The sequence below is a fragment of the Microbispora corallina genome (genome assembly GCF_016863035.1).
GTDB lineage: Bacteria > Actinomycetota > Actinomycetes > Streptosporangiales > Streptosporangiaceae > Microbispora > Microbispora corallina.
Window position 1 is genome coordinate 1 of sequence record NZ_BOOC01000006.1, and the last position, 57,105, is coordinate 57,105.

48 protein-coding genes (1 of these 48 only partly in view) are annotated in these 57,105 nt (G+C 73.3%); 30 read left to right on the forward strand and 18 right to left on the reverse strand.

The window, feature by feature from the left end; translation table 11 throughout:
• From Mco01_RS10125 to fxsT, 3 genes are all read left to right on the forward strand, one after another.
• On the forward strand, positions 1-1,252 hold a 1,252-nt coding region (locus tag Mco01_RS10125), incomplete at its 5' end, for an HEXXH motif domain-containing protein (RefSeq protein WP_204056630.1).
• Positions 1,253-1,337: 85 nt separating this feature from the next.
• Positions 1,338-2,552 (forward strand): TIR-like protein FxsC, encoded by a 1,215-nt coding sequence (locus Mco01_RS10130; RefSeq protein ID WP_204056631.1) that lies wholly within the window; start codon positions 1,338-1,340, stop codon positions 2,550-2,552.
• Between the two features lie 3 nt (positions 2,553-2,555).
• Positions 2,556-6,443: an FxSxx-COOH system tetratricopeptide repeat protein gene (fxsT, locus tag Mco01_RS10135; RefSeq protein ID WP_204056632.1), complete on the forward strand. Its 3,888-nt coding sequence runs from the start codon at positions 2,556-2,558 to the stop codon at positions 6,441-6,443.
• Here the strand turns inward: fxsT and Mco01_RS10140 are convergent.
• The 3 genes from Mco01_RS10140 to Mco01_RS10150 all read right to left on the reverse strand — a co-directional run bounded on the left by Mco01_RS10140 (position 6,412) and on the right by Mco01_RS10150 (position 9,670).
• The gene (locus Mco01_RS10140; RefSeq protein WP_204056633.1) at positions 6,412-7,320 is read right to left on the reverse strand and encodes an alpha/beta fold hydrolase; all 909 of its coding nucleotides are present in this window, start codon (positions 7,318-7,320) and stop codon (positions 6,412-6,414) included. The genes fxsT and Mco01_RS10140 overlap by 32 nt on opposite strands.
• Before the next feature lie 88 nt (positions 7,321-7,408).
• Positions 7,409-9,037, reverse strand: a complete 1,629-nt coding sequence (locus tag Mco01_RS10145) for an ABC-F family ATP-binding cassette domain-containing protein (protein WP_204056634.1) — start codon at positions 9,035-9,037, stop codon at positions 7,409-7,411.
• A gap of 78 nt (positions 9,038-9,115) precedes the next feature.
• Positions 9,116-9,670: a TetR/AcrR family transcriptional regulator gene (locus Mco01_RS10150; protein ID WP_204056635.1), complete on the reverse strand. Its 555-nt coding sequence runs from the start codon at positions 9,668-9,670 to the stop codon at positions 9,116-9,118.
• Between the two features lie 105 nt (positions 9,671-9,775).
• On the opposite strand from Mco01_RS10150, the gene Mco01_RS10155 reads away from it, so the two are divergent.
• Positions 9,776-10,660 (forward strand): aldo/keto reductase, encoded by an 885-nt coding sequence (locus tag Mco01_RS10155; RefSeq protein WP_204056636.1) that lies wholly within the window; start codon positions 9,776-9,778, stop codon positions 10,658-10,660.
• A gap of 61 nt (positions 10,661-10,721) precedes the next feature.
• On the opposite strand, the gene Mco01_RS10160 is transcribed toward Mco01_RS10155, so the two are convergent.
• The gene (locus Mco01_RS10160; RefSeq protein WP_204056637.1) at positions 10,722-11,414 is read right to left on the reverse strand and encodes a winged helix-turn-helix transcriptional regulator; all 693 of its coding nucleotides are present in this window, start codon (positions 11,412-11,414) and stop codon (positions 10,722-10,724) included.
• A 91-nt stretch (positions 11,415-11,505) separates the two neighbouring features.
• Between Mco01_RS10160 and Mco01_RS10165 the strand changes: the two genes are divergently transcribed.
• Positions 11,506-12,654, forward strand: coding sequence for an acyl-CoA dehydrogenase family protein (locus Mco01_RS10165; RefSeq protein WP_204056638.1), 1,149 nt, complete (start codon positions 11,506-11,508; stop codon positions 12,652-12,654).
• Between the two features lie 12 nt (positions 12,655-12,666).
• Here the strand turns inward: Mco01_RS10165 and Mco01_RS10170 are convergent, their stop codons facing one another.
• Positions 12,667-13,917: a cytochrome P450 gene (locus tag Mco01_RS10170; RefSeq protein ID WP_204056639.1), complete on the reverse strand. Its 1,251-nt coding sequence runs from the start codon at positions 13,915-13,917 to the stop codon at positions 12,667-12,669.
• A 52-nt stretch (positions 13,918-13,969) separates the two neighbouring features.
• Between Mco01_RS10170 and Mco01_RS10175 the strand changes: the two genes are divergently transcribed.
• Entirely contained in the window at positions 13,970-14,926 is a 957-nt protein-coding gene (locus Mco01_RS10175) for a DUF2332 domain-containing protein (RefSeq protein WP_239103484.1), read from the forward strand.
• Between the two features lie 25 nt (positions 14,927-14,951).
• On the opposite strand, the gene Mco01_RS10180 is transcribed toward Mco01_RS10175, so the two are convergent.
• Positions 14,952-15,476 carry a DUF1697 domain-containing protein gene (locus Mco01_RS10180; protein WP_204056640.1) on the reverse strand — a complete coding sequence of 175 codons (525 nt, stop codon included), beginning with the start codon at positions 15,474-15,476 and terminating at the stop codon, positions 14,952-14,954.
• Positions 15,477-15,586: 110 nt separating this feature from the next.
• Positions 15,587-16,306, reverse strand: a complete 720-nt coding sequence (locus Mco01_RS10185) for an SDR family oxidoreductase (protein WP_204056641.1) — start codon at positions 16,304-16,306, stop codon at positions 15,587-15,589.
• Between the two features lie 124 nt (positions 16,307-16,430).
• Between Mco01_RS10185 and Mco01_RS10190 the strand changes: the two genes are divergently transcribed.
• The 6 genes from Mco01_RS10190 to Mco01_RS10210 all read left to right on the forward strand — a co-directional run bounded on the left by Mco01_RS10190 (position 16,431) and on the right by Mco01_RS10210 (position 19,874).
• The gene (locus Mco01_RS10190; protein ID WP_204056642.1) at positions 16,431-17,294 is read left to right on the forward strand and encodes a LysR family transcriptional regulator; all 864 of its coding nucleotides are present in this window, start codon (positions 16,431-16,433) and stop codon (positions 17,292-17,294) included.
• A gap of 49 nt (positions 17,295-17,343) precedes the next feature.
• Entirely contained in the window at positions 17,344-17,727 is a 384-nt protein-coding gene (locus tag Mco01_RS10195) for a hypothetical protein (RefSeq protein ID WP_204056643.1), read from the forward strand.
• Positions 17,728-17,942: 215 nt separating this feature from the next.
• Complete coding sequence (locus tag Mco01_RS10200; RefSeq protein WP_204056644.1) at positions 17,943-18,545, forward strand: Rv1733c family protein; 603 nt, start codon at positions 17,943-17,945, stop codon at positions 18,543-18,545.
• A gap of 98 nt (positions 18,546-18,643) precedes the next feature.
• Positions 18,644-18,928, forward strand: a complete 285-nt coding sequence (locus Mco01_RS10205) for a HesB/IscA family protein (protein WP_204056645.1) — start codon at positions 18,644-18,646, stop codon at positions 18,926-18,928.
• A gap of 107 nt (positions 18,929-19,035) precedes the next feature.
• Entirely contained in the window at positions 19,036-19,158 is a 123-nt protein-coding gene (locus tag Mco01_RS39755; protein WP_275410480.1) for a hypothetical protein, read from the forward strand.
• Between the two features lie 158 nt (positions 19,159-19,316).
• Positions 19,317-19,874 (forward strand): RNA 2'-phosphotransferase, encoded by a 558-nt coding sequence (locus Mco01_RS10210; protein WP_425560012.1) that lies wholly within the window; start codon positions 19,317-19,319, stop codon positions 19,872-19,874.
• Between the two features lie 68 nt (positions 19,875-19,942).
• Here Mco01_RS10210 and Mco01_RS10215 read toward each other — a convergent pair whose 3' ends face one another.
• Entirely contained in the window at positions 19,943-25,444 is a 5,502-nt protein-coding gene (locus Mco01_RS10215; protein WP_204056646.1) for a non-ribosomal peptide synthetase/MFS transporter, read from the reverse strand.
• Between the two features lie 490 nt (positions 25,445-25,934).
• On the opposite strand from Mco01_RS10215, the gene Mco01_RS10220 reads away from it, so the two are divergent.
• From Mco01_RS10220 to Mco01_RS10230, 3 genes are read left to right on the forward strand one after another with little or no spacing between them, the layout of a single operon-like run.
• Entirely contained in the window at positions 25,935-26,861 is a 927-nt protein-coding gene (locus tag Mco01_RS10220; protein ID WP_204056647.1) for a TauD/TfdA family dioxygenase, read from the forward strand.
• 25 nt (positions 26,862-26,886) lie between these two features.
• Positions 26,887-28,965: an HAD-IIIC family phosphatase gene (locus Mco01_RS10225; protein WP_204056648.1), complete on the forward strand. Its 2,079-nt coding sequence runs from the start codon at positions 26,887-26,889 to the stop codon at positions 28,963-28,965.
• A gap of 5 nt (positions 28,966-28,970) precedes the next feature.
• On the forward strand, positions 28,971-30,254 hold the full coding sequence (locus Mco01_RS10230) for a glycosyltransferase (RefSeq protein WP_204056649.1): 1,284 nt from the start codon (positions 28,971-28,973) through the stop codon (positions 30,252-30,254).
• A gap of 9 nt (positions 30,255-30,263) precedes the next feature.
• Here Mco01_RS10230 and Mco01_RS10235 read toward each other — a convergent pair whose 3' ends face one another.
• Positions 30,264-30,614: a nuclear transport factor 2 family protein gene (locus tag Mco01_RS10235; protein ID WP_204056650.1), complete on the reverse strand. Its 351-nt coding sequence runs from the start codon at positions 30,612-30,614 to the stop codon at positions 30,264-30,266.
• A 91-nt stretch (positions 30,615-30,705) separates the two neighbouring features.
• Here Mco01_RS10235 and Mco01_RS10240 point away from each other — a divergent pair, with 91 nt between their 5' ends.
• Positions 30,706-31,275, forward strand: coding sequence for a TetR family transcriptional regulator (locus Mco01_RS10240; RefSeq protein ID WP_204056651.1), 570 nt, complete (start codon positions 30,706-30,708; stop codon positions 31,273-31,275).
• Positions 31,276-31,326: 51 nt separating this feature from the next.
• On the opposite strand, the gene Mco01_RS10245 is transcribed toward Mco01_RS10240, so the two are convergent.
• Positions 31,327-32,025 (reverse strand): TetR/AcrR family transcriptional regulator, encoded by a 699-nt coding sequence (locus Mco01_RS10245; RefSeq protein ID WP_204056652.1) that lies wholly within the window; start codon positions 32,023-32,025, stop codon positions 31,327-31,329.
• A gap of 68 nt (positions 32,026-32,093) precedes the next feature.
• On the opposite strand from Mco01_RS10245, the gene Mco01_RS10250 reads away from it, so the two are divergent.
• Together Mco01_RS10250 and Mco01_RS10255 are read left to right on the forward strand one after the other, a co-directional pair.
• Positions 32,094-33,566: an FAD-dependent monooxygenase gene (locus tag Mco01_RS10250; RefSeq protein WP_204056653.1), complete on the forward strand. Its 1,473-nt coding sequence runs from the start codon at positions 32,094-32,096 to the stop codon at positions 33,564-33,566.
• A gap of 133 nt (positions 33,567-33,699) precedes the next feature.
• Positions 33,700-34,965 (forward strand): helix-turn-helix domain-containing protein, encoded by a 1,266-nt coding sequence (locus Mco01_RS10255; protein WP_204056654.1) that lies wholly within the window; start codon positions 33,700-33,702, stop codon positions 34,963-34,965.
• Positions 34,966-34,969: 4 nt separating this feature from the next.
• On the opposite strand, the gene Mco01_RS10260 is transcribed toward Mco01_RS10255, so the two are convergent.
• Together Mco01_RS10260 and Mco01_RS10265 are read right to left on the reverse strand one after the other, a co-directional pair.
• Positions 34,970-36,115: an NAD(P)/FAD-dependent oxidoreductase gene (locus Mco01_RS10260; RefSeq protein ID WP_204056655.1), complete on the reverse strand. Its 1,146-nt coding sequence runs from the start codon at positions 36,113-36,115 to the stop codon at positions 34,970-34,972.
• Between the two features lie 45 nt (positions 36,116-36,160).
• Positions 36,161-37,420: a serine hydrolase domain-containing protein gene (locus Mco01_RS10265; protein ID WP_239103485.1), complete on the reverse strand. Its 1,260-nt coding sequence runs from the start codon at positions 37,418-37,420 to the stop codon at positions 36,161-36,163.
• Between the two features lie 227 nt (positions 37,421-37,647).
• Between Mco01_RS10265 and exaC the strand changes: the two genes are divergently transcribed.
• From exaC to Mco01_RS10280, 3 genes are all read left to right on the forward strand, one after another.
• Entirely contained in the window at positions 37,648-39,171 is a 1,524-nt protein-coding gene (gene exaC / locus Mco01_RS10270; RefSeq protein ID WP_204056657.1) for an acetaldehyde dehydrogenase ExaC, read from the forward strand.
• Between the two features lie 4 nt (positions 39,172-39,175).
• On the forward strand, positions 39,176-39,556 hold the full coding sequence (locus Mco01_RS10275) for a DUF779 domain-containing protein (protein WP_204056658.1): 381 nt from the start codon (positions 39,176-39,178) through the stop codon (positions 39,554-39,556).
• A gap of 203 nt (positions 39,557-39,759) precedes the next feature.
• On the forward strand, positions 39,760-40,434 hold the full coding sequence (locus Mco01_RS10280) for a TenA family protein (protein WP_239103486.1): 675 nt from the start codon (positions 39,760-39,762) through the stop codon (positions 40,432-40,434).
• A 53-nt stretch (positions 40,435-40,487) separates the two neighbouring features.
• Here Mco01_RS10280 and Mco01_RS10285 read toward each other — a convergent pair whose 3' ends face one another.
• Both Mco01_RS10285 and Mco01_RS10290 read right to left on the reverse strand, forming a co-directional pair.
• Positions 40,488-40,925 (reverse strand): SRPBCC family protein, encoded by a 438-nt coding sequence (locus Mco01_RS10285; protein WP_204056659.1) that lies wholly within the window; start codon positions 40,923-40,925, stop codon positions 40,488-40,490.
• A gap of 87 nt (positions 40,926-41,012) precedes the next feature.
• Positions 41,013-42,089 (reverse strand): winged helix DNA-binding domain-containing protein, encoded by a 1,077-nt coding sequence (locus Mco01_RS10290; protein WP_204056660.1) that lies wholly within the window; start codon positions 42,087-42,089, stop codon positions 41,013-41,015.
• Between the two features lie 97 nt (positions 42,090-42,186).
• Between Mco01_RS10290 and Mco01_RS10295 the strand changes: the two genes are divergently transcribed.
• From Mco01_RS10295 to Mco01_RS10305, 3 genes are all read left to right on the forward strand, one after another.
• The gene (locus Mco01_RS10295; RefSeq protein ID WP_204056661.1) at positions 42,187-43,581 is read left to right on the forward strand and encodes a helix-turn-helix domain-containing protein; all 1,395 of its coding nucleotides are present in this window, start codon (positions 42,187-42,189) and stop codon (positions 43,579-43,581) included.
• A gap of 307 nt (positions 43,582-43,888) precedes the next feature.
• Complete coding sequence (locus tag Mco01_RS10300; protein ID WP_239103487.1) at positions 43,889-45,877, forward strand: phosphocholine-specific phospholipase C; 1,989 nt, start codon at positions 43,889-43,891, stop codon at positions 45,875-45,877.
• 63 nt (positions 45,878-45,940) lie between these two features.
• Entirely contained in the window at positions 45,941-46,909 is a 969-nt protein-coding gene (locus Mco01_RS10305) for a CapA family protein (RefSeq protein ID WP_204056663.1), read from the forward strand.
• 81 nt (positions 46,910-46,990) lie between these two features.
• Here the strand turns inward: Mco01_RS10305 and Mco01_RS10310 are convergent, their stop codons facing one another.
• On the reverse strand, positions 46,991-47,512 hold the full coding sequence (locus tag Mco01_RS10310) for a Dps family protein (protein ID WP_239103508.1): 522 nt from the start codon (positions 47,510-47,512) through the stop codon (positions 46,991-46,993).
• A gap of 218 nt (positions 47,513-47,730) precedes the next feature.
• Here Mco01_RS10310 and Mco01_RS10315 point away from each other — a divergent pair, with 218 nt between their 5' ends.
• From Mco01_RS10315 to Mco01_RS10325, 3 genes are all read left to right on the forward strand, one after another.
• Positions 47,731-48,150 (forward strand): hypothetical protein, encoded by a 420-nt coding sequence (locus Mco01_RS10315; protein ID WP_036332096.1) that lies wholly within the window; start codon positions 47,731-47,733, stop codon positions 48,148-48,150.
• 114 nt (positions 48,151-48,264) lie between these two features.
• Positions 48,265-49,035, forward strand: a complete 771-nt coding sequence (locus Mco01_RS10320) for an extracellular solute-binding protein (RefSeq protein ID WP_204056665.1) — start codon at positions 48,265-48,267, stop codon at positions 49,033-49,035.
• Positions 49,036-49,150: 115 nt separating this feature from the next.
• Complete coding sequence (locus Mco01_RS10325) at positions 49,151-50,584, forward strand: MFS transporter (protein WP_239103488.1); 1,434 nt, start codon at positions 49,151-49,153, stop codon at positions 50,582-50,584.
• 25 nt (positions 50,585-50,609) lie between these two features.
• Here the strand turns inward: Mco01_RS10325 and Mco01_RS39020 are convergent, their stop codons facing one another.
• Together Mco01_RS39020 and Mco01_RS10335 are read right to left on the reverse strand one after the other, a co-directional pair.
• Positions 50,610-51,218, reverse strand: coding sequence for a MarR family winged helix-turn-helix transcriptional regulator (locus Mco01_RS39020; RefSeq protein ID WP_239103489.1), 609 nt, complete (start codon positions 51,216-51,218; stop codon positions 50,610-50,612).
• Positions 51,215-52,624 carry an MFS transporter gene (locus tag Mco01_RS10335; protein WP_204056666.1) on the reverse strand — a complete coding sequence of 470 codons (1,410 nt, stop codon included), beginning with the start codon at positions 52,622-52,624 and terminating at the stop codon, positions 51,215-51,217. The genes Mco01_RS39020 and Mco01_RS10335 overlap by 4 nt, the downstream gene beginning before the upstream one ends.
• Before the next feature lie 90 nt (positions 52,625-52,714).
• On the opposite strand from Mco01_RS10335, the gene Mco01_RS10340 reads away from it, so the two are divergent.
• Together Mco01_RS10340 and Mco01_RS10345 are read left to right on the forward strand one after the other, a co-directional pair.
• Positions 52,715-53,581, forward strand: a complete 867-nt coding sequence (locus tag Mco01_RS10340) for an alpha/beta hydrolase (RefSeq protein WP_204056667.1) — start codon at positions 52,715-52,717, stop codon at positions 53,579-53,581.
• Between the two features lie 194 nt (positions 53,582-53,775).
• A complete protein-coding gene (locus Mco01_RS10345) occupies positions 53,776-54,291 on the forward strand; it encodes a 2-thiouracil desulfurase family protein (protein ID WP_204056668.1) in 516 nt (171 codons plus the stop codon).
• A 12-nt stretch (positions 54,292-54,303) separates the two neighbouring features.
• Here Mco01_RS10345 and Mco01_RS10350 read toward each other — a convergent pair whose 3' ends face one another.
• Positions 54,304-55,551, reverse strand: coding sequence for a DUF4032 domain-containing protein (locus Mco01_RS10350; RefSeq protein WP_204056669.1), 1,248 nt, complete (start codon positions 55,549-55,551; stop codon positions 54,304-54,306).
• Positions 55,552-55,609: 58 nt separating this feature from the next.
• Here Mco01_RS10350 and Mco01_RS10355 point away from each other — a divergent pair, with 58 nt between their 5' ends.
• Positions 55,610-57,105: the 5' portion of a DUF885 domain-containing protein gene (locus tag Mco01_RS10355; protein WP_239103490.1), read on the forward strand. 79 nt of this gene lie beyond the right edge of the window; only the first 1,496 of its 1,575 coding nucleotides appear in the window; the start codon lies at positions 55,610-55,612; its stop codon lies beyond the right edge, outside the window.

Genomic DNA, 57,105 nt, shown 5'->3' on the forward strand with positions numbered 1-57,105 from the left:
GGGCACGGGGTTCGCGAACCCGAGCGTCTACTCGGCCGACCTCTACCGGCTCATCACCCACGTACGCGACAGGATCGACATGCGCACGCACACGCTCCCGATCGAGGAACTGGCCCGCGGCTTCGGGGGCGCCCGCGACGTGGCCGGCCTCGCCGGCTCCCAGGAGAGCATCCGCCGTGCGCTGCTGGCGTCGGTGACCGGTCAGGGGACGCCGCCGGAGGCGTGGCGGCTGCTCGAGACCCTCGACAGGGACCATCCGGAGGCGGTGCGCCACGTCCTCGGCCACCCCTACGTGCGCGTCTGGGCCGCCGAATCCGCGCGCGCCCACCCCGGGCACCTGGGCAACATCGCCGCGGCCGCGGCCGTCCACGCCGGAGCCTCGGCCGTCGTGCCGGTCGAGGTGATCGGCGGGCGCGTCCACCTGCCCACCCTGGGCGTGCTGGAGGTCGCGGGGGACGGCGACCACCTGGACGTGCGCGACGGGCGGTTCTCCATCGAGGGCGGGGGGCCGTGGCATCCGGTGCGGCGGCTGACCGCGGGCGGCTTCTCGATCGCGCTGGAGGACACCGACCCCTTCCGCGACTGCCACGGCTGGCCGGCCGCGCCGCGCCTGACCGACGACGAGGCCGGGCGCTGGCAGGCCGCCTTCACCGCCGCCTGGGAGCTGATCGAGACCGCCTTTCCCCGGTACGCGCCGGGGCTGCGCGCGGGCCTGACGACCGTGACCCCGCTGACCCCGGGCGAGGCCGGACGGGACATCAGCTCGACCGCGCGGCACGCGTTCGGCGCGGTGGCGGCCGCCCTGCCCGACGGCCCCGACGTCCTCGCGCTCCTGCTCATCCACGAGTTCCAGCACGTCAAGATGGGCGCGATCCTCGACCTCCTCGACCTGTACGACGAGTCGGACGGGCGCCTGTTCTACGCCCCCTGGCGGGACGATCCGCGGCCGCTGGAGGGGCTGCTCCAGGGAACCTACGCGCACATCGCGGTCACCGACTTCTGGCGGGTGCGCCGCCACGAGGTGCCGGACCCCGGGCACGTCCAGTTCGCCCGATGGCGCGCGGACACGGCGGCCGCCGTGGAGCGGCTCGCGGAGTCGGGCGCCATGACTCCGCTCGGCGAGCGGTTCGTCGCCGGGATGCGCGAGACGGTCGCCTCGTGGCTTTCGGAGCCGGTCCCCGCCGCGGCCGAGGCGGCCGCGGCCCGGCGGTCGCGCCGCCACCAGGCGGCGTGGACCCTCCCCGGCCGTTAATCCGGGAAATCACCGGGATCGCGGGTCTGGCACTTTCCTGACAATGTCCGCGTTCCTATAGTGATACTTCCCGGGAAGGAGGCGGATGGCATCGACAACCCCCTCTGACAGGGGTGCCGCGCGGCCGTACTTCTTCTTCAGCTACGCGCACATGCCGCGTATCGATGCCTCCGTGGGAGACCCCAATCTTTGGGTCGGCAAGCTGTTCCAGCGTCTGTGCGAGCACATCATCAACCTCACGCAGGTGCCCCCGGAAGCCGCCGGTTACATGGACCGCGAATTACGGATCGGTGATAACTGGCCGGAAGCATTGTCCAGTAATTTGTCCGCCTGCCGGGTCTTCGTCCCCCTCTACTCCCCGAGATATTTCGAGAGCGAGCACTGCGGCAAGGAGTGGGCCGCCTTTCTCGGGCGCGCGCAGGGGCAGAGCGCCCCGAAAACCGTCATCCCCGCCCTCTGGACGCCGATGCGTCAGCTCACGTTGCCGGCCGCGGCCGAGGACATCCAGTTCAACCACGCCGACATCCATCCCCGGTACGCCGAAGAGGGCTTCTACGGGATCATCAAGCTGAGCAAGTACCGCCGGCAGTACGAGGAGGCGACGCTCGCGCTGGCAAACCGGATCATCGAGGTCGCGGAGAGCACCCCGATGCCGGAGCGGGCCATCGCCGACTATCGGACCGTTCCCAGCGCCTTCGACCACAGCATCCCCGAGCGGCCCGTCACCCTCACGGTGGTCGCCCCCGACCTGCAGCACCTCCCCGAGGGCCGGACGCCCTACCACTACGGCTGGACCGCCCGGGAGTGGGACCCGTACCGGGACCACAACGGCTCGCGGCCGCTCGCGGACTGCGCGGCCGAGCTGGCCCGGGCGCGGGGGTTCCGGCCCGAGGTGGGCTCCCTGGACGAGCACCTGGACTCGCTGGCCGCCGAGGAACCCCAGTCGCCGGGGGTGATGCTGGTCGACCCCTGGGCCACGACGAAGGACACGTGCAAGGAGGCGCTGCGCTCCATCGACCGGCCCGACCGGCAGTGGATCACCGTCGTGGTCCCGTGGAACCGGGGCGACCGGCAACTGCTCGCCCACGAGCCACGGCTCCGCGGATGCCTCACCGAGGCGCTCGGGGGAAAGCTCGCCGAGCCCGCATCGGCTCCGGACGTCCCGACGCTGGACGCGTTCCGGATCGCCCTGCCGGAGGCGCTCAACAAGGCGTCCCAGCAGTTCTTCAAGTACGCCCCCGCTTACCCGCCGGAGGGCGAAAAGGTGGACAAGCCCCGACTCATGGGGCCGGAGGAGTAGAAAATGACCGAGGGCAAAGTCGTCACGTTCTACTCCTACAAGGGCGGCACCGGCAGGACGATGGCACTGGCCAACACCGCCTGGATCCTGGCGGGCAACGGCAAGCGCGTCCTGGTGATCGACTGGGACCTGGAGTCGCCCGGCCTGCACAAGTTCTTCCGGCCCTTCCTGAGCCCTGGGGTCGTGGCCACCACCTCCGGTGTCATCGACCTGATCACCACCTACCAGTGGGCGGCGATGAAGAAGGAGCAGCGGCCCAAGGACTGGCACGTCGAGTACGCCAGGGTCGAGCGGCACGCCGTCTCCCTCGACTTCCCCTTCCCCGGCGACGGCACGCTCGACTTCATCTCCGCCGGACGGCAGAACCGCGACTACTCCTCGCTGGTCTCCAGCTTCGACTGGGACACCTTCTACGAGCGGCAGGGCGGCGGCCAGTTCTTCAAGGCGCTGCGGGCCGACATGAAGGCCTGCTACGACTACGTGCTCATCGACAGCCGTACCGGGCTGAGCGACATCGCCGACATCTGCACCATCGAGCTGCCCGACGTGCTCGTCGACTGTTTCACCCTCTCCGACCAGGGCATCGACGGCGCCTCGTCGGTGGCCCGGCACATCGACGAGCGGTACCCGGACCGCGCGATCCGCATCCTGCCGGTGCCCATGCGCATCGAGATGGGCGAGAAGGAGAAGTGCGACGCCGGCCGCAGCCACGCGCGCCGCATGTTCGACCGGTTTCCCCGCGGCATGACGCCGGACCAGCTCAACCACTACTGGGGGGCCGTCGAGGTCCCGTACATGCCCTTCTACGCGTTCGAGGAGATCCTCGCGACGTTCGGCGACGAGCCCAACCGCCCGGGCTCGCTGCTCGCCGCGTTCGAACGGCTCGCCGGCGTGATCACCGAGGGGGAGGTGACGGCGTTCCCGCCGATGGACGAGGCGGTGCGGCTGCGCCACCTGGACGGGTACGTGCGCCGGCACGCCTCCTACCAGAGCGACGTGTTCCTCAGCTACGCCGCCGAGGACCGGATGTGGGCGGACTGGATCGCCGCCGTCCTCGCCCGGTACGGCTACCGCGTCACGCTCCGCGGCATCGAGGGCGACGAGGCGGCCGACTTCCCCGGGGAGGCGCCCCGCACGGTGGCGGTGCTGTCGAACGCCTTCCTGCGCGCGCCCCGGGCGGGGGAGGTCTGGCAGCGCATGGACGCCGCCGAGAAGGCCAACCGCGGCGAGCTGATCCCCCTGCGCATCTCCGAGTCGCACTTCCCCAAGCCGTTCGGCGACCGGGCCCTGACCGACCTGACGAGGATCGGCGAGCGCGCGGCGGCGCAGACGCTGCTCAAGGCCTTCGGCCGCGCCGACGAGGGGCCCCTCGACCTGGCGGCCCTCGGCGCCCGGTTCCCCGGGAGCGTCCCCAAGGTGTGGAACGTGTCCGCCCGCAACGCCGCGTTCACCGGGCGCGGCGAGCTGCTCGACATGCTGCGCGCCCAGCTCGTCGGCGGCAACCCCGCCGTCGTCCTCCCGCAGGCGCTGTACGGCCTGGGCGGCGTGGGCAAGACGCAGGTGGCGCTGGAGTACGCCCACCGGTTCATGGCCGACTACGACCTCGTGTGGTGGATCTCCTCGGAGGACCGCGACCGCATCAACGCGGCGTTCGAGGAGCTCGGCCGGCAGCTGCACATGCCGCTCGGGGAGGACATCGCCGAGGCGGTGAACGCGGTCAAGGAGGCGCTGCGCCGCGGGGAGGAGCCGTACTCCCGCTGGCTGCTGATCTTCGACAACGCGGGCGACCCGGACGACCTGCGCGACTACTTCCCCGGCGGCTCGGGCCACATCCTGGTCACGTCGCGCAACCAGGCGTGGTCGGCGGTGGCCTCGCCTCTCGAGGTCAACGTCTTCAGCCAGGCCGAGAGCCTGGAGCACCTGAGCCGCCGCGTGCCGGGCCTGGACGAGGAGGACGCGATCAGGATCGCGGGGGCGCTGGGCAACCTGCCGCTGGCCGTGGAGCAGGCGGCCGCCTGGCTCGCGGAGTCGGGGATGTCGGCCGCGGCCTTCCTGGAGGAGCTGGAGGCGGAGACCGCCCGGGTCCTGCAGCTGGGCGCCCCCTCCGAGTATCCCCATCCGGTGGCCGTCACCTGGAACGTCTCGCTCGCCAAGCTCCGCGACAGCTCCCCGGCCTCGGTCCGCCTGCTGCAGCTGTGCGCGTTCTTCGCCCCCGAGCCCATCTCCATGCAGCTGCTGTACAGCGACGAGATGCAGCAGGCGCTGGTGCCGTACGACGACGCCCTGCGCGAGAAGCTGGTGCTGGGCCGCGTGATCAGGGAGGTCGGGCGGTACGCGCTGGCGAAGGTCGACCAGGGCAACAACACCATCCAGGTCCACCGCCTGGTGCAGGCGGTCATCCGCAGCCAGATGACGGAGGACCAGCAGGACGAGACGTGCCACGAGGTGCACCACATCCTCGTCGGCGCCCGTCCCCGGCAGGGCGACGTGGACGACCCGGACAACTGGGTCCGCTACGACATCATCTGGCAGCACCTCGGCCCGTCCCGCGCCCGTGAGTGCAAGGAGGAGGAGACCCGGCAGCTGCTGACCGACCGGGTGCGGTACCTCTGGAAGCGCGGCGACTTCGAGGCGGCCCGGGAGCTCGGCGACTTCCTCGCCGACTACTGGGAGCGGAACTTCGGCACCGAGGACCGGCAGCGGCTCCACCTGCTGTTCAACATCGCCAACGTGAAGCGGTCGCAGGGCGACTACGACGAGGCCGCCTCCCTCGACGAGTGGGTGCTCGGCATGCAGCGCCGGGTGGTCGGGGAGAACCACCCCCACACCCTGCTGACCTCCGGCGGGCTGGCCGCCGACTACCGCGCCCTCGGCAGGTACGAGGAGTCGCTGGAGATGGACCGGGTCACCTATGACAGGTGGAAGAACCTGTTCGGGGAGGACCATCCCCGCACCCTCGCGGCGGCCAACAACCTCGCCCTCTGCTACCGCCTCGTGGGCGACGGGTTCAGCGCCCGCGACCTCGACCAGGACACGCTCGCCAAGCGCACCCGGGTGCTCGGGCCCAACCACCCGTACACGCTGTTCTCGGCCGCCCACCTGGCGCGCGACCTGCGCGAGATCGGCCGCTACCGGGAGTCGGTGGACCTGCTGCGGACGACGTTGCAGCACTACCGGGAGGCGCTCGGGGAGAACTTCGTCGACACCCTCCGCACGGCCAAGAGCCTCGCCGTGTCGCTGCGCCGCGCCGGCGAGCAGCACGAGGCCTGGCAGCTCGCGAAGGAGACCGACGACCGCTACCAGCAGCGCTACGCGGGGACGCCGGACGCCCTGGCGGCACGGCTGGAGGTGGCCTGCTGCATGTCGGCGCTGGACGACAAGACCGGGGCGCGTGAGCTGGCCGGCGAGATCGTCGACATGTACCGCGGCAGCCTCGGGCCCGATCACCCGGGCACGCTGATCGCGGTCAACAACCTCGCCACCTACAAGCGCGGCACGGGAGACGTGGACGAGGCCCGCCAGGACGCCCAGGTGGTGGTCGACGGGCTGAGCTCGCGGCTCGGCGAGAACCACCCGGTGACCCTGGCGGCCGCGATCAACCTGGTCAACTGCCTCGCCGACGTGGGGGAGTTCGCCCCCGCTGAGCTGCTCGCGCGGGCCACCCTGGAACGGCTGCACCGCAAGCTCGGCGTGGAGCACCCGGACGCGCTCGCCTGCGAGGCGAACCTCGCGGTCATCCTGCACCAGGCGGGGGACGCGGCCCGGGCCGAGCAGGCCAGGGACCGCGTCCGCACGGTGATGGGCCGCGTCCTCGGCGAGGCGCACCCCACGGTCCGCCACCTGCGCGAGTGGGTCCTGGTCAATCGGGACCTCGAACCGCAGCCCTTCTGACGACGCGGCTGGTCCCGGCCGTCAGCCAGGCGAGGATGTCCGGGAGCACCGCGAGGGACGCGAAGTGCGCGGCGCCCGCCTCGATCACGAGCGTGGCGCCGGGGATGCGCTCGCCCAGCCAGCGCGAGTGCTCCGCGGGCGAGAACACGTCCTCGTCGCCGTGCCACAGCAGGGTCGGCCGGGTGATGAGCCCGGGGTCGAACCCCCAGGGACGGCAGAACGCCAGGGCGTCGTCCACCCAGCCCGCGGGCGAGTAGCGCAGCGCCTCCGCGAAGTTCATCGCCAGCATCCGCCGGATGCCGTAGTCGGCCATCACCCGCCGGTCGGGCTCGGGCAGCTCCTCGTCGAGGGCGGGCACCATGCGGGTGGGGTCGGCCCGCACCCGGTCGGCCGTGGGGGCGAGCAGCTCCAGAACGGCGCCCTGGCCGTTGGCTGCGGCGGTGTACTCGGTCACGTTGGAGACCGACATGCCCTCGAACCAGTCGAGCCCCTCGGCGTCCAGGGGCGCCAGCGGGACCAGTGCCGCGACCCGCGTCGTACGGGTGGGCAGCAGGGCCGCGCAGGCGAGCGCGTGCGGCGCGCCGCCGGACCGGCCGATGACGGCGAACGACTCGACGCCCAGGGCGTCCGCCACGTCGGCCACGTCGCGGGCCACGTCCGCGACCGTCCTCCCGGGCAGCCGGTCCGACAGGCCGTACCCCGGCCGGTCGTAGGTGATCAGCCGCACGCCGAGCCGGTACAGGACCGCCGCGCGCGGCGACGGGCCGACCCGGCTGCCCGGCGTGCCGTGGAGCAGGAAGATCGGATGGCCCTCTGGTTCACCCCTTTCCTCGACCGCCAGCGTCCTCCCGTCACGAGACCGCACGAATGTGGTCAAGGCACCTCCCCGTTCCTCTTAATGCAAATTTCCCCCTTTCTGCTTTGTTTGTCCCATGCCAAGGCGAGTTGACGACGGCGCCGTCGCGTCAGCCCTCGCGGACCTTGCCCGACTCGACGACGAGGCGGCGGGTGGTGTGGACGGCCTCCAGCATGCGGCGGTCGTGGGTGACCAGCAGCAGCGTCCCCGTGTACGACGCGAGGGCCGACTCCAGCTGCTCGATCGCCGGCAGGTCGAGGTGGTTGGTGGGCTCGTCGAGGACGAGCAGGTTGACCCCGCGGGCCTGGAGGAGGGCGAGGGCCGCCCGCGTGCGCTCGCCGGGGGACAGGGTGGCCGCCGGGCGCAGCACGTGATCGGCGCGCAGGCCGAACTTGGCCAGCAGCGTCCGGACGTCGGCCGGCGGCAGGTCGACGAGCGCGCCGAACGCGTCGAGCAGCGGCTCGTCGCCCTCGAACAGGCCGCGGGCCTGGTCGACCTCGCCCACGACCACGCCGGGGCCGAGGGCGGCCGTGCCCTCGTCGAGGGGCAGCCGGCCGAGCAGCGCGCCGAGCAGCGTCGTCTTGCCCGAGCCGTTCGCGCCCGTGATCGCGACCCGCTCGGCCCACTCGACACCAAGGTCGACCGGCCCGAGCGTGAACGCGCCGCGCCGCACGACCGCCCCGCGCAGGGTGGCCACCACGGCTCCGGAGCGGGGGGCGGCCGCGATCTCCATCCGCAGCTCCCACTCCTTGCGCGGCTCATCGACGACCTCCAGCCGCTCGATCATCCGCTCGGTCTGCCGGGCCTTGGCCGCCTGCTTCTCGGTCGCCTCGGTGCGGAACTTCCGCCCGATCTTGTCGCTGTCCGGGGCCTTGCGGCGGGCGTTCTTGACGCCCTTCTCCATCCACGCGCGCTGGGCCCGGGCTCGGGCCTCCAATGTGGACCTCGTGTCGGCGTACTCCTCGTACTGCTCCCGCGCGTGCCGCCGGGCGACCTCGCGCTCCTCCAGGTAGGCGTCGTAGCCGCCGCCGTACGCGCGGACCTGCCGCTGGGCCAGGTCGAGCTCGACGACCCGGTTGACCGTACGGGCGAGGAACTCCCGGTCGTGGCTCACGACCACGGTCCCGGCGCGCAGGCCGGTCACGAACCGTTCGAGCCGGTCGAGGCCGTCGAGGTCGAGGTCGTTGGTCGGCTCGTCGAGCAGGAACACGTCGTACCGGCTGAGCAGCAGCGACGCGAGCCCGGCGCGGGCCGCCTGGCCGCCGGACAGGGACGTCATCGGCTGGCCGAGGTCGACGGTGAGCCCGAGGTCGGCCGCGACCTCGGCGGCCCGGTCCTCCAGGTCGGCGCCGCCGAGGGCGAGCCAGCGGTCGAGGGCCTCCGCGTACGCGTCGCCGGGGTCGCCGCCCACCAGGGCCTCGGTGGCCGCGTCGAGGGCCGCCTGCGCGGCGGCCACGCCGGTCCGCCGGGCGAGGAACGCGGCGATCGTCTCCCCGGGACGCCGTTCGGGCTCCTGCGGCAGGTGGCCCACGTTGGCGGTGGGCGGGCTGAGCCGTACGGACCCCTGCTCGGGGGTGTCGAGGCCGGCCAGCAGCCGCAGCAGCGTGGACTTGCCCGCGCCGTTGACCCCCACGAGGCCGACGACGTCGCCGGGCGCGACGACCAGATCGAGGCCGGTGAACAGGACGCGGTCGCCGTGCCCGGTGGCGAGGTCCTTCGCGACAAGAGTGGCGCTCATCAGGACACCGACACTATCGGCTCGTCCAACTCGTGCCGTACGAGCGCGCGTCCCCCCTCGCCGGCGCCCCGCGCCACGTCAGGCGCCGATGCCCTTCATGGCGGCCTGGAAGACGCGTTCGCGCTGGTCGTCGTCGCGGTAGACGCCGACGCTCACGCCGATGGCGAACCGCATCACGTCGTCGATGTCGAGGCCCGGGTCGACCCGCCCCGCCTCGCGCGCGCGGGCGACGAGCGCGCCGCCGGCCTCGTAGAGGGCCTCCCGGGCCACGGGATAGGCGCCCGGGTTGAACGCCAGGCCCTCGATGAGCACGCGTTTGGTGCCGGCGACCTCGACGAGCCGCCGTAGCCATTCGACGAGGGCCTCGAACGGGTCGCCGGCCCCCGCCAGCCGCTCGGCGTGGTCGCACACGGCCTGCACCTCCGACAGGTACACGACCTCGACGAGCGCCTCACGGGTCGGGAAGTTCCGGTACAGCGTGGCGTTGCCGACGCCGGCCCGCCGCGCGATCTCGTCCATGCTGGCGTCCCCGCCGTGCTCGGCGAAGACCTCGCGCGCGGCCGCGACGAGCGCGTCGAAGTTGCGTGCCGCGTCCGCCCGGTGGGGGCGGCGCTGGGCGAGCAGGTCGGGCATGCGCGGAACCTATCGTTTGCGAAACGGACGAAGTCCCCACTAATGTGGGGAGCGTCCCCAGATAACCGGGGGCCTTATCCACTTCATCATAGAAGGCGGTACGTCATGCCCGGCAAGCTTCCGACGATCACCATCGGCGGGGACCTCGCGGTCACCGCCATCGGATACGGGGCGATGCAGCTCACCGGCCCCCAGGTGTGGGGCCCCTACCCCGACCACGAGGGCGGCCTGCGCCTCCTGCGCTCCCTCATGGACGAGGGCGTCACCTTCATCGACACCGCCGACGTGTACGGACCGCACACCAACGAGCTCCTCATCCGGGAGGCCCTCCACCCCTACCCGGAGGACCTCGTCATCGCGACCAAGGGCGGGTTCGTGCGCGGGGGCCACGACTACTCGACCCGCGGATCGGTCGGCAACCCGAAGTACCTCCGCCAGGCGCTCATGACGAGCCTGCGCAGGCTCGGCCTCGACCGCGTGCAGCTCTACTACCTCCACAGCGGGTACGCCGTCGACGCCCCGTTCGAGGACCAGGTCGGCGAGCTCAAGGCCATGCAGGACGAGGGATACATCCAGCACATCGGGCTCTCCAACGTGACCGTGGAGCAGTACGAGATCGCCCGCGGCATCGCGGACATCGCCGCGGTCACGGCGCTCTACAACGTCGGCAACCGCAGTGGCCGCGCGCTGCTGGCCGCGGCCGAGCGGGACGGCGCCGTCTTCTCCCCGTGGCATCCGGTCAGCCTGCGCGACGGCGGCGAGAACGCCGGCCGGGTGGCGGCCACCCTCGCGCCGATCGCGGCCGCCCACGGCGCCACCCCGCAGCAGGTCGCGCTCGCGTGGCTGCTGCACCGCTCGCCCGTCATGCTCCCGATCCCCGGCTCCACAAGCCTCGCGCACGTGCGCGAGAACATGGCCGCCGCCTCCATCGCGCTCAGCCCCGAGGAGGTCGCCGCCATCACCGCCCTCGCCGACGACGCCGCCGAGTGACCCCCCGCTTCACGGCGTCACCGAAAAGGGCTCGGATCGCGGCCGCCGCGCCGGACACGATTCAGGAACGGCCGAGAGCGGGGGGACGGGGGACCGGGGCGAACTGCGAGAGCGTGAACCATCGGGGCAGGCCGCGGCGCAGCGCCTCGGGCCCGTGCACCTCGAGCTCACCCGCGCGGAGGGCCTCGCCCCAGCTCAGGTCGCCCCGCCAGATCTCGGTCATCCGTCGCAGAGTGGTCGTCACCAGCACTCCGGGCGGGAAGCCGGGGTCGTCCTCGCAGACGTCCACCTCGCCGGGGGTGATGACGAGCCACCAGTCGCGGCTCGGCGCGGGGACGTCCGGGAAGCGGAACTGCACGACCGTGCGCTCCGCGGGGACGCTCTCGTGGTCGACGTTGCGGTGCATGTCCCACAGCAGCAGGTGCGGGTCGAGGTCCTCGTCGCCGAGCTGCGGGATCCACCGGATCCCCCAGGTGCCCAGCGCCTCGACCACCTGTTGCAGCTCGCGGCCGGCGTCGGTGAGGACGTACTCCACGCGGCCTCCGCTGGGACGCCGTTCCAGGATTCCCGCCCGCACCAGCCGGCTCAGCCGGGAGGACAGCAGGGAGGGGGACATGCGAGGGACGCCGCGGCGCAGCTCGTTGAAGTGCCGGCTTCCGGTGACCAGCTCGCGGACGATGAGGAGCGTCCAGCGCTCGTCGAGCAGCTCCAGCGCCTTCGCGACAGGGCAGAACTGCCGGTACGAGGAACCCATGCCCCGAGGCTAACCAGCGCGTGACGCCGAGCCAACGGCCGGTACAGATCTCGTACTGGTTGCGGGATCGCCGTGTTCCTACCGTCGGCTCATGACCATCACACTGGACTCCGTCCGCACCGACGAGCAGATCGTCGCGCTGGCCGCCGAGGTCGGCCGCCTGTGCGCGCCCACCGAGGCGGCGCACGACCGGGACGCCACCTTCGTCACCGAGGCCTACGCCGCCATGAGGGAGCACGGGTACCTGAGCCTGGCGGTGCCCGCCGAGTTCGGCGGGCTCGGGGCCGGCCTGCGGCAGGTGGTGCTCGCCGAGCACGAGCTGGCCCGCCACGCGGGATCGGCCGCGCTGGCCGCGGCCATGCACCTCTACCTGACCCTCGTCCAGCTCTGGCGGCACCGCCGGGGCGCGCCCGACGCCGAGGGGGCGCTGCGCCGGGTCGCCGCCGACGGACTCGTCATGGCCACCAGCGGCGGCTCGGACTGGGTGTGCCCCACGACGACGGCCGTCGAGGTGGAGGGCGGCTTCCGGTTCACCGGGCGCAAGGCGTTCTGCTCGCAGGCGCCGGTCGCCGCCGTCATCTCCACCTCCGCCGTGCTGGGCGAGCCCGGCCCCGGCGCCGAGGTGCTGCACGCCGGCGTGCCGCTGTCCAGCCCGGGCGTGTCCCTGGTGGAGACCTGGGACACCCTCGGCATGCGCGGCACCGCCAGCCACGACCTCGTCTTCGACGACGTCTTCGTGCCGGCGGACAAGGTCGTGGGCCGCCGGCCGTACGGGAGGCTGGCTGGACCGCTGCTGGTCGCGGCGATCCACTTCGCCCCCGTCGTGGGCGCGGTCTACCTGGGCATCGCGCAGGGGGCGTACGACGAGGCCCTGCGCGTCCTGGCCCGCCGCCCCGGGGAGCCCGCACCGGCGTCGGTGCGCGGGCTGGGGGAGATGGGCGCGCGGCTGCGCGTCGCGAGGTGGGCGCTGCTCGCCGCCGTAGAGGAGGCCGGCGAGGACCCGGCGGCGGACGAGCGGACCCTGACGACCCTGATGGTCGCCAAGCGGCACGCCGTGTGCGAGGCGAAGGAGGTCGTCGACATCGCGCTCGACGTGGTGGGCGGCTCCGCCTTCTTCCGGACCTCGCCGCTGGAGCGGGCCTATCGCGACGTCCGCGCCGGCCGGTTCCACCCGATCAACCCCGAGGCCACCCTGGCCATAGTGGGAGCCGGCGCCCTGGCCGAGGCCGCGGTCTCCTGAACGCCGGAACGTTCACCAGATCAGGTGCAGCTCCTCCGGCGACCGGTGGATCAGCGTGGGGGCCATGACGACGGGCCGGTCCGGGTCGAGCCGCAGACCGGGGAGCAGCCGGGCCAGCGTCTCCAGCGTGATCCGCACCTGCTCGCGGGCGAGCTGCGCCCCCGGGCAGGCGTGCGCGCCGTGCCCGAACGCGACGTGCCGCCGGGCCGCCCGCGTCACGTCGAACTCGTCCGGCCGCTCGTGCCGTTCCCCGTCCCGGTTCGCCGAGCCGTACGCGACCAGGACCGCGGCGCCGGCGGGCAGATCGGTGCCGCCGAGCGTCACCGGACGGGTCGTGAGGCGGTGGAAGGCCTGGACCGGGGCGTCGTAACGGGCGCACTCCTCCACCACGGCCGGGATCAGGTCGGGACGCTTGCGAACCAGGTCCCACCGGGCCGGGTGTTCCAGCAGGTGGAGCACCGCGGTGCCGATGAGGGCGGTCGTGGTGAGGTGCCCGGCGATCAGCAGGTTCTGCAGGTTGGAGACCAGCTCGGACCGCTGCTCGGCGGTGAGGGGGCCGTGTCCGGGGGCGAGGGCCTGGACGACCTCCGTGCACAGGTCGTCACGCGGGTCGTCCCTGCGGCGCCGGGCGTAGCCGTCCAGCAGATGCTGCAGGGCGACGACCTCGCGGGCGGCCGCGACCTTCTCCCGTTCGCCGCCCGGCTGGAAGAAGAGCTCCTCGGCGCGGTAGCTCGCCTCCACCGCGACCGGCACGTCCTCGGGGTCGAGGCCCAGCAGGCGGCCGATGACCTCGCCCGGCAGCCGTCTCGCGTACGCGCCGATGAGCTCGACCCGTCCGGTCTGAGCGAAACCCGCGATCAGCGCCTCCGCGCGCTCGGCGACGTACGGCGCGATCGCGGCGACCCGGGCGGGGGAGAGGCCGCGGACGAGCGGCGCCCGGTACCGCTGGTGGGCCGCTCCGTCGGAGGTCACGACGACGGGCGACCCGCCGAGGCCCCTGGCCAGCTCGGCCAGGACGGCAGGGGGCGGCACGTGGCCGCCGCGCAGCGCGTTGGCAGAGGAGAAGTCCCCGGGCCGGCGCAGCACCTCCCGCACGTCGGCGTCCCTGCTGACGAGCCAGGCGTCCATCTCGGGGAGGAAGGTCAGCCCGGGTGCTTCGCGGGCCTCGGCGTAGCGGGGATAGGGGTCGCGGAGCAGGGCGTCGCGCTCGGCGTCGGCCACAGGGTGCCTCCCGTTGTCGGGCGTGCGTGTCCTCACCGCCATACTGATCGACGATCGGCGGCGGTGGCGCCCACGGAACGCGGAGGTGGCGGGCGTGGACACGGCGGAGATGTACCGGCGGTTCGCCCGGCAGGAGGTCCGGGGGCTCTCCCCGGCGTACGAGGAGGTGGCGCGGGCCGTCGCGGCCGGCCCGGAGCTGGTCGGCCTCATCGACACCCTGCCGCCGGCGAAGCGGCAGCCCAACCTGCTGCTGGCCGCGGCGGGCTTCCTCGGCGGCCCGCGGGACGACGCGGCGCGGCTCCCCCGGTGGTGCGTGCGGCACTGGGACGCGCTGCGGGAGACGATCCTCACCCACCGCACCCAGACCAACGAGGCCGGGCGGTGCGCGAGCCTGCTCCCGGTGCTCGCGTCGCTGCCGCAGCCGCTCGCCCTCATCGAGGCCGGCGCCTCCGCGGGTCTGTGCCTCTACCCCGACCGCTACCGCTACCGGTACGACGACCTGCCGCCCGTCGGTCCGGCGGACGGCCCGGTCGTCCTGACGTGCCGGACGAACGGGAGGGTGCCGGTGCCGGAGCGGGTGCCGGAGGTGGTGTGGCGGGCCGGGGTCGACCTCGACCCGGTGGACGTCCGGGACGACGAGGCGCTGCGCTGGCTGGAGTGCCTGGTGTGGCCCGGCCAGGACGACCGGCTCGAACGGCTGCGCGGCGCCGCCCGGATGGCCCGGGAGGACCCGCCGCTGCTCGTGCGGGGCGACGCCACCGAGGCGCTTCCCGAACTGGTGGCCCGGGCGCCCAGGGGTGCGACGGTCGTCGTCTTCCACAGCGCGGTCCTGCCGTACCTGGACGCGGAGGCCCGGGACCGCTTCGTGGCGACCGTGAAGAGCCTGCCCGTCCGGTGGGTGTCGAACGAGGGCTCGCCCCGGCTGCCCGCGGTCCTCGCCCGGCTCGCCCGGCCGCTGCCCGAGGATCGCCTGGCGTTCCTCCCTGCGCTGGACGGGGAGCCCCTCGCGATGGCCGGCCCGCACGGCGAGTGGCTGGAGTGGCTCGCCTGAAACGGTCGAGGAGTCCGGAGACGTCTCAGGGCTCCTCGGCGAGTGCGAGCAGACGCGTCACGGTGTTCCAGTTGCGCATCGTCGCGGGGGCGGACGACAGCTTCTCCAGCAGGGGCGGCAGCTTCGGGCGCCGCAGCCCGTCGGGGAAGTGGACGTACAGCTCGCGCTCGCCGATCGCCATCTCCTCCGGCGCGTACGCCGCCGGGTCGATCGCCTCCAGCCGTTCCCGGTCCGGGGGGCCCGACAGGAACACCACCGCGAACCGGGCGGGATCACGGACCTCCATCGGGTTGCGCTCCACCACCCCGCGGAGCTCCTCCGCCGTTCGCACGATCACCGCGATCCGCAGGCCCAGGTCCTCCGCTAGGCCCCGTTCGATCGCGGCGGCCGGGCTCGGATCGCCGTCGGCCCTGAACAGGACGTTTCCGCTGCGCAGGTGGGTGCGCACCCCGTCGTACCCGAGCCGTTCGAGGACCGCCTTCAGGTCGGCCATCGCGACCGCGGTGGCGGGGTTGACGTTGATCCCGCGCAGCAGCGCCACGTACCGCATCGCCTCGCCTCCTTCCGGCGGCGACGCTACCCCGGGTTCCTGCCGGAACGCGTCAGGTATGCGGCAGGTGTGCGGCCCGGCGTGTACGGCAGGTGTGCGGCGGGCGGTGGTCACACCAGGATCGCGCCGCCGTCCACGGTGAGGACGGTGCCGGTGACCCAGGGCTGGGTCATGCAGTAGAGGTAGGCGGGAGCGACGTCGCCCACCTCGCCGACCCGTCCGGCGGGGACGGCCGCGCCGACCCCCTCGAACAGGGCCTGCCGGTCGGCCTCGCCCATCGACGCCCACAGGGGCGACCGTACGACCCCGGGCGAGACCGCGTTGACGCGGACCGGGGCGAGTTCGACGGCGAGGGCGCGGGTCAGCGACTCGATCGCCCCGCAGATGCTCGCCGCGACGGCCCATCCGGGGCCCGGACGGTCCTTGGCGATCCCGGTGGTGAGGGTGATCGAGCCGCCGGGACGGATCAGCGGGGCGGCGGCCTGGACGGCGGCCAGGGCGCCGAAGTAGCGCACCGTGAAGAAGTCCCGGGCGGCGCCCGGGTCGAGTGTGGCGACAGGCATGAGGTCCAGCGCCTCGCCGGCCGTGAACACCAGGTGGTCGAGCTCGCCGATCTCCTGGATCACCGCCCGTACCTGGGCGGGGTCCCCGAGGTCGGCGGCCCTTCCCAGGGTCCCGGCGGGAAGGGCGGCCAGCGCCCGGTCGACGCCGGCGCGCCTGCTGGACACCACCGCGACCTCCGCGCCCTGGGCCGCGGCGGCGTCCGCCGTTGCCAGGCCGATGCCGGAGGTGCCGCCGAGGACGACGACGCGCTGTCCCTTGAGGTTCATGAGACGGGCCTTTCCGTAGTGCCGTTCCGTCTCCTTCACGATGTGGCCGCACGGACCCCGGCGTCCAAGACCCTTCCCGGCGGCTGCAATACCCTGAAGGCATCACGGGCCGAAGGGGATGCCGGTGGACGTCGACCTGCGCAAGCTGCGCTACTTCGTCGAGGTGGCCGAGCGGCTGCACTTCGGCCGGGCCGCGCAGGCGCTGCACATCGCGCAGCCCGTGCTGTCCCGGCAGATACGCGCGCTGGAGAACGAGCTGAAGGCCCAGCTGTTCGTCCGGGACAAGCGGGCGACCGAGCTGACCCCGGCGGGCCGGCAACTGCTGGAGGACGCCCGTCCCCTGCTGGCCTCCGCCGACGCGCTGCGCCGCCGGGTCGGCCGGGCCGCCCGCGGCCCCCGTACGTTCACCGTGGGGTTCATGCCGGGCCTGATCGTGACGCCCGCCGTCCGCGCGCTGTCGGCCCGCCACCCCGACCTGACCGTCGAGGTGCTGCGCGTCAGCTGGGACGACCAGGCCGAGCTCATCCGCGACGGCCAGGTGGACGTGGGCTACGTCCGCCTGCCGATCGAGCGGCGCGGCCTCCGGACGCGCCACCTGCTGTCCGAGCCGCGCGTCGTCACGCTGCCCGCCGACCACCGCCTGGCGGGCAAGGACGCGATCAGCGTGGCTGACCTCGCCGACGAGCACCTGTTGCAGGACCCGGACGCCGTCCCCGAGTGGCGGGACGTCGCCACCGCAACGGCCACCGGTTCTCGCAGCGCCGGGCCCCGGATCCGCACGGTCGAGGAGAAGCTCGAACACGTCGCCGCCGGACACGGCATCGTGATCCTTCCGACGTCCACGGCGGCCTTCTACACCCGGCCCGACGTCGTCCACGTCTCCGTGCGCGATCTGCCGCCCAACCAGGTCCACCTCGCCTGGGACGCCACCCGCCGCAGCCCGCTGATCCAGGAATTCGTCGCCATCGCCGTCGATCTGCAGGGCTGAAACCCGCCCTCCGGGTACGGCTGGAGGGGAGACGGAGGAGGGATCGGACATGCCGGACCGTACGGAGCTGGAACGGCTTGGGGAGATCATCGACGAGCTCTTCCTGACCCGGGCGCAGGTCGCGCGGCGGGATCTCTATGCCGCGGCGGGCGCGGACGACGCCCTGGGGCCGGGCGTCCTGGAGTTGCTCAACGAGGTGCCGGAGGGCGGCTACACCCGCCATGACCTGGTGCGAGCAGTGAACGCGGCCATCGAGAGCCGCGGCGAGGAGGGTGAGGCGGGCCTGCTGGAGGTGCCGCCCCGCCTCACCGCCGTGGAGGACACCGTCGCGGCCGAACGGGCGATCGAGGACGACACGCCCCTGGAGGCCCTGAACCCCGACCCATCGGCGCCGCCCCAGGACGTCCCCGAGTTCCGCGAACCGGAGGTCTGAGGCTCCCCGTTGTCCACAGGCGGGCCGGGGACGCGGGTCGGGGTGGCGAAGAGAGGCGAGACTGTGCCACCGGGGCCGGGGGGAGGACCGCCCGGTGCGCCGCGTAGAAAAGACGGAAGAGCGGCGAACGTCCCGGCAAGCGTACGGCCAAAAGCCCTGCCGGAGCCGTGCGGGATGCGTCACCGTGGGGAGAACTGCAGGAGGAGGTGGGTCTGGTGCGAGGAACGGCTGAATGGGCCCTCAGGCGTGTGCGCCTGTACCGGCCGGACGGCAACCCCCTCCGGCGTGCCTCCGACCGCCTGGAAGCGCTCGCCGCGCTCCTGTTCCTCGCGCTCTGCGTGGCCTGCCTGGCGCCGGCCGCCGTCGCGGGCAACGCCGTCTACCGATCGGGTGTGGCCCAGGAGCGGGCGGGCCAATGGGTGACGGCCACCGTCCTGGCCGAGGCCCCCAAGCTCACCTGGGTGTCCCTGGAGGGCGCGGCCGCCGAGTTGCGGACCCGGGTCGCCTGGACGGTCCCCGGGCGCGGCCGGGTCGTCGGCGAGGCCCCCGTGCCCGAGGGCACGAAGCCGGGTGCCCTCGTCCGCGTCTGGCTCGACCCGTCCGGCCGCCCGGGAGACGGCCCGCCCGTCCACATGGAGACGACCGTCGGCGCGGTGGTCACCGGGGTGTCGACCGAGGCCGTGGCCGTGGGTCTGCTGCTGGCGTCGCTGGCCCTGTTCCGCGCGCTGCTCGATCGACGTCGCTTCGCCGCCTGGGAGGCCGAGTGGATCTCCGTGAACCCCCGTCGTCGCCGGCCCGGTGAGGACGCCCTGCCCTGAGTCGCGTCCCACGCGATCCCTGCTCCATGTGAGTCGCGTTCCACCCGATCCCGTCCCAGGGCGTTACCGATCGGAGCCGCGCACCCGAGGAGGCCGCAGTGCTGACCCTCACCGACCGTGCCGTTCAGGCGATCCGCGACCTCATGGTGGGGGAGTACCTCCCGAAGAAGGCGGGGCTGCGGATCTCCGCCCTGCCCGGGGAGGCGGCGGGCCTGGAGTTCTCGCTGGTCAGCGCGCCCTCTCCGGGCGACGAGGTGCTGGAGAGGTCGGACGTACGCGTGTTCCTCGAACCCGAGGCCGCCGGGCTGCTGCGCGACCGCACCCTCGACGTCCACACCGGACCGGGAGGCCGGCCCACGTTCCAGTTCACCCCCGAGTCCTAGCCCGGCGTCCCGGGCGCCGGCGTGCAGGGGTTGCGCGGGCACTCGTTCGCCGGCGTTGATCCGCCGGCTGCCCTCCCGGTAGATCAACAGGACGCGTTTGAGGACCCGTGCTCGCGCATGAGGTCTTCCGGTGGCGTGACCGGCACTTCGGCGTCGTCGCGTCCGGGTCCCCGAACCAGTTCGACGCGGGCCGGCCGCGTCACGCCCGATGCCTGCCCGGCCGCCGGTGAGCTGATGTGATGACGCGGGTAATAGTGCCTCAGATCAGCCGGCGCCCTGCTCAGCCGTCTCCAGGCGCTCGGTCACCACGAGCGGCGCTGACCGCCTCATGGCCCGTTGGACCGAAATGGGGAGGCGGCCAACCGATCCGCTCTGCTACTCATTACTCATGGCGAGCGAGGCGCCGATGGACGAGCGGCGCATGGTGCGGATATCCAAATACCTGGCCAAGCACCTCCGGCACCAGCCCGAACGCATCGGCATCGAGCTGGACGCCCACGGCTGGGTGGACGTCGGCGTCCTCCTGGACGCCGCCGCTCGTAACGGCTTCCCCTTCTCCCACGGCGAGCTGGAGGAGGTCGTCGAGCGCAACGACAAGAAGCGGTACGTGATCGACGACGGCCGTATCCGGGCCAGCCAGGGCCACTCGGTCGAGGTGGACCTCGCCCTGCCCGCCGTGGAGCCGCCGCCGTTGCTCTACCACGGCACCGTGGCCGCCGTGCTCCCCGCGATCAGGGAGCAGGGGCTCAGGCCGATGGCGCGGCACCACGTGCATCTGTCGCCCGACAGGGAGACGGCCACCCGGGTCGGCGGCCGCCGCGGCCGGCCGGTGATCCTGGAGGTGGACGCCGCCGCCATGCACGCCGGCGGCCACGCGTTCCACGTCAGCGCGAACGGCGTCTGGCTCGTCGCCCACGTCCCGCCGGCCTTCCTCCGCTTCCCCTGAACGATCTCCGTGCGCGGTGAACCGGGAGGCCCGCCGTGTACGCGGGCCGGCGGGCCTCCCGGACCGTGTCAGCCTCCTACGGCTGACATGCTCCGCTCGCCGGCGGGGGCCGGTTGCCGGGAGCGGAGGGCCTCCAGGCCGATCAGGTCGTCGGCCTCGGCGTCGGGGGTGTCCTGGTCGAACCTGGCCAGCGCGGGATGCCGCAGAGCCAGGGTGATCGTGGTGGCGATGGCGAGGCCGCAGACGATGTAGAGCAGGCCGATGCCGCGGCCCTCGCCGGTGCCGATGACCCGGCCGACCGTGCCCGCCAGCGGCCCGCCCTTGCGCATGAGCGGCTCGAACACGAGGCCCACGAGCCACGCCTGGACGGCGAGGCCGACCGGCTGGGTCGACAGGGCGAGCATGCGGTTGATCGCGATGACGCGGGCGTGGTAACGCTGCGGCACCTTCGAGTGGATGATCGTCAGCCAGATGCCGTCGCTGATCGTCATCATCAGCGACATCCCGAACGCGCCGGCCGTGATGAGCACGAGGGACGGCCGCAGCCCGGCGACGGCGCAGAAGACGCCCAGCACGCCGGCCGCGGAGAGCATGCCGAACATCCGGCGGTTGCGGGGGCCGCCCCACAGGGTGATGATCAGGCCGCCGCAGACCGCGCCGACGCCGGCGATGAGCGCGACCCGCCCGGTGTCGGCGAGCTCTCCGACCGACAGCACCAGCGGCGGGATCATGATGAACCCGGTGAACAGGAAGAAGTTCACGATGAACATCGTGAACGCCATGGCGCGCAGGCCCCGGCGGCGCAGCAGGTAACGGAAGCCGTTGCGGATCTCGGCCGACACCGTCTCCCTGCGCCGCCACGCCATCGTCGCCGGGAAGCGGACCAGCAGCGTCACCGAGAAGGCGACCGCGTAGCAGACGACGTTGGCCGTCAGGATGCCGGTGATGCCGATCAGCGAGAGCAGCGCGACCGAGAACAGCGGGACCATGAGCTGGGCGACCGCGTTGCCGAGCTGGACGACGCCGCCGACGTGGTGCAGGTAGTGCTTGGGCGCGAGCTGCGGACCGGCCGACTGCCAGGCCACCCGTTGCAGGGTCACCGATATCGACAGCAAGACCAGCAGACCGTACAGGACGGGCAGGGCGAGCGTGTCCGTGACCATCAGGGCCAGCAGGGCGGCCTGGACGGCGAGGGACAGCCCGTCGGCCGCCAGCATGCTCCGTTTGCGGTCGTACCGGTCGGCCAGCGCGCCGATCAGCGGCGCGAGGACGAGGCCCGGCACGAGCGCGATGATCGCGAACAGGCCGAACTGCACGAGCGAGCCGCTCTTGAGGTACGCCCAGATCGGCACGGCGAACTCGGTCATGACGGCGCCGATCATGGAGACGATCTGGCCCGTCGCGACCGTGAAGAACCGGCCGAGGCTGGGCTGCGGCCCGGCCGTCCGCTGCTTCCTGTCGGCCGAGAGCGCCTGGCGCCACCACGTGGCCGACTGGTCGTGGAGCGGCCGCCACTCCGATGGCCGATCCACCAGGGTGTGGGTGGACGTGACGATCTCGGCCAGTTCCTCCGTGCGGTACCGCAGGAAGTAGTGCCCGGCCTCGGCCATCACGACGAGGGCGGTCGTCTCCGAGACGGCGTGCCAGTCCCGGTACCGCTCCTGGTAGAACTCGGTGAGCGCGTCGCGGTCGCCGACGATCGAGATGACCGGCGCCCGCAGCTGGGGGCTCTGCCGCTCGACCAGCTCGCTGAAGTAGTCCTCGCCGGCCCGGGCGTCCACCCGCATCGTGCGGATGATGTGGTCGACCTGCTCGGGGTCGAGGTCCTGCAGGTCGGCGCCCATCGCCCGCAGCCAGTTGGCGTGCGCGTTGGCGTTGTCCAGCCGCTCGCTGCGGAAGAGGCGGCCGAGCAGGCCGTTGAGCCCCTTGCGGGGCGTGGCGAAGGGGAAGCTGCCGCCCGTGTAGACGGCCTCGACGCGCCGGCCGGCCGCCTCCAGCCGCCGCGCGATCTCCGCGGTCAGCGCGCTGCCGACGCAGTGGCCGTACAGCGCGACCGGTCCGCGCACGCGGGCGATCACCTCGTCGGCGACCCGCTGCGCGGCCTCCTCGAACGGCAGCACGGCCTCCTCCACGCCCAGCTCGTGGCCGGGCAGCGCGACCGCGAACAGCGTGTGGCCGTCGGGCAGCGCGTCGGCCAGCGGCTGGTAGACCATCGCGCTGGCCCCGCCGTACGGGATGCAGACGAGCGTGAGCGCGGGGGCGGCCACCGGGCGGGTGAGCTCGACCAGCAGGCCGCGGGGGCCGTCGTCCTCCCCGGCCTCGGCCGCGCCGTTCGCGCGGTCGATGAGGGCCGCGAGCTCCCTGACGGTCCGGTTGGCGATGGCGTCGAGGACGCTGACCTGGTAGCCGTCGGCGGGCAGCACCTGCCGCAGCTTCGCCACCATGCGGATGAGCAGCAGCGAGTGGCCGCCGAGCGCGTTGAAGTCGGCGTCGATCGAGACGGCCTCGATGCCGAGGACCTCCCGCCAGACCTCCGTCACCAGGACCTCGGTGTCCGTGGTCGGCTCGGCGAGGTCCTCGCCGGCCGTCACGACGGGGTCGGGGAGGGCCTTGCGGTCCACCTTGCCGTTCTGGTTGAGCGGGATGGTCTCCAGCGGCACGAACATCGACGGGACCATGTACTCCGGCAGCCGTTCCGCGCAGTGCCCGGCCAGGTCGGGGACCTGCGGCCCTGCGGGCACGTAGTACGCCACGAGCCGCTTGTCCTCGGGGGTGAAGGCGTGCACGGTGACGACGGCGTCCCGCACCCCGGGGTGGTCGAGCACGGACGCCCTGACCTCGTCGAGCTCGATGCGGTAGCCGCGGATCTTGACCTGGTCGTCGAAGCGGCCGAGGAAGGCCACGTTCCCGTCGCGCAGCCACTCCACGCGGTCGCCCGTGCGGTACATGCGGCCGCCCTCGGCGAACGGGTCGGGCAGGAACCGCTCCTCGGTGAGGTCGGGCCGGTTCATGTAGCCGCGGGTCACGCCGACGCCGCCCACGTACAGCTCGCCCGGCACGCCGACGGGCCGCAGCCGCCGGCCCTCGTCCATGACGTACATCCGCATGTTCGGCAGCGGCCTGCCGATGGGCACGACCTCCACGAGCTGCCGGTCGCGGACGGGGTAGACGCAGGTGCCGACGGACGCCTCGGTCGGGCCGTACTCGTTGACCAGCCGGCCCGGCCCCAGCATCTCCAGCCACCGGTTGGCCATCGAACCGGGCAGCGCCTCGCCCGCGACGACGATCGTCCCGGCGAGCTCGCCGGCCTGACGGGCGTCGATCTGGTGGCCGAGGACCTCCAGGTGGCCGGGGGTGCACTTGACGAAGTCGTACGGGCCGCCCGCCACCAGCAGCGCGCCCAGCTCGCCCATGTCGAAGTCCTGGGGCAGCACGGTCACCCGGCGGCCGAGGACGAGCGGCGTCCACAGGTTCGGCACGACGAGGTCGAACGCCACTGAGCCGAACAGCGGGGCGCCGCCGTCCCCGTCGCCGGCCAGCTCCTCGACCGCCCACCACACGTGGTTGACCAGCCCGCGGTGGGTGACCTGCACGCCCTTCGGCCGTCCGGTCGACCCGGACGTGAAGATCACGTACGCCAGCCGGTCGATGTCGAACGGCACGCCGGCGGGGTCGGTGGGCCGGTCGTCGAGCACGCCGCTCCCGACGTCCACGATCTCGGCGTCCCGCAGGCCCTCGAAGAGGTGCGCGTGACCCGCCGAGGTCAGGACCAGCGGGGTCGCGGCGATCGAGAGCATGTCGCGGACGCGCTGCGCGGGGAACTTCGGGTCCATCGGCAGGTACGCCGCGCCGGCCTTCCACACTCCCATGAGGCAGGCGATCAGCTCGGGGCTCCGGTCGAGCAGCACGCCCACCGTGTCCTCCGGGCCGATGCCGCGCTCGCGCAGCAGGCTCGCCACCTGGTTGGCGCGGGCGTGCAGCTCGGCGTACGTGGTCGTGCGGCCCTCGAAGGAGACCGCGACCGCGCCGGAGTCCGCGTGGCGCTCCAGCAGTTCGGGGAGGGCGACGTCGGGGTACGGCCGGGCCGAATCGTTCCACGCGCCGAGGGCGAGGTCGCGCTCGGCCTCGGTGAGCAGCTCCAGATCGGCGAGCGGCGTGTCGGGGGCCGCGGCGATCCGCTCGGCGAGCGCCCGGTAGTGCCCGGCGAGCCGGACCACGGCGTCCTCGTCGAAGCGGTCCTTCTGGTAGGTCAGGTAGAGCTCGGGGTCGTCCGCCCCGTTCAGGTGGACCAGCAGCGCGAGGTCGTAGGTGAAGTCGTCGACCTCGTGCTCCCACACCGACGCCTCAAGGCCCGGCCAGCGCCCGCGCTGGTCGCGGAAGACGCGCAGCGAGAAGCCCACGGTCGACAGCGAGAAGTTGCGGGCGTCCCGGTCGCTCAGCGCCCCCGCCAGCTCGGAGAACGGCAGGTGGTTGGCGAGCGCCTCGCCGAGGCGCCGCCGCACCCCGGCCGCGGCCTGGCGGAACGAGGGATCGCCCGACAGGTCGGCACGCAGCGGGAGGGCGTTGACGAAGCAGCCCAGCACCGGCTCCAGCTCCACCCGGCGGCGCCCGCCGTTCACGGTGGCGAGCGTCAGGTCGCTCTGGCCGGTGTAGCGCGCCAGCAGCATCGAGAACACCGTGAGCAGGGCCACGAACGGGGTGGTCCCGGGGCCGCCGGCCTCCCGCAGCGCCTGCAGGACCTCGTCCGGCAGCGTGAACAGGTGGCAACCGCTGCGCGTGCCGCCGGACGGGGCCGCGTTCTGCTCCTTGGCCATCGGCAGCTCGACCGCGGACGCGCCGTCCAGCCGGTCGCGCCAGTACGCGAGCCGCCGCTCGCGCCGCTCACCGGTCAGCTCGCGCCGGGACCACGCCGCGTAGTCGGCGTACTGGAGCGGGGGCGGGGCGATCCCGGCCGGGCGGCCCTCGTGCACGGCCGCGTAGACGCTGGTCAGCTCGTCCACGATGATGCCGACCGACCACCCGTCGCACGCGATGTGGTGGCAGACGAACAGCAGCACATGCTCCTCGTCCCCCAGCCGGACCAGCGTCGTACGGTGGACCGGTCCGGTCTCCAGATCGAACCGCTCGACCGCGGCCCTGAACGTGATCTCCCGGGCCCGGTCCTCCCGCTCGGCCTCCGGCAGGTCACGCAGGTCGACGACGTCGAGCGGCGCCGGGCCGGGGTCGAGGACGATCTGGCGGGGCTCGTGCCCGTCGCCCTCGTAGACGGTGCGCAGGATCTCGTGCCGCTCGACCAGGGTGTCCAGCGCCACGGTCAGGGCGCGCGTGTCGAGCGGGCCGGTGAGCCGCAGGCCGATGGTGGAGTTCGGCGCGGGCGCGCCCTCGCCGAGTCGCGCGCCGAGCCACATCTGCGCCTGTTCGTAGGAACAGGGGGCGGGCCCCCCGCCTCGCGGAGTGATCGCGTCCGCGGCGGCGGCCCGGGTGGCGAGAAGCCTGCGCAGCGCCTCCTGCCGGCGCGGGGAAAGCGAGGCTATTAGATGCTCGTTGTCAGTCGTCGGCGTTATCGTCACCGAGCGTTCTCCTCTCTGCGCACTAATGCGCAGAACAACTGACCACATGAAAATGGTTGAACGAGAAAACGCTTGATCGTCGATTCGCAGGATCTCGCCGCGTTTCGAGTCGAGACGCGTGGGAGCGCTCCCACGAAAGCATTATTTTCACGATACGGGACTACCCCCTGTTAACGCAAGCCTCGCGTTGACCTGCCGTCAGACACCGCGTGTAAGAGGAAATCGACCTTCCGTCATCGTTTGCGGACGCCGGATCCCGCGTGCAGACCGGGCTTGCCGAAAGCCACAGAGAGGTGTCGGATAATTTGACAGCGGGCGTGAGGCTTACCGGATGAAACATGTTTCTTGCGCGTAAGCCGACTCGGGTTCTATGTTGGCCGCCGGAATCTTTTTCTCGCAGGGGCGCCGCCTATTCGAGGGCCCGCCTGCCTCCTTAATTCGACTCGTCATCGTAGTCGGCCACGGCTGGATCTCGCGTAGAAGGAGGACCATGGACGACTTCTGGAAGCCCTTGGAGATAACTCCGGACGGCGCCGCCGCCACCCCCGAAGGGCTGCTGGAGCGGTTGCGCGGAATGGACGTGGGCGACCTGCTCGTCCGCGAGAAGGCGCTCGTCTTCCGGGGGTTCGGCGTCACGCCCGGGACCCTGGACCCCGTCATGGACATGCTCCTGCCCAACCGGCTGGCCTACGTCCACGGCAACTCGCCCCGCACCAAGGTGGGCGGCAACGTCTACACCTCGACCGAGTACCCGCCCGAGTACACGATCTCCATGCACAACGAGCTGTCGTACTCCGCCGCCTGGCCCTCCCGCCTGCTGTTCTACTGCGAGAAGGCGGCCGAGAGCGGCGGGGCGACCCCCGTGGTGGACGGCGTGCGCTGGCTGGAGTCGCTCGACGACGAGGTCAGGGAGGCGTTCGCCAAGGGGGTGCGCTACACCCAGAACCTGCACGCCGGCCGGGGACTCGGCAAGAGCTGGCAGGAGACGTTCGAGACCGAGGACCGCGACCAGGCGGCCGAGTTCCTCGACCGCATCGGCGCCGACTGGCAGTGGCGGCCCGACGGCGGCGTGCGGGTCTCGCAGATCAGGCCCGCCACCACCCGGCACCCCGTGACCGGGGTCGAGGTGTGGTTCAACCAGGCCGACCAGTGGCACCCCGCCTCGCTCGGCGACGAGACCGCCGCCATGCTCGCCGAACTCATGCCGCCGGAGGAGCTGCCGCAGTCCGTGACGTTCCCCGACGGCGCGCCGATCCCCGGCGACTACGTCGTCCAGGCGCGCGACCGCGGCCTGGACAACGCGGTGGACGTCGACTGGCGGGCGGGCGACCTGCTGCTGATCGACAACGTGCTCGTCGGTCACGGCCGCCGGCCCTTCACCGGCTCCCGCCGCATCCTCGTCGCGATGTCCGACTGACCACGCCCGCGAAAGGGGAACCGCAGTGAACACGATCGCTCTGGGGGTCGCTGCGACCTTCACCGCCGAGCCGCTCGGGGACGCCCTGCGCTTCTGGCTCGCCGAGCTGGGTGTCGAGGGGGACGTCGCCTTCGCTCCGTACGACCAGGTCTTCCCCTCGCTCCTCGACCCGGGCAGCGTGCTCGGCCGGGCCGGCGCCGCGGTCGTCCTCGTCCGTGCCGAGGACCTCGTGAACGGCGACGGAGCCCGCGACCCGGGCGCGCTCGACGCCGCCGCGGACGACCTGGCCGCCGCGCTGCGGACCTCGTCGGGCGCAGCCGGCACCCCCCACCTCGTCGCGGTCTGCCCGGCCTCGCCCGGGCACGGCTCGCCCGCCGGCCACGCGCGCCTCGCGGCCAGGCTGGCCCAGGCGTTCGAGGGCGACCCCGCCGTCTCCGTGCTCACCTCCGCGGAGCCGTACGAGCCGGACCCGGAGGCCGTCCACGACGCCTTCGCCGACCGGACCGGCAACGTGCCCTACACCGACCGCTACTTCGCCGCGCTCGCCGGCGCCCTCGCCCGCCGCCTGCACGCGACGACCACCCCGCGTCCCAAGGTCGTCGTGGCCGACTGCGACGGCACGCTGTGGGACGGCGTCGTCGGCGAGGACGGCCCGGACGGCGTCGTCATCGGCTCCGAGCGCAGACAGATCTGGCAGGAGCTGGCCCGGCAGGTCGCGGCCGGCCGGCTGCTGTGCCTGTGCAGCAAGAACGAGGAGAAGGACGTCCGCGAGGTCTTCGCCCGGCATCCCGAGCTGCCGTTCGGCCTGGACGACGTCGCCGCGATGCGCGTCGGGTGGGAGGCCAAGTCGCAGGCCCTGCGCTCGCTGGCCGCCGAGCTGAACCTCGGGCTCGACTCCTTCGTCTTCCTCGACGACAGCCCGGTCGAGTGCGCCGAGGTCCGGGCCGGCTGCCCCGAGGTGCTGACCCTCAGGCTCCCGGCCGACGCCGCCGGGGCGGCCGCCTTCCTGCGGCACTGCTGGCCACTCGACGTGACCGCGGTGACCGAGACCGACCGCGAGCGCACCCGGCACTACCAGGAGGAACGGCGGCGCGAGCAGGCCAGGGGCGAGATGTCCCTCGCCGACTTCTTCGCCACGCTCGACCTGAGGGTGACCATCGCCCCGGCCGGCCCCGAGCACGAGGCGCGGGCCGCCCAGCTCGCCGAGCGGACCAACCAGTTCAACCTCTCCGGGACGCGGCGCCTGGACGGCGACGAGCAGTTCGTCGTGGACGTGCGCGACCGGTTCGGGGACTACGGCGTCGTCGGCCTCACCGACGTACGGGTGGACGGGGACACGCTGCGCGCCGGCGCGTTCCTGCTGAGCTGCCGCGCACTCGGACGCGGGGTGGAGCACCGCATGCTCGCCCACCTGGGCGCGCTCGCGCGTGAGCGCGGGCTGGCCCGGGTGGCCCTGTCCTTCCGGGCGACCGACCGCAACCAGCCGGCCAGGGACTTCCTCGCCACGCTGCCCGCCGCCGTCGAGCCGTACGACGAGGAGGCGGTCTGGTACGTCCTCGACGCGGGCGACGCGGCAGCCGTCGTCCACTCCGCGGTCCATTCGGCGGTCTATTCGGCGGGCCCTGCTGGGGAGAGGGCAGCGAGGCCCGCCAGGACCACGGAGCTCGCCGCCCCCGCCGCCTGGGAGGCCGTCGAACGGATCGCGACCCGGCTCACCGGCGCAGAGGCGATCATGGACGCGATGCGCGCCGCCCGCCCCGTGACGGAGGTGGCCGGAGCGAGCCCGGTCGAGGCGACCGTCATGCGGTGGTGGGCGGAGCTCCTCGACCTGGCGCCCACCTCCGTGAACGACGGCTTCTTCGAACTGGGCGGCCACTCGCTGCGGCTGGTGCAGTTCATGGCGCGGGTGCGCGCGGAGTTCGGCGTCGAGCTGCCCTTCGACACGCTCTACACCACCTCGTTCACCGTCGCCGAGGTCGCCAAGGTGATCGAGGAGCGGCAGCTCGCCGACACCGACGACGAGGAGCTGGCCGGGCTGCTCGACGAGCTCGCGGGCCTGTCGGACGAGGAGATCGACGCCCTGCTCGACTCCGGGAACGGCTGATCCGCATGGCCACGATGCTGCTGAGCGCCCACGGCACCAACGGCGACGTGCTCCCGTTCGTACGGATCGGGCGCGAGCTGGCGGAGCGCGGCCACGACGTCGTCGTGATGACCCACTCCTGGTTCGCCGGCCCGATAGCCGCCGCCGGCCTGCGCCATCTGCCGATCGACACCTCGGAGGGCTACGACCGGCATCTGGACGACGCCCGGCGGTTCATGCTCGATCCCCTGAGAGACCCCGACGGCGTGCTCGCGCTCTACCGGCGCAACGGCCTGTTCGAGCTGCTGGCCGACGAGGTTCGCATGATCGAGGCGCACTACCGGCCGGGGGAGACCGTGGTGGTCGCCCGGCACACCTCGGGCATCGCCGCGCAGATGGTCGCCGAGCTCCGCGGGGTCCCGGTGGCGCTGGTGTCCGTCACGCCCCACCAGTACGTGTCGTTGCCGGTGCTCGGCAACCTCTTCCGGCACGTGCTCGGGCAGGGGTACGACGAGGTGTTCCAGGCGTTCGGCCTGCGCCCGGTCCGCGACTGGGCGGCCTATCTGACCAGTGTGAAGACGCAGCTCGCCCTGTGGCCGGAATGGTTCGACGCCGCGGGCCAGCCGGCGCCGGAGAACGTCGTGCGCTGCGGGTTCGTGCTCGGCGACACGGCGGAGGGGCCGGTCCCTGACTGGACCGAGCCGCCCGTCCTGATCACCGGTGGCACCGGGCAGGTGCTGCACCAGCGGTTCTACGACGTGGCGGCCCGGGCGTGCCGTCGAATCGGCAGGAAGGCCCTGCTGGTGACCCGGCACCCGTCGTTCCTTCCCGAATCGCTGCCCGACGAGGTGGAGTGGGTGCCCTCGGCGTCGTTCGCGACGGTGATGCCCCGTGTCGCCGCGGTCGTCCATCACGGGGGGATCGGCACGCTCGCGCGGGCGCTGGCGTCGTCGACACCGCAGGTGCTGCTCGCGCACGGCGTCGACCGTCCGGACAACGCGGAGCGGCTCGCCCGCGCGGGGGTCGCGGAGTGGCTGCCCGTGTCCCACTGGGACGAGGAACGGGCGGCCGGACTGCTGGCCCGGGCCCTCGGTGACGACGGGTACCGCGAGAGGATCGCGCCGCTCGCGGCGGCCGCCGGGTCGGAGGACTCCGTGCGCGTCGTCGCCGAGCACGCCGAGGCGTTGCTCGGCACCGACGCCGTCATGACCAGGCCGGATCCGCGCGAGCGGCTCGCCCGGCTCAGCCCCGAGCAGCGGGCGCGCCTGGCCGCGATGGCCCGGGCCCGGCGAGACGCGGCCTCCGCCTGACGGCCGGGTTCAGCGCAGGCTCACGTTGGAGGCCGCCCACAGCTCGGCGATCCGGCCGTCCTCGACGCGCATCATCTCCATCAGGGCGGCCGGCTCGCCGTCCGCGCCGGGCCGCGGGTAGACGCTGGCCCGGACGGCGACCGTGTCGCCCTCGGCGACGATCTGGTCGGCCTCCACCCGCAGCTCCGGGTAGCGGGCGAGGATCTCCCGCCAGGCGTTCTTCACCGCCTCCACGCCCGTCGTGCGCATCGGGTGGCTGTAGAAGCCGGGGGCGAAGATCTCGTCAACCGCGTCGACGTCTCCTGCCATGGCCGCCGCGTACATGCGCTCCACCAGCGCCTTCATGTCCTTCTCGGTCATCGGGACTCGCTCCTTAACGATCGGTCGGTAAGTATGAGCATGGCTGCTTACCGAACGGTCGTCAAGTAGACTGCGGCAGGAGGGAGGGCCGATGGCGGAGCCGAGGAGGCGGGCCGGCCGGGACGCGGCGGAGACCCGCGGCAGGATCCTGGCGGTCGCGCAGAGCCTGTTCGCCGAGCGGGGGTACGCGGGCACGTCGGTGGCCGACATCGCGGGCCGGCTCGGCACCAGCAAGGCGGCGCTGTACTACCACTTCTCGTCGAAGTCGGAGATCGCCCAGGCGCTGCTGGCGGGGCCGCTCGAGGCGTACGAGCGGCTGACCGCCGGGGCCGCCGGCCGGCCTGCCGAGGACCTGCTGGCGGCGGTGATCGAGACGACGGAGGAGCTGCACGAGCTGGTCGGCGTCATCGGCGGCGACCCGTCCCTGCAGTCGGCCCGCGGCGCCCTCGTGTCCCGTTCGCGCGAGATCAACGAGTCCGTCGTCGCGGCGCTGGCCGGGGAGGGGCCGGGGCGCGCCGGCGAGGTCCGGGCCCAGGCGGCCTACGCCGTGGCGAAGAACGGGACGCTGGCTCTGCTCGCCTCAGGCGGCGGCCGCCTCTCGCCGTCCGACCGGGCCGAACTGCTCGCCGCCGCCGTCCGCGCCCTCACCGCGGACAGCTGACCGCGTGTCCGCGCTTTCACCGCGACCGGCCGACCCGCGCCGATTGCGCCCTCACGGCGAGGGAAGGAAGGCGGCCAGGCCGTCCAGCACGCGTTCGAGGCCGAGGGCGAAGGCGGTGTCGTGGCGGTCGGCTCGGTGGGGGGCCCGCGCCTCCACCATGATCCGCACGAGCCTGGGATACGCGCCCTCGGCGATGATCCGATCGCCGTACGAGCCCTGCGCGGCCAGCCAGGCGTCGTTGTCGTAGCCGCCCGCCCGCTCGGCGTGCTCGCCCAGCACCGCGCCCTGCACGAAGATCCGCAGTGTGCCGACCGCGGCCAGCATGCCGTCCGGGTCAAGCCCGAGCCCGTCGACCGCGCGCAGCCAGGCCTCCAGCCAGCGCAGGCTCCCCGGGCCGAGGCCGGGGCGGGCCGCCGCCACCGCGGAGAACCAGGGATGGCGCAGCAGCAGCGCCCGGGTGCGCCCGGCCAGGACGCGCAGGTCGGCCCGCCAGTCGCCGCCGGGCTCCGGCGGGTCCTCCTCGCGCATCACGGCGTCCACCATCAGGTCGAGCAGGTCGTCCTTGCGGGACACGTACCGGTAGAGCGAGGTCGTGCCGGTCCCCAGCTCGGCGGCCACCCGCCGCATCGACACCGCGTCGATCCCCTCCGCGTCGGCCACCCGGACGGCGGCCGCCGCGATCTCGTCACGGCTGTGCGCGGGCCGGGGGCCGCGGGCGGCCCGTTCGGGGCGGTTCCAGATCGGCTCCATTGCGAACAGTGTACGCAGTAGCGTACGGTCAAAAACTGCGAACGGTGTACCCGGGTTTTGGAGGACGCATGGACGTCGACGTGGTCGTGGCGGGCGCCGGTCCCGTCGGGCTGATGCTCGCCTGCGAGCTGCGGCTGGGCGGGGCCTCGGTGCAGGTGCTGGAACGCCGGGCCGACCGGGCCACCGCGCTGAAGGCGGGCGCCATGGGCGCGCGGTCGGTCAACGCGCCGACGGCCGACGCCTTCCGGCGCCGCGGGCTGCTGGACGAGGTGCGGCGGGCCGCGCTCATGTGGTTCGAACCCGGCGGCGAGCCGGACACGCCCCCGGAGGAGCCGGTGTTCGTCGGCCACTTCGCGGGCATCCCGATCCGCGCGGACCTGCTCGACCCGGCTGACCCGGACCTCGCGGCGTACACGCTCGGCGGGGGCGCGATCAGCCAGCTCGACCTGGAGACGATCCTGGAGGCGCGCGCCCTGGCCCTCGGAGCGGCCGTCCGGCGGGGCGTCGCGCTCACCGACCTCGAGGCGGACGCCGAGGGCGTGACGGCGGTGACGGAGGACGGCCCGATCCGGGCGGGCTGGCTGGTCGGCTGCGACGGCGGCCGGAGCACGGTGCGCAGGCGCGCGGGCATCGCCTTTCCGGGCACGGACGCCGAGTTCGCCGGGCGGCAGGCCATGGTGGAGTTCGCCGATCCCGCCCGGCTGCCCCTCGGCGACTGGGTGCGCACCGAGCGGGGCGCCTACGTCCACGGGCCGGTCCCCGGTCGGATCCACACGGTGGAGTACGGCCCGGTGCCCGCCGCCCGCGAGGCCCCCGTGACGGCCGAGGAGATGAACGAGAGCCTTCGCAGGATCGCGGGGATCGACGCCGGGATCACCGCCGTGCGGGCCGGCACCCGCTACACGGACGCCACCCGGCAGGCCGCGACGTACCGGGCGGGGCGCGTGCTCCTCGCGGGGGACGCCGCGCACATCCACTCCCCGGCCGGCGGGCAGGGGATGAACCTCGGCCTCGGCGACGCGGTGAACCTGGGCTGGAAGCTGGCGGCGGCCGTCCGCGGATGGGCGCCGGACGGCCTGCTCGACAGCTACACGGCCGAGCGGCACCCGATCGGCGCCTGGGTGCAGGGGTGGAGCGACGCCCAGACCGCGCTGGGCCGTCCCGATGGCCGCACCGCTGCCCTGCGCGCCGTCGTCGCCGACCTCCTCGGCACCCGGCCGGCGGCGACGTACGTGGTCAAGCAGATCAGCGGGCTCGGCCGGGGATACGGCACGCGGGACGGCCACCCGCTCGCCGGCCGCCTCGCGCCGGACCTCCCGCTCGACGACGGCACCACGTTGTCCGCCCGGTGTGAGGAGGCCCGGTTCCTCCTCGTCACCCGCGACCCCCGGCTGCGGGAGCTCGCCGCGCCGTACGCGGACCGGCTGACGGTGCTCCCGGGGCCGGGCGACCTGCTGGTGCGCCCGGACGGCTACGTGGCCGGCGGAGACGCCGGCGACCTCACCCCCTGGCTCGGCCTTCCGTCAACCAGGGCCGCCTGAGGGCCGCCGGGGGGTTTCGCCGGGGAGGCCCGCCGCCACCTGCGCACAGTGAAGGGGATCGCGCGGTGCGTATTGCCTGTCGCGCCGGACGTGGGTGACGATGGCGCGGAAGGACCCGGAGAGTGAGGGCGCCGTGACGAATCCATGGCTTGCGCTTGAGTCCGGAGCGGACGCGGCGAAGCGGACGAGCGAGGTGCGCCGCGCCCATGAGAGGTTCCTGTCGGCCGGGGTCGTGCCGGGGTCGGTCCGCCCGGTGGTGGCCGACTCGTGGCGGCGGTCGGCGCGGTCCGTCGACCCGGTGACGCTCCCGCCGCTGGAGCTGGCGGACGACGAGCTGGAGGAGTACCGGCGGGCCCATCCGCTCGCCGAGGTGCTGCCGCTGTTCCGCGAGCTGCTCGGGTCGATCGCCGACGACGGCCACCACCTGCTCGCGGTCTGCGACGCCGACGGCCAGCTGCTGTGGGTGGAGGGCCACCGGGGCGTACGGCTCCAGGCCGAGCGGATGAACTTCGTGGCCGGGGCACGGTGGGACGAGTCCCACGCCGGCACCAACGCCCCAGGGGTGGCGATCGCGGTCGACCACCCCGTCCAGATCTTCGCCACCGAGCACTTCAGCGTGCCGGTGCAGCCGTGGACGTGCGCGGCCGCCCCGATCCACGACCCCCACACCGGGCTGCTGCTTGGCGCGGTCGACGTCACCGGAGGCGACCACCTCGCGAGCCCCTACAGCCTGGGGCTCGTCCAGGCCGCGGCCCGGGCGGCCGAGGCCCACCTGGCCACGCTCCCGGCCCGCGCGTCCGCGTCCGCGCCCGCGACGCTCACGGCGCTCGGCCGCGACGACGTCCTGCTCTCCATGGGCCCGCGCCGCATCCGGCTCGGCCGCCGGCACAGCGAGATCGTCGTCCTGCTCGCGTGCCACCCCGAGGGGCTCACCAGCGACCAGCTCATCACCGAGCTGTACGGCGACCGCATGCTCAACCCGGTGACGTTGCGAGCGGAGCTGTCCCGGCTGCGCCACCGCCTCGGCCCGCTGCTCGACTCCCGGCCGTACCGGCTGCGGGTGCCGGTCCGCGCCGACTTCCAGGTGCTCGCCGGCCACCTCGCCACCGGCGCGGCGGAGGCGGCGCTGCGCGCCTACCGGGGGCCGCTGCTGCCCACCTCGGACGCGCCCGGCATCGTGTGGGAGCGGCGGCTCCTCGACGACGGGCTGCGCGACCTGCTCGTCACGGGCCGCGACCCGGCGGCGCTGGAGCGATGGGTGCGCACGCCCTGGGGGCGCGACGACCTGTTCGCCTGGCAGGCCCTGCTGGCCGCGCTGCCGCCGGGCAGCCCGAGCCGCGCCCGTGTCGCCTGCCGCGTCCGCGACCTCGACGCCGAGTACGGCCTCCCGGACGCCTGAGGCGCTACCGCCCGAGGGACGACGCCAGCCAGCGGCGGACGACCGCGGCGGCGAGCGGCAGCGGGACCGTCCCCGCACCGAGGCCGACGTCGACGAGGAGGTCGAACACGTCGCCCCGCCGGGCCGCCGTGGCGATGGCCGCGTCGATGAAGCCGGGCGACCGGGAGGCGCGGGCCAGCACGTCGGTGGTGATCAGGTGCCGCCCGAGGGCGCGGCGCAGCGACCGCCGGTACGCGGGCACCGGGTCGGCCGCGGACAGCAGGGCCGCCTCCGCCGCCAGGCGGCCCGTGAGGAGGGCGTAGTAGATGCCCTCGCCGGTCAGCGGGTTGATGAAGTTTCCCGCGTCCCCGGCGAGCAGCACCCGCCCCCTCCCCGGACCCGGCCGGGCGGTGGACAGCGGGAGGTGGTGGGCCCTCAGGTCGCGCGCCGTCAGGTGGGGCAGCAGCCGTTCGAGCCGGCCGTGCAGGACGGCGCGGCCCGGCAGCCCGGTGGCCCGCAGCTGGGGCAGCAGCATGCCGAACCCGACGTTGGCCGTGCCGTCCCCGACGGGGAACGACCACGCGTACGCCGGCCAGCCGTCCCGCTGCATCGCGATGAGCTGGACGTCGTCGTCGGCCGGGACGTCGGCGTAGCCGCGGACGGCGATGGCGGTGTGCGCGGCGGGGGAGGCCGGGACGCCGATGAGCCGCCGCACGGTCGAGTTGGCGCCGTCGGCCGCGACGACGGTCCGCCCCGCGGCCGTTCCGTCCACGACCACGTGCCCGTCGCGCTCCTCCAGCGCCCGCACGCGGTGGCGGCGGACCTCGACGCCTCTCTCCCGGGCCGCCTCCACCAGGCGGGCGTCGAAGACGGCGCGGGGCACGACGTGGTTGGGCCGGGCCACCGTCGCCAGGACCCGCTCCCCGCCGGGGGACACCACCGACAGGCGGCGCGTCGGACGGTAGTCGTCGATCAGGCCGGGGAGCCCGAGCGTCGCGAGCTCGACGCGGGCGTGCGCGGCGATGCCGTCGCCGCAGGCCTTGTCCCGGGGGAAGTCCTCCCGGTCGAGCAGCAGCACCCGCGCCTCGGGCCGGAGCTGCCGGGCCCGCAGGGCCGCCGCCGCGCCCGCGGGCCCGGCGCCGACGATCACCAGGTCCCAGATGTCGTCCACGTGATCAGGGTGCCACGCCGGAACCCGCCCAAACCGCTCGGTTCCTCAGAGGCCGTACGTGGGGAACAGGTCGCCGGTCGGCCAGGAGGTGACGGCGTCGGCGGCCTTGTGGAGGAGGCCGTCGATGTCGGAGTACGACAGCCCGGAGGGGTCGTCGCGCTGGTCGAACAGCACCACCCAGCTCAGCCCGTCGAACCGGCGGACCATGAGCGTCGAGGTGCCGGGCAGCGAGCCGTCATGCCAGGTGTTGCGGCCGCCGCCGGAGACCGGCCGGACCATCCAGCCGAGGCCGTAGTACCAGCCGTCGGCGTTCACCCCGGTCGCCGGTCTGGCGAACGCCTTGGAGATCGACGCCGAGGTCAGCACCCCGGCGGCGTCGTAGATCCGGGTGAACTTCGCCAGGTCGACGGCGGAGGAGAGCCAGCCGCCGTGGGCGGCCATGTTCTCGATGTCGAACCCGCCGTACGGCGAGGGGACGACCGTCCCCGAGCCGTCGAGCACGGTGGTGCCGGTGTACTGCGAGAGGTACGGCGCCTCGCCGGTCCGCCGCAGGCTCTTCGCCGACCGCGCGAGGACCATCCGCTTGATCTTCATCGGCGACAGCACGGTGCGCTGGACGTAGTCGGCGTACGTCAGCCCGGTGACCTTCTCGATGATCCGCCCGAGCAGCAGGTAGCCGTAGTTGGAGTAGGCGTACCTCGTGCCGGGGGCCGCGTCCAGCCGCCGCTTCGAGGCGTACTGGACGATCTGGGGCTGGGTCACCGGCAGCGGCACCCCGAGGGCCGCGGCGACCGCCCGGTCGGCGAACATCGGGTCGGGCGAGACCGCGCGATCCCAGCCGCCGAGGTGCTGCAGCAGGTGGAGCACGGTCACCGAGCCCAGCCGCGAGTCGGCCGCCGTGGCGAGCCCGAGCAGCGGCGCGACCTTGGCCGACAGGCTGAGCCTGCCGCTCTGGACGAGCGTGAGCACGGCCGTCGCGGTGACCGGCTTGCTCAGGCTGGCGATCCGGAACAGCGAGGTCGGGCCGGCCTGGAACGACGTGTCGGCCGTCCAGTTGTACCCCCGGGCCAGCACGAGCCTTCCCTTGCGCACGACGGCCAGCGACGCGTGCGGCACGTTCCTGGCCTGCATGAACGTCTTCAGCGTGGTGTCGAACGACTTCAGGCCGGTCGCGCTCCGCCCGGTCACGGTCCAGGCGCGCGCGGCCGCGGCGGCGGGCAGTGCGGCCGCCGGACGGGCGGGCAGGGCGGCGGCTCCGGCCGCGGCTCCCGCCAGCAGCCTCAGGGCGTCTCTCCGGGTCGGCACGGTTGATCCCCCGATCGTCGCAACGGAACAGGGAACGGATCTTACGGTAAAGATCGTCTCTTCGTCGGCGTGCCGGTCAGCGCGGGCCGGGGCGCCCCCGGTAGGAGAGCGGCGCCGCGAGACCGGCGGTGACGGCGGCGGCCGCGAGACACGGCGGCAACGTACCGGCAACATGCGCGCAACTAGCGTCCGTGGCGTCACGTGGAAACCCCCTGAGAGGTCGCCTCATGGCCCGTTACGCAGTCCCGGGACAGCCCGACGCCGTCATGGCCTACCAGCCCCGTTACGACCACTGGATCGGCGGCGAGTACGTCCCGCCCGAGAAGGGGCAGTACTTCGAGAACCCGTCACCCGTCAACGGCCAGACCTTCACCGAGGTCGCCCGCGGCACGGCCGGTGACGTCGAGCGCGCCCTGGACGCGGCGCACGGCGCGGCCCCCGCCTGGGGCCGGACCCCGGCCGCCGAGCGGGCCGGCGTCCTCAACCGCATCGCGGACCGGATGGAGGAGCACGCCGAACAGCTCGCCGTGGCCGAGACCTGGGAGAACGGCAAGCCCATCCGGGAGACGCTGGCCGCCGACATCCCGCTCGCCATCGACCACTTCCGCTACTTCGCCGGCGCCATCCGCGCCCAGGAGGGCGGTCTCGCCGAGATCGACGAGCACACCGTCGCCTACCACTTCCACGAGCCGCTGGGCGTCGTGGCGCAGATCATCCCGTGGAACTTCCCCATCCTCATGGCCACGTGGAAGCTCGCGCCCGCCCTCGCCGCCGGCAACGCGGTCGTGCTGAAGCCGGCCGAGCAGACCCCGGCGTCCGTCCACTACTGGATGAGCCTGATCGCCGACCTGCTGCCGCCCGGCGTCGTGAACATCGTGAACGGCTTCGGGGTCGAGGCCGGCAAGCCGCTGGCGTCCAGCGCCCGGGTGGCGAAGGTCGCGTTCACGGGCGAGACCACGACCGGGCGGCTGATCATGCAGTACGCCAGCGAGAACATCAAGCCCGTCACCCTGGAGCTGGGCGGCAAGAGCCCGAACATCTTCTTCGACGACGTGTCGCGCGCCGACGACGCCTTCTACGACAAGGCGCTGGAGGGCTTCACGATGTTCGCGCTGAACCAGGGCGAGGTGTGCACCTGCCCCTCGCGGGCGCTCATCCAGCAGGGCCACTACCAGCGGTTCCTCGACGCCGCCGTCGCCCGTACGGAGAAGGTCGTGCAGGGCCACCCGCTGGACACCACCACCATGGTCGGCGCCCAGGCGTCGAACGACCAGCTCGAGAAGATCCTGTCGTACCTGGACATCGGGCGGCAGGAGGGCGCCAAGGTGCTCATCGGCGGGGAGCGGGCCGACCTCGGCGGCGAGCTCGCCGGCGGCTACTACGTCCAGCCGACGATCTTCGAGGGCGCCAACCACATGCGGGTGTTCCAGGAGGAGATCTTCGGCCCGGTCGTGTCGGTCACGTCGTTCACCGACTTCGACGACGCCATCAAGATCGCCAACGACACCCTGTACGGCCTGGGGGCCGGGGTGTGGACCCGCGACATGAACACCGCCTACCGGGCCGGCCGGGCCATCCAGGCGGGCCGGGTGTGGACCAACTGCTACCACGCGTATCCCGCGCACGCGGCCTTCGGCGGCTACAAGCAGTCGGGCATCGGCAGGGAGACCCACAAGATGATGCTGGAGCACTACCAGCAGACGAAGAACCTGCTGGTCAGCTACTCGCCCGACAAGGTCGGATTCTTCTAGGCCGATGGGCGAGATCTCCCGCGTCGACCTGACCCCCGCGGCCGCCGACCTCATCCGGCGGCTGCGGGAGGCCCACGGCCCGCTGATGTTCCACCAGTCGGGCGGCTGCTGCGACGGCAGCGCGCCCATGTGCTATCTGGAGGGGGAGTTCCGTACCGGCTCCTCCGACGTGCTGCTCGCCTCGCTGTCGGTCGAGGGCGTCGACGAGCCGGTGACGTTCTGGATGTCGACCAGCCAGTTCGAGCGCTGGCGGCACACCCACCTGACCGTGGACGTGGTCCCGGGGCGGGGCAGCGGCTTCTCCCTGGAGGCCCCGGAGGGGGTGCGGTTCCTGATCCGCTCCCGCCTGCTCACCGAGGACGAGCGCGCCGTCCTCGACGCCTGACCGGCGTGCCCGCCGCCCGGTCGCCGGCCGGGCGGCGGGCATGACGCCTCGGATCCGGCCGTACGTGTGCGTCCTCAGGGCGCAGCCCCGGCTTCGGTGCGCGCCCGGCGAGGACGGAGGATGGAGACCACCGCACAGCGGCCGACCGCGACGAGAGGGCCGCGTGACGAGGGCGGGGTGCGACGAGTGGGGAGGCAGACGTCGTGACGACGGCGATGTACGACGAGTGGCGGACGACGGCGGCCGAGCCGCGGTTCAGCGAGTGGCTGCGCCTGTCGAGCGAGCCCGACTGGACCGAGGTCGTCACCCACCCCTTCGCGTCCGCGATCGTGCGCGGCGACGCCGACATGTACCGCTACCTGGTGCAGGACTTCCAGTTCGTGGACGCGTTCACGGCCCTGCTGGGGGCGGCGGTCGCCGCCGCCAACTCCTTCGGCTCACGCGTCGCCGTCGGCCGGTTCCTCGGGATGACCGTTGCCGATACCGAGGCCGGGTACTTCGCCCGGGCGCTGGCCGCGCTCGGGGGCGAGCCCGACCCGGTCCCGCCGGAGCCGGTGACGGAGGAGTTCCGGTCGCTGATGGACGAGGTGCGCCGCGGCCAGGAGTACCCGCTCATCGTCGCCGTCCTGTGCGTGGCCGAGTGGAGCTACCTCGGCTGGGCATCGCGGGTGCGGGAGCCGCTTCCGGACGACTTCGTCTACCGGGAGTGGATCGACCTGCACAGCGGGCCGGAGTTCGAGGGGTGGGTCGGGTTCCTCCGCCGTGAGCTGGACCGCCTCGGACCCGGGCTCGACGAGGCCGGCCAGGGCCGCGTCCTCGACGTCTTCCGCCGCGCGACCCGCTTGGAACGCCGCTTCTTCGACATGGCCGCCGCCTGACGGCTGTTCGCCCACACCCTCGCCGGCGGTCCCGCTTCGGCGAGGGGCGACGGTCAGGGGCGGGACAGAGCCGCGAGACGGCGCAGGGAGATCGTGAGGAACGCCCTATTGAGCGGCGCGGCCACCCGCCACCCGAGTCGTCCGGCGAGCCCGAAGGGGACGTCGAGGTCCTCCTCCCAGACGATCCTGCTGCCGCCCCCGGCGCGCGCCAGGACGCTGAAACGGCCGGTGCCCCGGATCAGCCTTCCGGTGTGCCGGACCTCGACCAGGCGGGGAGGGTCCCACTCGGTGATCTCCATCGTGTCGAGGAACCGGAGCGGGCCGGCTCCGGTGGAGGCCGCCAGACGGCTGCCGGCGCTCCGGCCGTCGCCGCCGACCACCCAGGCCCGCGTCAGGATCATCCACTCGCGGTGCCGCGGCCAGTCGGTCAGCAGGGCGAAGACCCGATCCGGGCTCGCGGGCGCGTCCACCGCGACCGAGAGACGACTCATGCCCTCCAATACGTGCGACACGCCCTCAGCGGACGCTCACCGAGGCGCGGCGGGGCCAGCGGGCGGGGCGGGATGTAGGGCGCGGGGTCAGACGAAGCGGATGCTGCGGGCGCTCGCGGCGGGTGCGGCGAAGCCGAGCAGGGACTCGCCCTCCTCTGCCAGCGCGTCGCGGGCGGTCGCGGGCAGGCGGTCGAAGGGCTCGATCTCCAGCACGGCCGCGTCCTTCCCCAGGTCGACGCGCCACATGCCCGCCACGAAGCCGTCCACCAGGATCGTCGGGCTGACGATGCCGTTCACGGAGAAGACCCGCTTCTTGTGGTCGTCGCGCATGATCCGGCTGCGGTCGGCGTGGGAGAGCAGCACGTTGTCGAAGTCGGGCAGGAAGCGCGCCGGCGCCTCGACGTCCGGATCGGGGAGCGGCCGCCCGGGCACGTCGAACAGCTCCACCCCCTGCTCGTCCCGGTAGGAGACCAGGTCGGGCAGCCGCTTGATCACGGCCCGCAGGCCGGTCAGCCCCGACCACACCTGCACGTCCTTGACCGACGCGGGACCGAAGGCCGCCAGGTAGCGCAGCACCATGGCGTCGACCGCGGAACCGTCGCCCATGGGCCGGCCGAGCCACGACTCGGCGGGCGTGTGCCGCGCCTGGCCACCCGCCCCCCAGACGCCTCGGGGCGGCACCTGGACGAGCGGCACGAGCCCGCGGGCGGCCTGCGGCAGCCCTCCGGCGCCCGGCCAGCGCTCGCCCAGCAGGTCGCCGATCTCCTGGAAGGTGAGCGGCCGCTCCTCCGTCAGGGCGCGGGTGACCTCGACCAGCGTCTCCAGATCGACCCCCGCCAGGCTCTTGCCGTACGACGTGCGGATCCACCGCTCGAGCACCGGCTGCACGACCGGGCGCAGATCGAGGCAGTCGCGGGCGCTGACCAGGTGGATAGTGCCGCGCATCAGGGCCACCCGGACGGCCTCGCGCTCCACCAGCAGCCGGCCCAGATCGGCGTGGGCGAAGGCCGTCAGCCTCGTCCACAGCCCGACGTACGGCGACAGCGGTGCCTGGGACTGCATGCCGACCAGGTGCTCGACTGCCTCGAGAGCCGTCATCGGGTGTCGGCGCAGCAGCAGCTGACGGTCGAGCAGCGCCCGGTTGAGCGCCCGGCGGGTGAGCATGCCGTCAACTTACTGACCCGCACCGACATTTACGCGGTCCCCGTGGACCTCGCTCCCACCGGAGGCGGACGATGAGAAGGGGGAACGGGGGCACGTCATGATCACTATAGACATCCCGCTGTGGGCCGCCCGGCTGCGCGCGCTCCGGGAGAGCCGCGTCTGGAGCCGCTCCGACCTGGCCGCCCGGTTGCGCGGCGCGGCGAGCGAGGACGAGCGCGACCGGCTGCCGTCCCTCACTGCGTTCGCCGATACCGTCCGCCGATGGGAGAGCGGTGAGCGGCGGCCCGGCGACGCCGAGACGGACCTGCTGTGCCGGGCGTTCGGCCTGCCCGAACGCGATCTGTTCGCCGGAGAGCGGTCGGGCACGACCCTCTGGCACCACCTCACCCGGATCCCGCTCGTTCCGGGACTGGTGGCCGAGGACGAGGAGGAACGGGCCGGACGCGCGATCGAGCGACCGGAACGCGCCGACGAGGCGACGGTCCGGTATTTCCAGACCCTGGTGGACGCCTGTCTGCTGGCCGATCGCCCCCCGTCCGGCCTCGCCGCCGCCCTGCGCCCCGTGTTCGCGGCGATCGAGGGCTTCCGCAGGGACGCCCGGCCCGCCGTACGGCGGTCGCTCCTGGCGTTCGCGTCGCGGCAGGCCGAGCTGATCAGCCGTCTGGAGCACGAGGCCGGGAACGCGCCGGGAGCTCGGGAGTGGTCCGACCGCGCGATCGGGGAGGCGCGTGAGTGCGCGGACTCGCTGCTGGAGACGTACACGCTGGTCCAGCGGGCGGGCCTCGTGGACGCGACCGGCCCCCGGGAGGCGGTGGAGGTCGCCGTCTCCGCGAGGGAGCGCGGGCGCATCACGGCCGGGATGGCGGCGGCGTCGAGACGGTACGAGGCGCGGGGCCACGCCATCGCCGGTGAGGATGACCTGTGCCACCGGTGCCTGGAGGAGTCGGCGTGGCCCCCGGTCCCGGGGGAGCGGGAGGAGGACGAGCGCTACCGCCTCGACCTGCCGGCCGAGCCGGAGGCCGTCCTGTGCGCCGGCTGCCTGGTCGATCTGGGCCACGCCGGTGGAGCCGTCGAGATCCTCGAACAGCGAGGCGGCCCGGGCCTCGGCGAGGAGCCGTCCGGGGTACGGCGTGCCGAGCCGAAGCCGGGCCCGGGGCGCGCAGAGGAGGCCCTTGGCGGTCCCGAGCGCGGCAGGCCGTGGCAAAGCCGGCCGGAGCGCGCCGAAGAGATCGGCGGGCCGGAGCGCGGCGGGCTGGAACGCGGGGCGGCCGTGGGCGGCCGGGTGAGCTTCGAACCCGGGTACGCCGCCGCCTTCACGATTGCCCGCATGGCCCACGCGTACGCGGAGGCGCACGAGAGGGACCGGGCGGCGACGTTGGCGCGGGAGGCACTGGACCTGGCCCGTCGTGCCGGGGCGGCGCGGGCGCTGCGCGAGCTCGCCGCGCTGCACCTGCCCCCGGACCCCGCAGCCCGGCGGCGCGTCCTGCTTTGAGGGCCCGGGAGCAGGCCGCGGAGCAGGCCCCGGAGCAGGCCCCGGAGCCGGCGGCTCGGCGGCGGTTCTTCTGTGACGGCCGTGGATTCCGCGAACCTGTGGCCTGCCCTGCTGGGATGACCCTCCGCTCTCGGGCTGACCGTGCGTGTCCTGCTCCGACGGCGCTGGATCTCGCAGGCATCGTGCTCTGAAGGGGCGCGGTGGCCGAGTCGTTCACGGTTCGTTCAGGGGACGGACGGCCATCCGGCCCATGAGCCGAGTAAGTTGTGGGCGATTCGTCCTATATCTCCCAGGAGGGACGCCCCGAATGCCGGCCGGATCCTCGCTGCCCCCCTCGCTTCTCCGTGCGCTGGCACGGCCGGTCCCGCCCGGCGACCTGTCGGACCTGCGGCACGTCGTGTTCGTCATGCAGGAGAACCGGTCGTTCGACCACTATTTCGGCACGATGCGCGGGGTGCGCGGGTTCGGCGACCGCAACGCCGTGTCGACCCGGACCTGGCGGCCGATCTTCGAGCAGGACGGGGTGCTGCCCTTCCCCGTACGGGAGGCGGCCGAGCGCGCGGGGGCCGACCCCATGCTGGTGGACACCCACGACCACACCTGGCTCGGCACGCAGAACGCCTGGGCCATGGGCTGGAACGACGCCTGGAGCCTCAACAAGGGGCCGTCCACGATGGCCTATTACGACCGCCGGGACCTGCCGTTCCACTACGAGCTCGCGGACACCTTCACCATCTGCGACGCCTACCACTGCTCGCTGCTGACCTCGACCACCCCGAACCGCAACTACCACATCTCGGGCTACACGGGCTTCGAGCCGGGCACCGGGCAGCGGGCGGTCGACAACGGCGCCTGCGAGGAGGACGGCCACGCGGGGTACGACTGGGTGACCGTGCCCGAACTGCTGACCGAGGCGGGCCACACCTGGCAGGTCTACCAGGAGTGGGACAACTACCAGTGCAACAACCTGGAGTTCTTCGCCACGTTCAAGGCCGTCATGGCCAAGCTCGGGCTGACGAGCATGCACGGGTTCTACGAGAGGGTGCGGGCGGCCGCCGACCCCGGGCCGATGCTCGCGGAGCTCGATGAGCGCGTGGCCGGGCTGGACCAGGCCGACCGGGAGCTGTACGACCGGGCCCTGCGCCGCGCGCGCACCGGCGGCCTGGGGGAGTGGTTCGCCGCCGACGTGGCCGCGGGCCGCCTGCCCGCCGTGTCGTACGTCGTGACCTCGCTCGCCGACTCCGAGCACCCGGAGGGCTCGTCGGCCGTCGAGAGCGGGCGGATCATCTACCAGGTCCTCGACGCGCTCGCGTCCCACCCGGAGACCTGGGCGCACACCGCGGTCTTCGTGACGTACGACGAGAACGACGGCTTCTTCGACCATGTTCCCCCGCCGGTGCCGCCGGACGGGACGCCGGGCGAGTTCGTCAACGGCCGGCCCCTCGGGCTCGGCATGCGCGTCCCCATGCTCGTCGTCTCCCCGTGGAGCGTCGGGGGGTATGTCTGCTCGGAGACGTTCGACCACAGCTCGACCGTGCGCTTCCTGGAGACCTGGCTCGGGATCAAGGCGCCCGACCTCGGCGCCTGGCGGCGGGCGGTCGTGGGCGACCTCACCTCGGCCTTCGACTTCGCCGCCCCGGCCGCGCCCCCGGCGCCCGTTCCCGTGCCGGCGCCCGCGCCCGTCGCCGCCGCCGTGACCGGCCGGTGGTATCCCGAGGTCCCGTCGGAGCAGCGCATGCCCGTCCAGGAGCCGGGCGCGCGGCCCGCCCGCCCGCTGCCGTACCGGCCCGACGCCTGGGCCCGGGCCCGCGGCCAGTCGGTCGAGATCGAGATGAGCAACGCCGGGGTGGCGAGCGCCCACCTCTCGCTGTACGGCTACCTGGGCGAGCTGGTCAAGCCGCTGCACTTCGACGTGCTCGGCACGGCGCGGGAGGTCGTCTACGTCCCCTGCCCGACGTACAACCTGGTGCTGACGGGGCCGAACGGGTTCCGCCGGGAGTTCCGCGGCGACCCGTCCGACCCGGTGGAGATCACCAGCGCGATCGACCCCGCGACGATGACCGTCGAGATCGCCGCCGGGAACCTCGGCGCGACGCCGCTGGAGATCGTGGTCACCCCCCTGGCGTACGGCGGGGAGCGGCGGACCCTCGACCTCCCCGCCGGTGGCACGGCCCGGCTGCCCTGGCACGCGCCGACCGGCTGGTACGACCTGCTGGTCGAGGTGGCGGGCCGCGACGGCTTCGCGCGGCGCCTGATGGGCCGGATCGAGGACGGCAGGCCGGGCGTCACCGGCTGACCGCCGTGTCGGTCCCCCCAGGGCGGGTAAGGACAGCGTGGCCGGCCTGGTAGGTGATGTGCGATGTCGCTGACTCTGGCGCTGGCGGGGGACACGATGCTGGGGCGCGGCGTGGCCGAGATGATCGTGCGGTCGGCCGATCCGGCACGGTTCTTCTCGCCGGGAGTCCGGGAACGGATCGACGAGGCCGATCTGTTCCTGCTCAACCTGGAGTGCTGCGTGTCCGAGCGCGGCCGCAAGTGGGACGCGCCGGGCAAGCCGTTCCACTTCCGCGCGCCGCCCGCGGCCGCCCGCCTGCTGGGCGGGCTCGGCGTCGGCTGCGTCACGCTGGCCAACAACCACGCGCTCGACTACGGGCCGGAGGCGCTCCTCGACACCCGCGACCACCTGGGACGGGCCGGGATCCGCTGCGTGGGGGCCGGGGCCGACGAGACCGAGGCCAGACGGGCGGAGCTGATCCCCGTCGGCGGCCTGTGCGTCGGCGTGCTCGGGGTGGCCGACCACCCGGCCGACTTCGCGGCGTCGCCCACCCGGCCCGGCGTCGCGTACGCCGACCTGATGACCGGCGTGCCCGACTGGCTGGTGGAGGCGGTGCGCGACCTGCGTGAGCGCGTCGACATCGTGATCGTGACGCCCCACTGGGGGCCGAACATGGCCCAGGAGCCCCGCCCGTACATCCGGTCGGCCGCCCGCGTCCTGACCGAGGCGGGCGCCACGCTCGTCGCCGGCCACTCGGCTCACGTGTTCCATGGCTTCGAGCCGCCCGTGCTCTACGACCTGGGCGACTTCATCGACGACTACATCGTGGACGACGACCTGCGCAACGACCTCGGCCTGCTGTTCCTCGTCGGGCTCGACGACACCGGCCCGCTCCTGCTGCGGGCGGTCCCGACCAAGCTCGAGTACGGCCGGACGCGGCTGGCCAGGGACGACGAGTGGCACTGGATCAGGGACCGCTTCACCCGGGCGTGCGGCGAGCTGGGCGGCGCCGTCCAGGAGCAGGAGGGCGAGCTCGTGATCGAGCTGCGCTGAGCGCGTCTCGGCGGGGATCTCCCCGTTCGCCGGCACCCCGCGCCTGGGGTGGTCCCGGGCGCGGGCGGGCCGGTGTCCGGGTCAGGCCCGGACGAGAGGTGTCTCGACCAGGTGCTCGGCGAGGAACCACGCCTGCATCTCGCCGGTCCTGACGACCTGGGAGACGAGCAGGTCGTTGGTCCCGTCGTCGCCCATGTCCGCCGCGCGGGCCGCGGCGTCGTGGGAGGCCACGAGGATCGTCTCGTGGGCCTCGAGCAGGCGGGAGAGCATGGCCGGGACCTCTTCCACGCCGTCCGGCGGCCGCGGGATGACGGTGATCTCCGCCACCTGACGCGGGTCTCCGACCGCGACCCCGCCGAGGGTCTGGATCCTTTCCGCGATCTCGTCGATGATGGGCAGCTGCTCGCCCGCGTGCTTGTCGAGAAGCAGGTGCAGCTGGTAGAACGTCGGGCCCCGCATGAGCCAGTGGTGCTTCTTGTAGAGGCTGTAGAGGATCTGGGTGTCGGCCAGGATCTGGTTGAGCCGCTGGCACGAGTACTCACGGGTCTCCCGCGACAGGCCGACCGGGAAGTCCCGGACCGTGCCGAACTGCTGGATCTCCATCCCCTTCTGGTGCAGCCACGGCTGGCTGGTCTCACGAGGGTGGGCTCTGGCGGAAGGCTTGACAGCCAAGGCGTCTCTCCTCACTTCGGGGTGGTTCTCACTCATAAGAGTGTTTCGTTCGGTATGTACAAAGAAGGTGATAAAGCGTCCTTCTTGTGTCCCTTATCCGTTTATCTGGCTCTGAACCGTCCTCCGTGGCCCTGCGTACCTTCGAGGTGTTGAGACTTTCACCCCGGACCGCGCTCGCCCGGGTCGCGGTCGTCCCCGCCGCCGTCCTGCTGTCCGCGTGCGCGGCGAGCCATGCCGCGTCCCCCGACGACCCCTCGACGTACGGCCCTCCGCCCACGGTGGAGCAGCTGGCCGCGAAGGCCGGGTGCACCCCGAAGATCCAGATCGACGCGAAGGAGCTCCGGCAGGGCTTCTGCCGCACCTCGATCGGCGAGTTCTTCATCACGACGTTCGCCACCCAGCAGGGGAAGGACGAGTGGATGGACCAGGCGCCGGAGTACAGCCCGCACCTCGTGGGGAACATCTGGACGGCCCTCGCCCCCCGCGTCGTGCTCGACAAACTGCGGCAGGAGATCGGCGGGGACCTCCATCTGAAGGACCACCGCACGATGAGCCCCGGCCCCCGCTGACCTCGCCCCCCGCGGTCCGTCCCGTTCTCTTCGGAGGACGGTGCACAGGGGCGGCGCCGCGCCGTCACGGGGTCTGGACCCGAGCCGGGTATCCACGTCACTACGCTTGGTGCCGTGTTCCGGACCAGCGAGCGGGCGGCGGGCCCGGCCTGCCGTGCGGCGCGGCCGGCCACGGCCGTCCTGCTGACCCTGGCCCTGCTCGCCGCCACGGCGTGCGGCGTCACGCAGAGGCAGACGCTGCGGGTCTTCGCCGACTCGTCGCTGACCGGGGTCCTCGGCACGCTCGCCAGGACGTTCGAGGCGTCCCATCCGGACGTCGCGATCGCCTTCCACTTCGGGGGCGGGCCGGCGCTGGCGCGGCGGATCACGCAGGGCGAGGCGGCCGACGTGCTGGTCGCGGCTCCGGACGCGACGTCCCTGGTCGTCGGCGCCACGCCCCGGGTCTTCGCCCGCGACCGGATGGAGATCGCCGTGCCCAGGGGGAACCCCGCCCACGTGGCGGCCCTCTCGGACCTGGCCGCCCCCGGCGTGCGGGTCGTCCTGTGCGTGCCCGCCATCCCCTGTGGCGCGTCGGCCGACAGGGCGCTCGCCGCCGCCGGCGTCACGCCCGGGCCGGTCGTGCGGACGATGGACGCGTCGGCCGCGCTGGCCAAGGTCCGGCGGGGCGACGCCGACGCCGCGCTGGTCGGCCGTACGGACATCAGGGCGGCGGCGGGCGCCGTCGACGGCGTCGATCTCCCCGCGTCGGCCGGGGCGGCCGGCGAGTACGCCATCGCCTCCGTGCCGAAGTCCGAGAACCACGTGCCTGCCCGGGAGTTCGTCGACCTCGTGCTCTCCGACCAGGGCCGCCGCATCCTGGCGGACGCCGGCTTCTCCCCGGCCTGACCCTCGCGCCCGGGGTGGGCCGCTGTGCAGGCCGGAACCCGGGGTGACGCGCGCGGGCCGGGGTTTGCCGGGACGCTTCGGCGGTGGGCGAAGTCTCCGTGGGCAGGGTGCGGGCATGTCCTCCTCGCATCCTTCCCGTACCGCCCCGAAGCCGGGACCGGTCGCGGCGCCCGGAGGCCGCCGCGGCATCGTCCTCGGCGTGATGTGCGCAGGCATGTTCCTCGTGCAGCTCGACGTGACCGTGGTGAACGTCGCCCTGCCCCACATCGGCGCCGATCTCCACACCGATCTGGCCGGGCTGCAGTGGGTCGTCGACTCCTACACGATCGTCCTCGCCGCCTGCCTGCTCGCGGCGGGCGTGGTGGGCGACAGGCTCGGGCACCGCACGATCGCCGTCGCCGGGCTGGCGCTCTTCGGCGCGTCGTCGCTGCTGTGCGGCCTCGCCCCCGGGATCGGCTGGCTGGTCGCGGCCCGCGCCGTGCAGGGCCTGGCCGCCGCGTCGCTGCTGCCGAGCACGCTCGCGATCGTCACCCGCGCCTTCCCTGAGCGTGCCGAGCAGGCGCGCGCCCTGGGGATCTGGGCCGGGGTGAGCGCCCTCGCGCTGCCCACCGGCCCGGTGCTGGGCGGGCTGCTGGTCACCCTGGCCGGGTGGCGCGCCGTCTTCCTGATCAACCTGCCCGTGGTCGTCGCGGCCGTCGTGCTCACCCTGCGGCGGGTCAGCCGGGACGAGCCCGACCGGGAACGGCGCCTCGATCCGCTGGGGGTGGCGACGGCGGCGCTGGCCCTGACCGCGCTGACGTCGTGCGCGATCGCCCTCGGCCGTCTCGGCCGTCTCGGCCTGTCGGCGTGGACGGCCGCGGCCGCTCTGGCCGCCGTCGTCGCGGCGGCGGCCCTAGCGTGGTGGGAGCGCAGGGCGCCCGAGCCGATGTTCCCGCCGTCCCTGCTGTCCAGGACCGGCTTCGCCGGCGCGAACGCGGTGGCCGCCGCGATGAACTTCGTCGGCATCGGCATGGTCTTCGTCGTCACGCTCTACCTGCAGGGGGTGCGGCACCACACCGCCCTGTCAGCAGGGGCGATGCTGCTGCCGTTGTTCCTCCCGCTGGCGCTGTGCGCGCCGTTCACCGGCCGCCTCGTCGCGCGCGCGGGCCCGCGGCCGCCGATGATCGCGGGTCTGGCCCTCGGCGCCGCCGGGGCGGCCTGGCTGCTGCTCGTGTCCCCCGGCAGCCCGTACGGCGTGCTCGTCCCGGCTCTGCTCGGCCTCGGGCTGGGCATGGGCCTGCTCACCGCGTCCGTGGTGGCGGCGGCGTTGCGGGCCGGTCCGCCCTCCCGTCCCGGGCTTTCGTCGGGCGTCAACAACACCGCCCGTCAGGCGGGCGGAGCACTCGGGGTGGCGGTGCTGGGCGCCGTCGTTCAGGACCCGTCGGAGCCTCTGAGGTTCACGGCCGGTCTCCACTGGGCCGGCGCTCTGTCCGCCCTGCTGTGGCTGGCCGCGATCGTGGTCACCCTGCGCGCCGTTCCGGGGGCCGAGGAGGCGGGCGCCGCCGGCTGACGGCAGGTGGCGCCGTGAAGCGCCCTCAGTAGCCGCCGAGGGCCGTGATGATCCGGTCGAGCGCGGCCAGGTCGGCCGGGCCGAGGGCCAGCAGCGGCGCCGGCGGCTCGTTGAGCATCCGCTCGGCGCGCTCCGCCGACGCCGCGCCCGCCTCGGTGAGCCGGACGAGCTTGGCCCGCCGGTCGCCGGGGTGGGGGACCCGCTCCACGAGCCCTCGCCGTTCGAGGTCGGCCACGACGAGAGTGGTGTACGGGGCGTCCGTCCCCAGCTGGTCGGCCAGGCGGCGCAGGGTGAGCGGCTCGGGCGCGAGCTTGGTGAGCGCCTTGACCCGGATGAAGCTGATGCCGAGGCTTGTGGAGACGTCCTTGCGCCGGTCGTGGGCCTCGAGCACGAGCGTCCGCATGCTCCGCCACACCCGCGCCGCCCGCTCCGCCTCGCCGTCAGGAAACGCCTCGGCGTCCGTGAACGCCTCGCGGTCCAGGGACGTCTCGCGGTCCGGAGACGTCTCGCCGTCCGTGAACGCCTCGGCGTCCGGAGACGTCTCGCCGTTCGGCGGCGCTTCGCCGTTCGGGGACGTCTCGCCGCGGGATCGGCCGGCGTCGTCGCGGGCGAGAGGATCGGGGCCGCGGGTCATGTGCCCACCGCCTCCCGGGGCTGGAGCCGCTCGGCCGTGCGGTCCGCCGTCCGCCTGGCCCACCGGCCGGTGGTCAGCAGGCCGAGGGACAGCACGAGCAGACCGTACACCGCGACGATCGACCAGCCGGCGTGGGCGGCGGACATGAACCCCGCGCCGTGGGCGCCCGCCGCGACGACCGACCCGGCGATCGCCACGCCGAGCGACTGGCCCACCTGGCGGCTGGTCGAGGCGACGGCGGCGGCCACCCCGGCCTGCGCGAGCGGCATCCCGGAGACCGCGGTGTTGGTGATCGGGGGGTTGAGCATGGCGAAGCCGAGGCCGAAGACCACGTACACCGCGAGCAGCGCCGGGATCGGCGTCGACAGCGTGACCCCGGTCAGCAGCACCCCGGCCGCCGTGAGGCACACGCCGGCCACGGCCAGGGGCACGCGCGGCCCGCGGGTCCCGACCAGCCGGCCCGACAGCGGGCCGAAGACCGTCGCCATCAGCGCGATCGGCAGCGTGCAGAGCCCGGCGTCGAGGGCCGACAGGCCGCGGTGGCTCTGCAGGTAGAGCGTGTTCAGGAACAGGAACGACCCCAGGGCCGCGAACCCGGACACGGCGATGGCCGCCGCCCCCGAGAACGGCGCGCTGCGGAAGAAGCGCACGTCGATGAGCGGCTCCTCCCTCCGGGACTCGTACACCACCAGGGCCGCGAGCGCGACCGCGGCGACCGCGAAGCAGCCGGCGCTGACGCCCCAGCCCGCGTCGGGTCCCTCGATGATGCCGTACGTCAGCGTCCCGAGCAGCAGGATCACCAGGACCTGTCCCACCGGGTCGATCCTGCGCGCCCTGGGCGCCTTGGACTCGGGGACGAACAGCCAGGTCAGCACCAGCGCGGCCAGGCCGATGGGCACGTTGATCCAGAAGATGGCCCGCCAGTTGACCGAGTCGGTGAGCAGGCCGCCGATCACCGGCCCGAGGGCCATGCTGATGCCGACGACCCCGCCCCACACGCCGATGGCCTGGGCCCGCTCCCGGCGGTCGGTGAACGTGTTCGTGATGATCGACATGGCGACCGGGTTCAGCATCGACCCGCCGACGGCCTGGAGGACCCGGAAGGCCACCAGCCAGCCCAGGCTCGGGGCGAGACTGCACAGCAGGGAGCCGACGGTGAACGCCACGAGCCCGGTCTGGAACGTCCGGCGCCGCCCGATCCGGTCGGCCGTGGAGCCCGACAGCATGAGCAGGCTGGCGAGCGTCAGTGTGTAGGCGTCCACCGTCCACTGCAGGCCGGAGACCGGAGCGCGCAGGTCGTGACCGAGCGCGGGCAGCGCGACGTTCACGATCGTGTTGTCCAGCGCCACGATCAGCAGGCTCATGCAGCAGATGAGAAGGACGAGGATCCGCCGGCGGCGGCTCATGGGCGACCCCTTATTAGTTGTACTAATACAACCTTACCGGGTCGCCTTCGGCGCTTGCGGGGCGGGGAAACCGAATGACATTCTGCTGGCATGCGAGCGACAGCGAACGGCATCGAGATCTGCTACGAGGTGTTCGGCGAGCCGGACGGACGTCCCCTGCTGCTGGTGATGGGCCTCGGCATGCAGATGATCGGCTGGGACGAGGACTTCATCGGCATGCTGGTGGACCGCGGCCACCAGGTGGTCCGGTTCGACAACCGCGACGTCGGGCTGTCAACGCACCTCGCCCAGGAGCCGGACCTCATGGCGGTCCTGTCCGGCGACCGGTCCTCCGTCGCGTACACGCTGGACGACATGGCCGACGACACGGCCGGCCTGATCGAGGCCCTCGGCTGGGACGCCGCCCACGTCGTCGGCGCGTCGATGGGCGGGATGATCGTGCAGGCCCTCGCCATCCGGAACCCGGGCCGCGTCCGCAGCCTGACCTCGATCATGTCCACCACCGGCCCGTCCGTGGGACAGCCGACAGAGGCCGCCACGGCCGCGCTGTTCGCGCCGCCCGCGCCCGACCGCGACGCGGCCGCGCAGCGGGCGGTCGAGACGTGGCGGGTCATCGGCTCGCCCGGGTTCGCGATGGACACGGACCGGGTCGCGCGGGTCGCCCGCGAGAGCTACGACCGGGGCTACGACCCCGCGGGGACCGGCCGCCAGCTCGTCGCGATCATCACGGCCGACGACCGTACGGAGGGGCTGCGGGAGGTGACGGTCCCGGCGCTGGTGATCCACGGGGAGGACGACCCGCTGGTGACCCCGCCCGGGGGCGCCGCGACGGCGGACGCCATCCCCGGGGCGAAGCTGCTCACGTTCCCCGGCATGGGGCACGACCTGCCCCGCGAGCTGTGGCCGGAGATCGTCGACGCGATCACCGAGCTCACGGGCCGGGAGACCGCCGGCTGACGGCCTCCCGGGATAGGGACGCCCCTCCCGGCGACCGCCATTCCGCTGACGTGATCCACCAGTACGGCGCCCACCGCGCCCGGAATGGACACGGCCTCCGAGAGGCGTTCCTCGATCCCGGTCACCCGTCGCTCCTCGCCGCCGGAAACGCCTGCGGGACGCGCGCGGGGTACGGAGGCGTCCAGAATGGGGGAGTGGAGCGGATTCTGGTCAGCGCGTGCCTGCTCGGCAGCCGGGTGCGGTTCGACGGAGGGGCCAAGACCAGCGACGACGAGGTGCTCGCGGCCTGGCGGGCGGAGGGGCGGCTGGTGCCGTTCTGCCCGGAGGTCGAGGGCGGCCTGCCGGTGCCCCGGCCGCCCGCGGAGATCGAGGGCGGGGCCGGGGGAGCGGCCGTCCTCGCCGGGGCGGCCCGCATCCTGACGCCGGCGGGCGCGGACGTGACCGCCGCCTTCCTTTCCGGTGCGCAGCAGGCCCTCGCGGTCGCCACCTCGTTCGGCGTGCGGATGGCCGTGCTCAAGGAGGGCAGCCCGTCGTGCGGGTCCCTGCGGATCCACGACGGCACCTTCCGGGGGCGCACCACCCCCGGGCAGGGCGTCACGGCCGCCCTCCTGGAGGCGAACGGCATCCGGGTCTTCGGCGAGGACCGGATCGGCGAGGCCGCCGGCTACCTGGCCGGGCTCACGGCGGCAGCCGATCGGCCGCGACGCTGACCGGGGTCGGGTTCACGGCGAGAGCGGATCGGCCGCGGCGCCGACCGGGTCGGCTGCCGTGATCACCGCCTTCTCGTCCGGCTTGTGGACGAGCACGTTGGCCACGTAGGACTTCACGGCCGCCTCCAGCCCGACGTCCTTGCCCGCGGCCTCCGACATGTACCACCGGTGGTCGAGCACCTCGTGGAAGAGCTGGGCGGGCTCCAGCTTGCGCCGCAGCTCGGCCGGGATCGCGCCGACCACCGGCTGGAACACCTCGGCCAGCCACCGGTGGGCGACGATCGCCTCGTCCTCGTGCCGCAGGCCCTTCGACACCCGGAACGAGTCGAGGTCGTTGAGCAGCCGCCTGGCCTGGTTCTCCTCAACGTCGAGGCCGGTCAGGCGGAGCAGCCGGCGCTGGTGGTGCCCGGCGTCCACGACCTTCGGCCGTACGATGATCCGCGAGGTGCCGGCCTTGCGGCGGATCATCATCTCCGCCACGTCGAAGCCGAGCGAGTTGAGCCGCCGGACCCGATGGTCCACCCGGTGCCAGTCGACCTCCTCGATGATCTCGTCCTCCGTCAGCTCCTCCCACAGGCGCGTGTACCGCTCGACGAGCTGCTCGGAGAACGCCAGGGGGTCGATGGTGGGGTGGAGCAGGCCGCCGGCCTCCAGGTCGAGCATCTCGCCGTAGATGTTGACGTGCGCCACGTCGATGTCGTGGGCCCGCTGGCCCTCGCTGATCGCCGGGTGCAGCTCGCCGGTCTCGGCGTCCACCAGGTAGGCCGCGAAGGCGCCCGCGTCCCGGCGGAACAGCGTGTTCGACAGCGAGCAGTCGCCCCAGTAGAACCCGTTGAGGTGCAGTCGCACGAGCAGCACCGCGAGGGCGTCCAGCAGGCGGGTCAGCGTGTCGGGGCGGACCGAGCCGGACAGCACGGCCCGGTACGGCAGGGAGAACTGCAGGTGCCGCGTGATCAGCGCGGAGTCGAGCTCCGAGCCGTCGGCGGCGGCGCGGCCGGTGACCACGGCGACCGGTTCGACGGCGGGGGCGTCGACGCGCGCGAGGTCCCACAGCAGCTTGTACTCCCGCTTGGCGTACCGCGCGCTGATCTCCTTGATCGCGTACACGCGGCCCGACAGGCGCGCGAACCGCACCACGTGGCGGGAGATGCCGCGCGGCAGCGTCACGAGGTGATGGACGGGCCACTCTTCGAGGGGGATGTCCCAGGGCAGGCGGATGAGGTCGGGGTCGCTCGGCGCGCCGATCATCTGCAGGGGCACCAATTGCTCCTATTTTCGGGGTCTTCACCACCCAGTGTCGCGGATAGAGTCGGGCGCTATGACGCTGGTGGACGAGTTCCTTGACTACTACCTGGCAGAGAACCCCATCCGCGCGGCCCTCCTCGGAGCCGACGGATACGACCGGACGCTCGGCGACTTCAGCGCGTCCGCCTTCCAGGCGCGGGAGCGCGCGGCGGAGGCGTGGCTGGAGCGGCTGTCGGCCCAGGTCCCCGGGTCCCCGGACGACGAGATCGACCGGGATCTGATCGTCTCCCATCTGCGCGGCGCGATCGCCTCGGCGTCGTGGCCCGAGTGGCGCCGGGACCCCTCCCCCTACCTCGGCGCGGTGTTCGGCTCGATGTTCACGCCGCTGCAGCAGCGGCTGAAGCCAGAGCCCGAGCTGGTCGACGCCGCGTGTGCCCGGCTGGCCGAGGTCCCGGCCGTGCTCGCCGCCTGCCGGGAGAACCTCGACCCCGATCTCGCCGCCGACCTGCTCGTCGCACGGGGGCTCGACCAGGCGCGAACGGCCCGGCGGTTCCTCACCGTGACGCTGCCCGCCGAGGTCCGCGACCCCGGCCTGCGCGTACGGCTCGCCCAGGCGGCCGAGCCGGCCGCGGACGCGTTCGACGAGCTGGTCCGCTTCCTGGAGGGCTTCGAGGCCCGGGGAAGCTGGCGGATGGGGGAGAAGCTCTACTCGGAGCTGCTGCGCGAGCGGGAGATGCTCGGGTACGGCGCGGCCGAGCTGCACGAGATGGGCCGCACGGCGTGGGACGAGCTCGACGCCCGGATGCGGGAGGTGGCCGCCCGGCTCGGGTCCGACGACTGGCGGGCCGCCATGGAGTCCCTGATGGACGACCACCCGCCGACGCTTTCGGCCATGCGGGCCGAGTACGAGGCCGAGACGCTCCGGGCCCGCGACTTCACCAGGGAACGCGGCCTGGTGACCTTCCCCGAGGGCGAGGAGTGCCTGGTGCTCCCGTCGCCGGAGTTCCAGCGGCCCATCCTCGCCGTGGCCAACTACCTCGCCCCGCCGCCGCTCACGCCGTCAAGGGCCGGGGTGTTCTTCGTGCCGTTCACGCCGGACGGGTTCACCGAGGAGCAGGTGCGGCAGCGCCTGCGCACCAACTCACGGGCCCAGATGCCGTCGATCTCGGTGCACGAGGCCTACCCGGGCCACCACTGGCACCTCGCCTGGATGGCCGGCAACCCCCGGAGGGCCCGCAAGATCTTCCGCACGCCGTACTTCGTCGAGGGCTGGGCCCTGTACGTCGAGAAGGTCATGCACGAGCAGGGCTACTTCGACACCCCCGCCACCGAGCTGGCCCACCTCGACTGCCGGATCTTCCGGGCCGCCCGGATCGTCGTGGACACCGCCCTGCACTGCGGCGACATGTCGATCAAGGAGGCCGAGACGTTCATGGCCACCAAGGCGTCGCTGTCGCCGGGGACGGCCAAGGGCGAGGTGAGCCGCTACTGCGCCTGGCCCACCCAGGCCCCCTCGTACCTCACGGGCGCCCTGGAGATCGAGCGCATCCGGGAGGAGTACGCCGGCGA

Bases quoted from the DNA above. Each gene is read 5' to 3' on its own strand.
- Mco01_RS10240 (WP_204056651.1), top strand. From the start codon at position 30,706: ATGGCGGAGCCGAGGAGGCGGGCCGGCCGGGACGCGGCGGAGACCCGC.
- Mco01_RS10170 (WP_204056639.1), bottom strand. From the start codon at position 13,917: ATGGCGGTGAGGACACGCACGCCCGACAACGGGAGGCACCCTGTGGCC.
- Mco01_RS10150 (WP_204056635.1), bottom strand. From the start codon at position 9,670: ATGCCCGACCTGCTCGCCCAGCGCCGCCCCCACCGGGCGGACGCGGCA.
- Mco01_RS10250 (WP_204056653.1), top strand. From the start codon at position 32,094: ATGGACGTCGACGTGGTCGTGGCGGGCGCCGGTCCCGTCGGGCTGATG.
- Mco01_RS10310 (WP_239103508.1), bottom strand. From the start codon at position 47,512: ATGGAGATCCAGCAGTTCGGCACGGTCCGGGACTTCCCGGTCGGCCTG.
- Mco01_RS10165 (WP_204056638.1), top strand. From the start codon at position 11,506: ATGACCATCACACTGGACTCCGTCCGCACCGACGAGCAGATCGTCGCG.
- Mco01_RS10340 (WP_204056667.1), top strand. From the start codon at position 52,715: ATGCGAGCGACAGCGAACGGCATCGAGATCTGCTACGAGGTGTTCGGC.
- Mco01_RS10245 (WP_204056652.1), bottom strand. From the start codon at position 32,025: ATGGAGCCGATCTGGAACCGCCCCGAACGGGCCGCCCGCGGCCCCCGG.
- Mco01_RS10155 (WP_204056636.1), top strand. From the start codon at position 9,776: ATGCCCGGCAAGCTTCCGACGATCACCATCGGCGGGGACCTCGCGGTC.
- Mco01_RS10160 (WP_204056637.1), bottom strand. From the start codon at position 11,414: ATGGGTTCCTCGTACCGGCAGTTCTGCCCTGTCGCGAAGGCGCTGGAG.
- Mco01_RS10295 (WP_204056661.1), top strand. From the start codon at position 42,187: ATGATCACTATAGACATCCCGCTGTGGGCCGCCCGGCTGCGCGCGCTC.
- Mco01_RS10145 (WP_204056634.1), bottom strand. From the start codon at position 9,037: ATGAGCGCCACTCTTGTCGCGAAGGACCTCGCCACCGGGCACGGCGAC.
- Mco01_RS10185 (WP_204056641.1), bottom strand. From the start codon at position 16,306: ATGAACCTCAAGGGACAGCGCGTCGTCGTCCTCGGCGGCACCTCCGGC.
- Mco01_RS10285 (WP_204056659.1), bottom strand. From the start codon at position 40,925: ATGAGTCGTCTCTCGGTCGCGGTGGACGCGCCCGCGAGCCCGGATCGG.
- Mco01_RS10130 (WP_204056631.1), top strand. From the start codon at position 1,338: ATGGCATCGACAACCCCCTCTGACAGGGGTGCCGCGCGGCCGTACTTC.
- Mco01_RS39020 (WP_239103489.1), bottom strand. From the start codon at position 51,218: ATGACCCGCGGCCCCGATCCTCTCGCCCGCGACGACGCCGGCCGATCC.
- Mco01_RS10305 (WP_204056663.1), top strand. From the start codon at position 45,941: ATGTCGCTGACTCTGGCGCTGGCGGGGGACACGATGCTGGGGCGCGGC.
- Mco01_RS10335 (WP_204056666.1), bottom strand. From the start codon at position 52,624: ATGAGCCGCCGCCGGCGGATCCTCGTCCTTCTCATCTGCTGCATGAGC.
- Mco01_RS10180 (WP_204056640.1), bottom strand. From the start codon at position 15,476: ATGCGGTACGTGGCGCTGCTGCGCGGGATCAACGTCAACCCCGCCACC.
- exaC (WP_204056657.1), top strand. From the start codon at position 37,648: ATGGCCCGTTACGCAGTCCCGGGACAGCCCGACGCCGTCATGGCCTAC.
- Mco01_RS10195 (WP_204056643.1), top strand. From the start codon at position 17,344: ATGCCGGACCGTACGGAGCTGGAACGGCTTGGGGAGATCATCGACGAG.
- Mco01_RS10325 (WP_239103488.1), top strand. From the start codon at position 49,151: ATGTCCTCCTCGCATCCTTCCCGTACCGCCCCGAAGCCGGGACCGGTC.
- Mco01_RS10210 (WP_425560012.1), top strand. From the start codon at position 19,317: ATGGCGAGCGAGGCGCCGATGGACGAGCGGCGCATGGTGCGGATATCC.
- Mco01_RS10235 (WP_204056650.1), bottom strand. From the start codon at position 30,614: ATGACCGAGAAGGACATGAAGGCGCTGGTGGAGCGCATGTACGCGGCG.
- Mco01_RS10220 (WP_204056647.1), top strand. From the start codon at position 25,935: ATGGACGACTTCTGGAAGCCCTTGGAGATAACTCCGGACGGCGCCGCC.
- Mco01_RS10300 (WP_239103487.1), top strand. From the start codon at position 43,889: ATGCCGGCCGGATCCTCGCTGCCCCCCTCGCTTCTCCGTGCGCTGGCA.
- Mco01_RS10290 (WP_204056660.1), bottom strand. From the start codon at position 42,089: ATGCTCACCCGCCGGGCGCTCAACCGGGCGCTGCTCGACCGTCAGCTG.
- Mco01_RS10275 (WP_204056658.1), top strand. From the start codon at position 39,176: ATGGGCGAGATCTCCCGCGTCGACCTGACCCCCGCGGCCGCCGACCTC.
- fxsT (WP_204056632.1), top strand. From the start codon at position 2,556: ATGACCGAGGGCAAAGTCGTCACGTTCTACTCCTACAAGGGCGGCACC.
- Mco01_RS10230 (WP_204056649.1), top strand. From the start codon at position 28,971: ATGGCCACGATGCTGCTGAGCGCCCACGGCACCAACGGCGACGTGCTC.